The 56,378-nt window shown below is 51.2% G+C and carries 57 protein-coding genes and 2 riboswitches (2 of these 59 only partly in view); of the genes, 29 read left to right on the top strand and 28 right to left on the bottom strand.

What is annotated here, in order from left to right:
* Together ACFQ2T_RS07925 and ACFQ2T_RS07920 are read left to right on the top strand one after the other, a co-directional pair.
* On the top strand, positions 1-1,741 hold the 3' portion of the coding sequence (locus ACFQ2T_RS07925; protein WP_379033934.1) for a xanthine dehydrogenase family protein molybdopterin-binding subunit. The gene continues 422 nt to the left of window position 1, outside the view; the window shows 1,741 of its 2,163 coding nt (coding positions 423-2,163); its start codon lies off the left edge, out of view; it ends in the stop codon at positions 1,739-1,741.
* A 5-nt stretch (positions 1,742-1,746) separates the two neighbouring features.
* Complete coding sequence (locus ACFQ2T_RS07920) at positions 1,747-2,730, top strand: XdhC family protein (protein WP_379032790.1); 984 nt, start codon at positions 1,747-1,749, stop codon at positions 2,728-2,730.
* Between the two features lie 19 nt (positions 2,731-2,749).
* Here the strand turns inward: ACFQ2T_RS07920 and ACFQ2T_RS07915 are convergent, their stop codons facing one another.
* From ACFQ2T_RS07915 to ACFQ2T_RS07890, 6 genes are all read right to left on the bottom strand, one after another.
* Complete coding sequence (locus ACFQ2T_RS07915) at positions 2,750-3,346, bottom strand: nucleotidyltransferase family protein (protein ID WP_379032787.1); 597 nt, start codon at positions 3,344-3,346, stop codon at positions 2,750-2,752.
* Between the two features lie 86 nt (positions 3,347-3,432).
* Positions 3,433-4,716 (bottom strand): peptide-methionine (S)-S-oxide reductase MsrA, encoded by a 1,284-nt coding sequence (gene msrA / locus ACFQ2T_RS07910; RefSeq protein ID WP_379032785.1) that lies wholly within the window; start codon positions 4,714-4,716, stop codon positions 3,433-3,435.
* Positions 4,717-4,718: 2 nt separating this feature from the next.
* Positions 4,719-5,174, bottom strand: coding sequence for a DoxX family protein (locus ACFQ2T_RS07905; protein WP_379032782.1), 456 nt, complete (start codon positions 5,172-5,174; stop codon positions 4,719-4,721).
* Positions 5,125-5,409, bottom strand: a complete 285-nt coding sequence (locus tag ACFQ2T_RS07900; RefSeq protein WP_379032779.1) for an HvfC/BufC family peptide modification chaperone — start codon at positions 5,407-5,409, stop codon at positions 5,125-5,127. Before ACFQ2T_RS07900 ends, ACFQ2T_RS07905 begins: the two co-directional genes overlap by 50 nt.
* The gene (locus ACFQ2T_RS07895; RefSeq protein WP_379032776.1) at positions 5,382-6,164 is read right to left on the bottom strand and encodes a DUF692 domain-containing protein; all 783 of its coding nucleotides are present in this window, start codon (positions 6,162-6,164) and stop codon (positions 5,382-5,384) included. Before ACFQ2T_RS07895 ends, ACFQ2T_RS07900 begins: the two co-directional genes overlap by 28 nt.
* A 27-nt stretch (positions 6,165-6,191) precedes the next feature.
* A complete protein-coding gene (locus ACFQ2T_RS07890) occupies positions 6,192-6,428 on the bottom strand; it encodes a hypothetical protein (RefSeq protein WP_379032773.1) in 237 nt (78 codons plus the stop codon).
* A gap of 168 nt (positions 6,429-6,596) precedes the next feature.
* On the opposite strand from ACFQ2T_RS07890, the gene ACFQ2T_RS07885 reads away from it, so the two are divergent.
* Positions 6,597-7,136 (top strand): sigma-70 family RNA polymerase sigma factor, encoded by a 540-nt coding sequence (locus tag ACFQ2T_RS07885; RefSeq protein ID WP_379032770.1) that lies wholly within the window; start codon positions 6,597-6,599, stop codon positions 7,134-7,136.
* Positions 7,133-7,774 carry a DUF1109 domain-containing protein gene (locus ACFQ2T_RS07880; protein WP_379032767.1) on the top strand — a complete coding sequence of 214 codons (642 nt, stop codon included), beginning with the start codon at positions 7,133-7,135 and terminating at the stop codon, positions 7,772-7,774. Before ACFQ2T_RS07885 ends, ACFQ2T_RS07880 begins: the two co-directional genes overlap by 4 nt.
* A gap of 21 nt (positions 7,775-7,795) precedes the next feature.
* Here the strand turns inward: ACFQ2T_RS07880 and ACFQ2T_RS07875 are convergent, their stop codons facing one another.
* Positions 7,796-8,812, bottom strand: coding sequence for a trypsin-like peptidase domain-containing protein (locus ACFQ2T_RS07875; RefSeq protein ID WP_379032764.1), 1,017 nt, complete (start codon positions 8,810-8,812; stop codon positions 7,796-7,798).
* Positions 8,813-9,078: 266 nt separating this feature from the next.
* Here ACFQ2T_RS07875 and ACFQ2T_RS07870 point away from each other — a divergent pair, with 266 nt between their 5' ends.
* Together ACFQ2T_RS07870 and sbmA are read left to right on the top strand one after the other, a co-directional pair.
* Positions 9,079-9,393: a hypothetical protein gene (locus tag ACFQ2T_RS07870; protein ID WP_379032761.1), complete on the top strand. Its 315-nt coding sequence runs from the start codon at positions 9,079-9,081 to the stop codon at positions 9,391-9,393.
* A gap of 148 nt (positions 9,394-9,541) precedes the next feature.
* The gene (gene sbmA / locus ACFQ2T_RS07865) at positions 9,542-10,768 is read left to right on the top strand and encodes a peptide antibiotic transporter SbmA (protein WP_379032758.1); all 1,227 of its coding nucleotides are present in this window, start codon (positions 9,542-9,544) and stop codon (positions 10,766-10,768) included.
* Between the two features lie 1,026 nt (positions 10,769-11,794).
* Here sbmA and ACFQ2T_RS07860 read toward each other — a convergent pair.
* Both ACFQ2T_RS07860 and ACFQ2T_RS07855 read right to left on the bottom strand, forming a co-directional pair.
* Positions 11,795-13,957, bottom strand: coding sequence for a sensor domain-containing protein (locus ACFQ2T_RS07860; protein WP_379032755.1), 2,163 nt, complete (start codon positions 13,955-13,957; stop codon positions 11,795-11,797).
* Positions 13,957-16,434, bottom strand: coding sequence for a chemotaxis protein CheW (locus ACFQ2T_RS07855; protein ID WP_379032752.1), 2,478 nt, complete (start codon positions 16,432-16,434; stop codon positions 13,957-13,959). The genes ACFQ2T_RS07860 and ACFQ2T_RS07855 overlap by 1 nt, the downstream gene beginning before the upstream one ends.
* Positions 16,435-16,893: 459 nt before the next feature.
* Between ACFQ2T_RS07855 and ACFQ2T_RS07850 the strand changes: the two genes are divergently transcribed.
* Positions 16,894-17,349: a DUF2721 domain-containing protein gene (locus ACFQ2T_RS07850; protein ID WP_379032749.1), complete on the top strand. Its 456-nt coding sequence runs from the start codon at positions 16,894-16,896 to the stop codon at positions 17,347-17,349.
* Between the two features lie 34 nt (positions 17,350-17,383).
* Here ACFQ2T_RS07850 and ACFQ2T_RS07845 read toward each other — a convergent pair whose 3' ends face one another.
* Positions 17,384-18,526 (bottom strand): HPP family protein, encoded by a 1,143-nt coding sequence (locus tag ACFQ2T_RS07845; RefSeq protein ID WP_379032746.1) that lies wholly within the window; start codon positions 18,524-18,526, stop codon positions 17,384-17,386.
* 226 nt (positions 18,527-18,752) lie between these two features.
* Between ACFQ2T_RS07845 and ACFQ2T_RS07840 the strand changes: the two genes are divergently transcribed.
* The 4 genes from ACFQ2T_RS07840 (at position 18,753) to cobC (ending at position 22,742) form a co-directional block, all read left to right on the top strand.
* A complete protein-coding gene (locus ACFQ2T_RS07840; RefSeq protein ID WP_379032743.1) occupies positions 18,753-20,213 on the top strand; it encodes a DegQ family serine endoprotease in 1,461 nt (486 codons plus the stop codon).
* A 108-nt stretch (positions 20,214-20,321) separates the two neighbouring features.
* Positions 20,322-21,368 carry a nicotinate-nucleotide--dimethylbenzimidazole phosphoribosyltransferase gene (gene cobT / locus ACFQ2T_RS07835; protein ID WP_379032740.1) on the top strand — a complete coding sequence of 349 codons (1,047 nt, stop codon included), beginning with the start codon at positions 20,322-20,324 and terminating at the stop codon, positions 21,366-21,368.
* A gap of 2 nt (positions 21,369-21,370) precedes the next feature.
* Entirely contained in the window at positions 21,371-22,162 is a 792-nt protein-coding gene (locus ACFQ2T_RS07830; RefSeq protein WP_379033932.1) for an adenosylcobinamide-GDP ribazoletransferase, read from the top strand.
* Between the two features lie 10 nt (positions 22,163-22,172).
* Positions 22,173-22,742, top strand: coding sequence for an alpha-ribazole phosphatase (cobC, locus tag ACFQ2T_RS07825; protein WP_379032737.1), 570 nt, complete (start codon positions 22,173-22,175; stop codon positions 22,740-22,742).
* Here the strand turns inward: cobC and cobD are convergent.
* Complete coding sequence (gene cobD / locus ACFQ2T_RS07820; protein WP_379032735.1) at positions 22,732-23,724, bottom strand: threonine-phosphate decarboxylase CobD; 993 nt, start codon at positions 23,722-23,724, stop codon at positions 22,732-22,734. The genes cobC and cobD overlap by 11 nt on opposite strands.
* Entirely contained in the window at positions 23,717-24,664 is a 948-nt protein-coding gene (cbiB, locus tag ACFQ2T_RS07815) for an adenosylcobinamide-phosphate synthase CbiB (protein WP_379032733.1), read from the bottom strand. Before cbiB ends, cobD begins: the two co-directional genes overlap by 8 nt.
* Positions 24,665-24,666: 2 nt before the next feature.
* Here cbiB and ACFQ2T_RS07810 point away from each other — a divergent pair, with 2 nt between their 5' ends.
* Positions 24,667-26,118 carry a cobyric acid synthase gene (locus ACFQ2T_RS07810; protein WP_379033930.1) on the top strand — a complete coding sequence of 484 codons (1,452 nt, stop codon included), beginning with the start codon at positions 24,667-24,669 and terminating at the stop codon, positions 26,116-26,118.
* On the opposite strand, the gene ACFQ2T_RS07805 is transcribed toward ACFQ2T_RS07810, so the two are convergent.
* The 10 genes from ACFQ2T_RS07805 to ACFQ2T_RS07760 form a co-directional block, all read right to left on the bottom strand.
* Positions 26,115-26,333, bottom strand: a complete 219-nt coding sequence (locus ACFQ2T_RS07805; protein ID WP_379032731.1) for an RNA-binding S4 domain-containing protein — start codon at positions 26,331-26,333, stop codon at positions 26,115-26,117. The two genes, ACFQ2T_RS07810 and ACFQ2T_RS07805, sit on opposite strands and share 4 nt — an antisense overlap.
* A 44-nt stretch (positions 26,334-26,377) precedes the next feature.
* Positions 26,378-27,202: a DUF4198 domain-containing protein gene (locus ACFQ2T_RS07800; protein WP_379032728.1), complete on the bottom strand. Its 825-nt coding sequence runs from the start codon at positions 27,200-27,202 to the stop codon at positions 26,378-26,380.
* A 16-nt stretch (positions 27,203-27,218) separates the two neighbouring features.
* Positions 27,219-27,743 (bottom strand): bifunctional adenosylcobinamide kinase/adenosylcobinamide-phosphate guanylyltransferase, encoded by a 525-nt coding sequence (gene cobU, locus ACFQ2T_RS07795; protein ID WP_379032725.1) that lies wholly within the window; start codon positions 27,741-27,743, stop codon positions 27,219-27,221.
* Positions 27,740-28,546 (bottom strand): cobalamin-binding protein, encoded by an 807-nt coding sequence (locus ACFQ2T_RS07790; protein ID WP_379032722.1) that lies wholly within the window; start codon positions 28,544-28,546, stop codon positions 27,740-27,742. Before ACFQ2T_RS07790 ends, cobU begins: the two co-directional genes overlap by 4 nt.
* Positions 28,543-29,214 (bottom strand): 5,6-dimethylbenzimidazole synthase, encoded by a 672-nt coding sequence (gene bluB / locus ACFQ2T_RS07785; RefSeq protein ID WP_379032721.1) that lies wholly within the window; start codon positions 29,212-29,214, stop codon positions 28,543-28,545. The genes ACFQ2T_RS07790 and bluB overlap by 4 nt, the downstream gene beginning before the upstream one ends.
* Positions 29,211-30,494: a cobyrinate a,c-diamide synthase gene (locus ACFQ2T_RS07780; RefSeq protein WP_379032718.1), complete on the bottom strand. Its 1,284-nt coding sequence runs from the start codon at positions 30,492-30,494 to the stop codon at positions 29,211-29,213. The genes bluB and ACFQ2T_RS07780 overlap by 4 nt, the downstream gene beginning before the upstream one ends.
* Positions 30,494-31,099, bottom strand: coding sequence for a cob(I)yrinic acid a,c-diamide adenosyltransferase (cobO, locus tag ACFQ2T_RS07775; protein WP_379033928.1), 606 nt, complete (start codon positions 31,097-31,099; stop codon positions 30,494-30,496). Before cobO ends, ACFQ2T_RS07780 begins: the two co-directional genes overlap by 1 nt.
* Positions 31,100-31,111: 12 nt before the next feature.
* On the bottom strand, positions 31,112-31,681 hold the full coding sequence (locus tag ACFQ2T_RS07770; protein WP_379032716.1) for a hypothetical protein: 570 nt from the start codon (positions 31,679-31,681) through the stop codon (positions 31,112-31,114).
* Positions 31,682-31,771: 90 nt separating this feature from the next.
* Positions 31,772-33,664, bottom strand: a complete 1,893-nt coding sequence (locus tag ACFQ2T_RS07765; protein WP_379032714.1) for a TonB-dependent receptor domain-containing protein — start codon at positions 33,662-33,664, stop codon at positions 31,772-31,774.
* Positions 33,665-33,780: 116 nt separating this feature from the next.
* Complete coding sequence (locus tag ACFQ2T_RS07760; protein ID WP_379032712.1) at positions 33,781-35,655, bottom strand: TonB-dependent receptor domain-containing protein; 1,875 nt, start codon at positions 35,653-35,655, stop codon at positions 33,781-33,783.
* Positions 35,656-35,792: 137 nt separating this feature from the next.
* Positions 35,793-36,005, bottom strand: a riboswitch (cobalamin riboswitch).
* Between the two features lie 125 nt (positions 36,006-36,130).
* On the opposite strand from ACFQ2T_RS07760, the gene ACFQ2T_RS07755 reads away from it, so the two are divergent.
* Positions 36,131-36,331 (top strand): hypothetical protein, encoded by a 201-nt coding sequence (locus ACFQ2T_RS07755; protein WP_379032709.1) that lies wholly within the window; start codon positions 36,131-36,133, stop codon positions 36,329-36,331.
* 3 nt (positions 36,332-36,334) lie between these two features.
* The gene (locus tag ACFQ2T_RS07750; RefSeq protein WP_379032706.1) at positions 36,335-36,637 is read left to right on the top strand and encodes a cell division protein ZapA; all 303 of its coding nucleotides are present in this window, start codon (positions 36,335-36,337) and stop codon (positions 36,635-36,637) included.
* A gap of 310 nt (positions 36,638-36,947) precedes the next feature.
* Here the strand turns inward: ACFQ2T_RS07750 and ACFQ2T_RS07745 are convergent, their stop codons facing one another.
* Entirely contained in the window at positions 36,948-37,307 is a 360-nt protein-coding gene (locus ACFQ2T_RS07745; RefSeq protein ID WP_379032703.1) for a DUF2237 family protein, read from the bottom strand.
* 115 nt (positions 37,308-37,422) lie between these two features.
* Between ACFQ2T_RS07745 and ACFQ2T_RS07740 the strand changes: the two genes are divergently transcribed.
* From ACFQ2T_RS07740 to ACFQ2T_RS07730, 3 genes are all read left to right on the top strand, one after another.
* A complete protein-coding gene (locus ACFQ2T_RS07740) occupies positions 37,423-37,887 on the top strand; it encodes an EVE domain-containing protein (RefSeq protein ID WP_379032700.1) in 465 nt (154 codons plus the stop codon).
* 49 nt (positions 37,888-37,936) lie between these two features.
* Entirely contained in the window at positions 37,937-39,109 is a 1,173-nt protein-coding gene (locus ACFQ2T_RS07735) for a GGDEF domain-containing protein (RefSeq protein ID WP_379032697.1), read from the top strand.
* A gap of 439 nt (positions 39,110-39,548) precedes the next feature.
* Positions 39,549-40,556: a trypsin-like peptidase domain-containing protein gene (locus tag ACFQ2T_RS07730; protein ID WP_379032694.1), complete on the top strand. Its 1,008-nt coding sequence runs from the start codon at positions 39,549-39,551 to the stop codon at positions 40,554-40,556.
* Positions 40,557-40,661: 105 nt separating this feature from the next.
* Here ACFQ2T_RS07730 and ACFQ2T_RS07725 read toward each other — a convergent pair whose 3' ends face one another.
* On the bottom strand, positions 40,662-40,811 hold the full coding sequence (locus ACFQ2T_RS07725; protein WP_379032692.1) for a hypothetical protein: 150 nt from the start codon (positions 40,809-40,811) through the stop codon (positions 40,662-40,664).
* 287 nt (positions 40,812-41,098) lie between these two features.
* Positions 41,099-41,180, top strand: a riboswitch (S-adenosyl-L-homocysteine riboswitch).
* Between the two features lie 95 nt (positions 41,181-41,275).
* Here ACFQ2T_RS07725 and ahcY point away from each other — a divergent pair.
* The 3 genes from ahcY to metF all read left to right on the top strand — a co-directional run bounded on the left by ahcY (position 41,276) and on the right by metF (position 44,009).
* A complete protein-coding gene (gene ahcY, locus ACFQ2T_RS07720) occupies positions 41,276-42,685 on the top strand; it encodes an adenosylhomocysteinase (RefSeq protein WP_379032689.1) in 1,410 nt (469 codons plus the stop codon).
* A gap of 92 nt (positions 42,686-42,777) precedes the next feature.
* Positions 42,778-43,125 carry a phage holin family protein gene (locus tag ACFQ2T_RS07715; protein WP_379032686.1) on the top strand — a complete coding sequence of 116 codons (348 nt, stop codon included), beginning with the start codon at positions 42,778-42,780 and terminating at the stop codon, positions 43,123-43,125.
* Between the two features lie 56 nt (positions 43,126-43,181).
* Positions 43,182-44,009 (top strand): methylenetetrahydrofolate reductase [NAD(P)H], encoded by an 828-nt coding sequence (metF, locus tag ACFQ2T_RS07710; protein WP_379032684.1) that lies wholly within the window; start codon positions 43,182-43,184, stop codon positions 44,007-44,009.
* Positions 44,010-44,072: 63 nt separating this feature from the next.
* Here metF and ACFQ2T_RS07705 read toward each other — a convergent pair whose 3' ends face one another.
* The 3 genes from ACFQ2T_RS07705 to ACFQ2T_RS07695 are packed head-to-tail and all read right to left on the bottom strand — an operon-like array spanning position 44,073 to position 46,790.
* The gene (locus ACFQ2T_RS07705) at positions 44,073-44,540 is read right to left on the bottom strand and encodes a DUF494 family protein (RefSeq protein WP_379032682.1); all 468 of its coding nucleotides are present in this window, start codon (positions 44,538-44,540) and stop codon (positions 44,073-44,075) included.
* Between the two features lie 47 nt (positions 44,541-44,587).
* A complete protein-coding gene (gene dprA / locus ACFQ2T_RS07700) occupies positions 44,588-45,745 on the bottom strand; it encodes a DNA-processing protein DprA (protein WP_379032679.1) in 1,158 nt (385 codons plus the stop codon).
* A 10-nt stretch (positions 45,746-45,755) separates the two neighbouring features.
* Positions 45,756-46,790, bottom strand: coding sequence for a LysM peptidoglycan-binding domain-containing protein (locus tag ACFQ2T_RS07695; protein ID WP_379032676.1), 1,035 nt, complete (start codon positions 46,788-46,790; stop codon positions 45,756-45,758).
* A 196-nt stretch (positions 46,791-46,986) separates the two neighbouring features.
* Between ACFQ2T_RS07695 and def the strand changes: the two genes are divergently transcribed.
* The 7 genes from def (at position 46,987) to ACFQ2T_RS07660 (ending at position 54,910) form a co-directional block, all read left to right on the top strand.
* Positions 46,987-47,502 (top strand): peptide deformylase, encoded by a 516-nt coding sequence (gene def, locus ACFQ2T_RS07690; protein WP_379032673.1) that lies wholly within the window; start codon positions 46,987-46,989, stop codon positions 47,500-47,502.
* 16 nt (positions 47,503-47,518) lie between these two features.
* A complete protein-coding gene (gene fmt, locus ACFQ2T_RS07685; protein WP_379032670.1) occupies positions 47,519-48,460 on the top strand; it encodes a methionyl-tRNA formyltransferase in 942 nt (313 codons plus the stop codon).
* Positions 48,461-48,602: 142 nt separating this feature from the next.
* Complete coding sequence (gene htpX, locus ACFQ2T_RS07680; protein ID WP_379032668.1) at positions 48,603-49,475, top strand: zinc metalloprotease HtpX; 873 nt, start codon at positions 48,603-48,605, stop codon at positions 49,473-49,475.
* 157 nt (positions 49,476-49,632) lie between these two features.
* A complete protein-coding gene (rsmB, locus tag ACFQ2T_RS07675; RefSeq protein ID WP_379032665.1) occupies positions 49,633-50,922 on the top strand; it encodes a 16S rRNA (cytosine(967)-C(5))-methyltransferase RsmB in 1,290 nt (429 codons plus the stop codon).
* A gap of 22 nt (positions 50,923-50,944) precedes the next feature.
* A complete protein-coding gene (locus tag ACFQ2T_RS07670) occupies positions 50,945-51,472 on the top strand; it encodes a DUF4390 domain-containing protein (protein WP_379032662.1) in 528 nt (175 codons plus the stop codon).
* 3 nt (positions 51,473-51,475) lie between these two features.
* Positions 51,476-53,635 (top strand): sensor histidine kinase, encoded by a 2,160-nt coding sequence (locus ACFQ2T_RS07665; protein WP_379032660.1) that lies wholly within the window; start codon positions 51,476-51,478, stop codon positions 53,633-53,635.
* A gap of 12 nt (positions 53,636-53,647) precedes the next feature.
* Positions 53,648-54,910, top strand: a complete 1,263-nt coding sequence (locus ACFQ2T_RS07660; RefSeq protein ID WP_379032658.1) for a sigma-54-dependent transcriptional regulator — start codon at positions 53,648-53,650, stop codon at positions 54,908-54,910.
* A gap of 57 nt (positions 54,911-54,967) precedes the next feature.
* Here the strand turns inward: ACFQ2T_RS07660 and ACFQ2T_RS07655 are convergent, their stop codons facing one another.
* On the bottom strand, positions 54,968-55,348 hold the full coding sequence (locus ACFQ2T_RS07655; RefSeq protein WP_379032656.1) for a DoxX family protein: 381 nt from the start codon (positions 55,346-55,348) through the stop codon (positions 54,968-54,970).
* 109 nt (positions 55,349-55,457) lie between these two features.
* On the opposite strand from ACFQ2T_RS07655, the gene ACFQ2T_RS07650 reads away from it, so the two are divergent.
* Positions 55,458-55,874 carry a GNAT family N-acetyltransferase gene (locus ACFQ2T_RS07650; RefSeq protein WP_379032654.1) on the top strand — a complete coding sequence of 139 codons (417 nt, stop codon included), beginning with the start codon at positions 55,458-55,460 and terminating at the stop codon, positions 55,872-55,874.
* Positions 55,875-55,921: 47 nt separating this feature from the next.
* On the top strand, positions 55,922-56,378 hold the 5' portion of the coding sequence (fae, locus tag ACFQ2T_RS07645) for a formaldehyde-activating enzyme (RefSeq protein ID WP_055830150.1). The gene runs 86 nt beyond the window's last position; only the first 457 of its 543 coding nucleotides appear in the window; the start codon lies at positions 55,922-55,924; its stop codon lies beyond the right edge, outside the window.

Genomic DNA, 56,378 nt, shown 5'->3' with positions numbered 1-56,378 from the left:
AGCTGCTGCCAAAGAGTGGAACGTACCAGTTGAAGGGTTGCGTGCCGAAAATGGTTATGTGATCAATGGCACAAAAAAACTGAGTTATGGTCAACTGGTGGACACTGCCAGCACGCTGGAAACACCGAAAAATGTCACCCTGAAAAAGCCGGAACAATGGAAGTTTATTGGCAAGCCGACCAAACGTCTGGATAGTGCCGACAAAATCAACGGTACCGCCAAGTTTGGCCAGGATGTACAGTTTGATGGCCTGAAAATCGCCATGGTGGCACGTGCGCCGGTGTTTGGCACCCAGCTTAAATCGTATGATGACAGTGCCACGCGCAAGATTCCGGGTGTGATTAAAGTCGTCAGGGTGCCTACGGGTGCTGCGGTAATTGCCGAAAACTACTGGGCTGCCAAACAGGGGCGCGAAGCGCTGAAACTGGTCTGGGACGAAGCGGCACATGAACGGCCGGACACTGCCCAGTTACTCAAACAGTATCAGGCACTCGCCCAGAAGCCAGGCGTACAGGCGGCCAAGGCAGGCGATATTGCCAGTGGCAGCAAACAGGCTACGCAAACGGTGAGCGCAGAGTATGTGCTGCCTTTCCTGTCGCATGCGCCTATGGAGCCACTCAATTGCGCGGTTAAGATTTCCGGCAATGTTTGCGACATCTGGACAGGTACCCAGATGCAAACGACCGACCAGGCGGCTGCGGCCAAAATCCTGGGACTGAAACCCGAGCAGGTGAAAATCCATACCCAGTTCTTAGGCGGTGGTTTTGGCCGTCGCGCCAACCCGCGTGCAGATTTTGTTTCCGAGGCGGTGGAAGTCGCCAAAGCAGCGGGCCTGCCCGTGAAAACCGTGTGGAGCCGCGAGGATGATGTGAAGGGTGGTTTTTACCGTCCGATGTTTGTGCACCGTGCCAGTATCGCGCTGGATAAACAGGGCAAGCCGCTGGCATGGCAGCACACCCTGGTCGGCCAGTCTATTATCAAAGGCACGCCGTTCGAGGGTGTCATGATCAAGGATGGCATTGATGCGACTTCGGTAGAAGGCGTTGCTGACTCACCTTATGTGAAAGGCACGGCAAATCACCAGGTGCACCTGCATTCGGTACAGAGTGATATTCCGGTGTTGTGGTGGCGCTCGGTCGGGCATAGCCATTCCGGCTTTGTCATGGAAAGCCTGATCGATGAACTGGCGCATGCCGCCAAGCAGGATCCGCTGGCCTACAGGCGCCAGTTACTCAAAGAGCATCCGCGTCATCTGGCGGCACTTAACCTGGCGGCGGATAAGGCCAGTTGGAGCAAGCCATTGCCAGCCGGCGTGTTCCGCGGCATTGCCGTGCATGAATCTTTTGGCAGTTATGTCGCACAAGTTGCAGAAGTGTCCGTCAAAGAAGGCGAAGTCAAAGTCCATCGCGTGGTGGTCGCCATTGATTGCGGCCTGGCGGTGAATCCGGATGGTGTGCAGGCACAAATGGAATCTTCAGTGGCCTATGCGCTAGGCGCAGCGCTCACCAGCGAGATCAGTTTTAAAGATGGCCAGGTAGTGCAATCCAATTTCCATGATTACCAGGTGCTGCGCATGAAAGACATGCCTAAAGTAGAAGTGCACATCGTGCAAAGCAACGAGAAAATGGGCGGTGTCGGTGAACCGGGTGTGCCTCCTCTGGCGCCTGCGGTAGCCAATGCCGTGTTCGCGGCCACCGGCAAGCGCATACGCCGCTTGCCTATCGGTGACCAGCTGGCTTAACGCGCATGCAATCTTCTGATCAGGAAGTCCTGCAGCGCGCCAGCGACTGGCTGCAACAAGGTTATCGCGCGCATTTGTTTACTGTTATCCAGACCTGGGGCTCAGCGCCGCGGCTGCCGGGGGCTATTCTGGTGGTGCGGGAAGATGGGCATCTGGTGGGGTCGGTCTCCGGTGGTTGTATCGAAGATGACCTGGCCGATAAAGCCAAACATCAGCAATTGCCTGAACAAGCTTCGATTATGGAATATGGCGTCAATCAGGCAGAAGCGCAGCGTTTCGGGATTCCGTGCGGCGGCCAGATCAAAATTTTTAGCGAGCCGCTTACTCATGAATCGCAATTAGTGCCTATGCTGGAAAGCCTGGCGCAACGGCGCTTGCTGAAACGCTCGGTGCATTTGCCAAGCGGTGAAGTCCGGCACGCATATGTGTTGCCCGAAGGCCAGCCACGCTTGGAGAGTGAATGGTTCCACAGCTATTTTGGCCCGCAATGGCGCTTGCTGATTATTGGCGCCAACCAGCTAGGCTCGGTATTAGCTGCCATGGCACAGGCACTGGATTTTTATGTCATGATCTGCGATCCGCGCGAAGAAATGCGCGCCGAATGGCATGTGGAAGGCGCCGACTGGTTGCCTGGTATGCCAGATGATGTGGTGCTGGAGATTGTGCCAGACCCGCATACCGCGATTGTCGCCGTCACGCATGACCCGAAACTGGATGACATGGCTTTGCTGGAAGCGCTTAAATCCAATGCGTTTTACATAGGGGCCTTAGGTGCCGTGAAGAACCAGGAGAAGCGTAAGCAGCGCCTGCGCAGTTTTGATCTGAGCGAGCAGGAAGTCAACCGTCTGCATGGGCCGGTCGGGCTACGTATTGGCAGCCGTACCCCGGCTGAAATTGCGGTATCGATATTGGCTGAACTGATACAGGAGCGTTCGCAAGTGCAACAGGCAGGCCTGTCTCAAGCCGCAACGACCCGCGCCGTCGCCTGAGTTAAGGCCAGTGTTTCATTTAGGGCAAGTCTGCGGGAGTATCAATATCTTGCACAATGCCCTGATCATCGCAGTTTAGCAAAAACACTTCATGCTGATGGGCGCGCAATACTTCGCGTGCGCCCTGGTCGCCACTCACGGCAAGCAACGCCTGTGCATAGCGGCTGGCGAAGCCGACCGGATGACCGCGTTGTCCTTTAACCGTGGGTTGCACGATGGCAGCAGACTGTAATTGATCCGCTACTTTGCTAATGGTGTCTGGTCGGATAAAGGGCATGTCCGCCAGTGCAATCACAAACCCGGTGGCGTTTGGAAAAGCAGACTGGGCAGCCTGCACACCCAGCTTCAGGCTATCTGCCATCTCCGTCGCATCTGCTGCGCACTGTGTGACACGAAAACCCTGCGCAATCAGCGCATCCTGCAATTTAGTATTCTCCTGGCGCACGACAGCTACTGCGTTAGGCAGTGCCTTTATCAATGCATGACCGGCAGTTTCGGCCACAGATAATCCGCTATCCAATGGATGCAGCAGTTTATCCTGCTGACCAAAGCGGCGTGAAAAGCCTGCCGACAGCAAAATGCCCACAACCTGTGATTGCTGCGTGTTATTCGTCACCAACATCCTTGAAAGTTACATGAGTCCACATTATGAACCGGTGATGCGACTTCAAACAAATTGATTCTCAATAGATTCGACCAGGCTTAAATAGTCTTATCTTTTTTATCAGGCACAAACTTCAACACCGCGCTATTGATGCAGTAACGTTTACCAGTCGGTGGCGGGCCATCATCAAATACATGTCCTAAATGAATACCTGAACTGGCACTTAACACTTCTGTGCGGCGTGCGCCATGGCTGGTGTCTTCTTTTAATACCAATGCGCCGGGCAATGGGTCGAAGAAACTAGGCCAGCCGGTGCCGCTGTTGAATTTTTTGTCACTACGGAATAATCGCTCGCCTGATACCGGGTCTACATAATAACCGGCGGCGTGGTTATCCAGGTTGGAGCCGGTGAACGGTAACTCCGTGCCTTTTTCGAATGCAATCTTACGTTGTTCGGCAGTCAGCGTTTTTACCCCCAGCCAGCGCCAGAAACGTTGTTTGTTGCCATCATAGCCCGTGTATCGCGCTGCCTCTTTGCCGTTTTCAAACAGGACGATGGTAGGTGTCGCCCACAAATCCTCTTTCAGTGCCCAGCCAGCCGGCGCTTTAGTCGCATAGGTTTTGGCGATGCCGACATCGGATTTCCACTGGCTCATGATGTCTTTTTCAAAAGCTTTGCAAAAATTGCATACTTCAGACTCGAACACCACCAGTTGTTGCGTCGATAATTTCTTGCCATCCAGCGGTGCAACCGCGATTGGCGCAGCCAGGCTATTACCGGGAAAAGCCACGCCAGTGCCGCCCAGGCCGCAATAGCCATTCGGGTTTTTCTTCAGGTACTGCTGGTGGTAGCTTTCGGCCGGATAAAACGCTTTAAGTGGCGTGATCTCGGTGGTGATATTGCCTAAACCGGCTTTGCTTAGAGCCTGCTGGTAAATGTCCCTGGTTTGCAGGGCCGCTTTTTGCTGGCTGGCCGAGTTGTAAAAAATGGCACTGCGGTAGTTGGAGCCAACATCATTGCCCTGACGGTTGCCCTGGGTGGGGTTATGGTTCTGCCAAAATGCCGCCAGCACTTTATCCAGCGTGGTCACACGGCTATCATATGTGACTTTCAGCGCTTCTGCATGCGTGGCAGGTTTGTTTGAATGCCCTTCTTTGGAGACCGATTCATAGGTGGGCGATGCGCTGGTGCCACCCGCATAACCTACTTCGGTTTTGATCACACCGGGGATTTCACTCATGCGCTTTTCGGCGCCCCAGAAGCAGCCCATGCCTAAGACCACCGTATCCGATGCCGGAACAGTATCCGCGCTTGCTGGCAGCGAAAAAGATAAAAACAGGCACAACAGCGATGTGCTTTTCAACACTTGTATCAGCTTCATGGTTATGACTCCTTCACGCTGTAGCGTCCGCTACCTTGCGTCAAAATGGTAAATAACATCAGTGCCAGCATGAGTGGTACTTTAAACCCCAGCCCTGCGTCGGTGTCGATCTGGTTCCAGCCAGCCCAGCCTAAATCGAAATGCACGGTATAGATGGCGACAAAGGTGATGAATAGCAAACCCAGCGCTGCCAACCTGCTGTAGAAGCCTATCAATATGGCAAAGCCAAACACAATTTCGCCTGTGCCTGCCATCACCCAGTTCAGGTCTGGGCCCAGTAAACCTAACGGAAAAGGAAATGACAGGCCGCTGAACCACTCCGGTGCATGAATGCCGCCGGTGAGTTTGGTATAGCCCGCCAGCAAAAACTCCTGCCCTGCCCATAGCCTGAGGGCCAGCAGGCCGAGATCACGTATGCTCGCTATCAGTTTCGCGTGCCAGGAATATAAGGAATTCATCTTTCAGGTCTCCATAATAATGTGATGTCCAGGCAGACTGGCGCACGAATGCCTGTATCAATGCTTTCCATCCTTCTTCACCCATTTGCTCACGGATGGCCGGAAAATGTGCTTCAACCATCTGGCTGGCGCCCAGGTACACCAGGTGCCGGTAAGCCCGCATGCCGGATTCGGTATAACCGGACGGAATGACCTCAGTCACGCCTCTTACATAGAGATAGAAGTCTTCAGGCATGATAGTTGTTGATTAATGGTGGTCATTGAGGGGATGTCGTTGTCCCATTCCAGCAAAATGGGGATGTCATGCTGCTGGTGTAATGCAAGTGCGGCCTCTCGTGTTTCGTTTTCCACGGGCTGGCTATGCGTATCAATATACAGCCCGAAACGGTCATCAAACTCGTGGCCTGCCACGTGCATGTAAGTCACGCGTTGCATGTCTACCTGGGATAGAAACTGCTGTAATTCGGCAAGCTGGTGATTCTTGTGATTCACCGCGATATTGTTGATATCGAGCAGGATATGACAGTCCGCCCGTTCAACCACGCGCATCAGGAATTCCGCCTCGCTCATGTCACCTATGTTGGTATAGTAAGTCGTATTTTCTACTGCAATCCTGGTGCCCAGTACATCCTGTACTTCCCTGATACGGTCACTGATACGGATGACTTCGTGATCAGTAAACGGGACCGGGAAAAGGTCATACAGCTGGTGTGCATCGCCGCTGGCGGCCAGGTGGTCGGAATAGTACTCGGCCTGCAGGTCGCGCATCAGTTCACGCACATCTTTCAGAAACGCATGCTGTATGGGGGCGGTGCCCCCCAGGCTGAGTGAGACGCCATGGAGCCGGATTGGGCGGCCTGCATCTATGAGCTGGTAAAGTGGCGTCCTGTCACGTCGTATCCAGTTTTCAGGCGCGACCTCAAAGAAATCGGCATCAATCGCCGATACCTCCCACTCATTCATTTCCGCGCGGTAACCCAGTCCTGCCATGGCTATATCCTTAGTTCCAAATCGTGCTTATTTTTTAGAGCAGGTAGCTTCTTTCTTGCTGCAAGAAGACTCTTTTTTGGAACAAGAGGATTCTTTTTGCTCACCGGCAGCTTCTTTTTTAGAGCATGATGCGTCTTTTTTCTCAGAAGACATTTCTTTTTTGCTACAGGTCCCGGCGCTACATTTCTTTTCTGGTGGGCTACCGGCAAAAGCGCTGGTGGCGATAATGGTGGTGGCAAGTGCAGCTAACTGTTTGATATTCATTTTGAAAACTCCTGTTTAGGTTGAGATGCATTGTGGATTTTACGAGGCAATGTTCACAATGTTCTCTTGCTAATACGTGGCAACGAGGATTATGGTTACACTCGATATTAAAAATATTTTTTTAAAGTTTCTGTAACCTTTATCCCTTCATAAGCGAATAGATCAATGATGAGTGAAGAAGAACTGCGTGCGTTGATGCTGCGTGCCCTGGATGGCAATGCAGAGGCTTATCAGCTTTTGTTGCAGCGCGCCAGTTCCCTGATCAGGGCTTATTTAAGGCGGCGCCTGACTAACGCACCCGATGAAATAGAGGACTTGTTGCAAGAAACCTTATTGGCGATTCACACCAAACGCCATACTTACCGCCGGGAAGAACCCTTGACGCCTTGGCTGTATGCGATTGCACGCTACAAGATGATCGACTGTTTGCGCAGGCGCTCGCATCATGAAGCATTGAATGACCCTTTTGATGACGATGCGGAGTGGTCATCTGTGAGCGATGAGGAGGCAAGTGCCTCCAGGAAAGACCTGGACGTGATGCTCGCATCATTGCCAGCCAATCAGCGCCTATCTATCCAGCATACCAAGCTGGAGGGGTTATCTGTGGCAGAAGCGGCCGCCATCACAGGCATGTCGATCTCTGCGATTAAAGTGGGCGTGCATAGAGGCATGAAAGCGCTGGCCCATATGTGGAAGGAACAAGCATGAAAACTGATGAATTAATCAAGATGCTGTCGACCGGCGTTGAACCTGTTGCGCAGCACGCCAATGAAAAAGGCATAGCCCAGGCATTGCTGGCGGGCGCGGCCATCTCCTTTTTATTGCTGATCACTATTTATGGCATCCGGCCCGACTTGCGCGCAGTGAGTACCAGCTTTGCATTCTGGATGAAACTTGGCGTACCGCTCGCCAGCGCCCTGATGGCACTGACGTTTGTGACCACCTTGTCTTATCCGGGCAAGTTTCCCAAAGTCAGCTATTGGGTATTGTCTCTTCCTGTATTGGCATTATGGATATGGGCGATTTCGACCTGGGTAGGCGCAGATGCAAGCCAGCATGCGGGCATGGTCTGGGGTAAGACCTGGCGCGTCTGCATCATGAATATTACCTTTCTGGCAGTGCCGGTTGGCGGGTTGACACTGCTGGCCTTACGAAACCTGGCACCTACGCAACCGGTCTTGACCGGGGCGATGGCTGGCTGGCTGGCTGGCAGTACTGGCGCCAGTATCTATGCCTTGCACTGCCCGGAAATGGCGGCGCCTTTCCTGGCGATCTGGTATGTGCTGGGGATGCTGGTGCCGACTGCAATCATGGCGTATGTCGGGCACCGCAGCTTGCGTTGGTGATATAACGCATTGGTATTGCCATTAATTACTCTGCTTAAGCTTGGTAATCTGCTGGGCAATCAAATCGCCCTGTGCCTTATCCAGTGCAGAGACGGCAGGTTGCAATGACTCCAGCGCACTCAGGTTATTTTGCACCAGCGCGATACGCGATAACGCCAGCATCGCATCCAGGTCACGCGGGTTAAGGGTGTAAGCGCGTTTAAAATCTTTCTCCGCCTGCGGTAGTTGCAGCAGGCCTTCTTCAGCCAGCCCTAAAAAATACCAGGCATCTGCCGAATCAGGTTCTTTGCTGGTCCACTGGTTGGCGATGGTTTTCAATGTCGCCCATTCCTCATTCTGGTAAGGAATCACCACTTGCATGAAATAAGGCCTTTCCTCTATGGGTAATGCCCAGAACGGTACTTCCTTGGTTTTCAACGAGACGACTTCAGGGCTATCCATCAACTCCTTAATCCACTCGACGGGCAGGCTGTAGAAATACGCATGATGGCCAGGGCTTTTGAAAGTCGTCAGGCCAATTAAATTGAAATCCTGGTCAAACAGGGCGCCGCCGCTGGAACCCATGGCGAAGGTCGCGCTGGAGCGTACAATCCGGCCACCATCGTAAGGGTAAATGCCTTTGATATTGCCATAAGACGGTTGTGGCACCGGCGACCCGGCGGGGAAACTCAGGGTAAACACTTCCTCTTCGTACTGCAGCGTTTTGCTTTCGCGCATGGGCACAGGCTTGAAGGGCAGTGGGGTGAATTTCAGCAGGCAGAGGTCGCGTCGCCAGTTGGCCTTGAGGCCGACTGGCTGGTAACCATCGCGGAATTTGGCGATATTGGCACCGTTGCTATTGGCAACCACATGGCAATTGGTGGCGACATATTCCGGGCTGACAACGACACCAGAGCCGCGGCCATTGGAGCCACCAGGCAGGTCGGTGGTGACCATCACAATCGAGTGCCCCAATTCCAGCGTATCCACCATATCCGGCTGCGCTTGTGCCGTAAGCATATATGTAGTTAAACCCAAGAACGCCACGATTGATTTCATGCAAATCCCCGCTTGTTGTTGAATGCTGCTTATGAAAGTGAAAGTAAGACCAAGGAAACTAAGAAACGTTTTCAGCATGCCACAGATACTTGTTATGGGGTTGCTGTAGACATCATTCGCTTTTTCCTTTTATGTAAGGAAATTCTGACAGGCAAATAGGCGATATCCTTCTTATTCCTACAAGCAAGCATCTCTAACATTTCACATTGAATAAACAAGTCGAGTGATTCAAGATGCACAATGCAAAATCCTATATGGTTCCAAAGATGATTTTTGCCAACGTTCTGGCTGTGATTATGATGACGTTTGAAGGCCACGCACCGGCAGATGTAAAAGAAAAACCGCAAAAAGTGATTGGTGATCAATCCAGCCGTACTGGCAGCATGCAAGCGGATGGCATGGTGAGAGTCGCCGATAACAGTCAAAATGAGTCCACTGAGACTCTGGTTCAAAAAGAACCTGTAGCAGCCAAAAAACGTATACACAATAACCATCGCGTGAACGCAAAAACACCACGCATCCAGCTGGTTAAGGCGAAATCAGCGCCAGTTGATTGTTGCTTCCGCGGCTATCGTAGCTAGCCAAAGTGAATTAAATTGATCCTCCAAAAGCCTCCTCGCGAGGCTTTTTTCTTGTCTGCATTTTTTATAAAGGCGTTTAAAGGTCATTCTTCTTGCGGCTAACTGTCAGAGGCAATACACTGGCAAAAAAATCCATAAAGAAAACACCATGTTCAAATCCTTTTTCCCTGACTCCCGCTGGTTCTGGCCTTCTGTTATTTTATGGGCGGTGATCTGCTGCGGAGTATGGTTTGAGTTTTCCACCGTGATTGGCGCCGCAGTTGGCCTGGATATGGCTGAAAAAGAGCCGGTGATCGGCCTGGGACACTTTGTCACCGACTCATTTAAGTTGTTTTATGTGTATTACGCGTTAAGTGTCGCCATCTTCGCCTTGGTCTGGTTCACTTTGAAACCGAGCCGCTGGCAGTGGTGGTCGATTATTGGCTCTGCGTTTATCCTGTTTTCTACCTACTATTCAGTGCAAGTATCAGTTGCGATCAACAACTGGCGCCGGCCCTTCTTTGATGGCGTGCAAGCAGCATTGTCGCCGAATTCAAAAGTCACTACCGCTGAGCTGTATACGCTGATGTTGCAGTTTGCCGAGATTGCTTTCGTCGCTATTTTTATTTACGTGATCACGCGTTTCTTTGTCAGTCACTATATTTTTCGCTGGCGTACGGCGATGAATGAGTTTTATGTAAGCCAATGGCCGCAAGTGCGCAACATTGAAGGTGCTTCACAACGTGTGCAGGAAGATACCATGCGCTTCGCCACCATTATGGAAGGCCTAGGTGTATCCATGGTGGAGGCCATTATGACGCTGGTGGCTTTCCTGCCGGTATTGTGGAGCCTGTCATCATACGTGAGTGAGTTGCCTGTGTTTGGGGTGGTGCCTGCGCCGCTGTTTACCGCTGCGATTGCCTGGTCAGTATTCGGAACGCTGCTGCTGGCGGCAGTCGGGATTAAATTGCCGGGCCTGGAATTCAGGAATCAGCGGGTTGAAGCGGCTTACCGTAAGGAGCTGGTCTATGGTGAAGATAATGCTGAACGGGCACAGCCAGAGACATTGAAATCATTGTTCCTGGATGTGCGTAACAACTACTTCCGATTGTACTTCCACTATATGTACTTTAACGTTGCCCGCAGTCTATACCTGCAGGCGGATAATATTTTTGCTTACCTGATTCTGGTACCGACCATTGCAGCGGGCAAAATTACGTTTGGTATTTTGCAGCAAATCCTGACAGCATTTTCGCAAGTCAGTAATTCTTTCCAGTATCTGGTGAATTCGTGGACGACGATTGTTGAGTTGTTATCGGTGTATAAACGTTTGACGGCGTTTGAGGCGGCGATCAAGCATGAGGCATTGCCGGAGATTGAGCTGACGAATTCATGATGTAGAAACTGGCGATTGCTGCAATAGGCGGCATCATGGCGGGGGTGTATCTGGGGTTTCACAGAGCATGCTCTGTGCATGCGGAATGGCTGGCTTTTGCGAAGTCTGCTGCACTTTATGGCTGATCGTCATTCTGGCGAAGGCCAGAATCCAGGCAAGGTTAATTTTCAGCTAAAACGAGAAGACATTAAATTTTTCTGTAGGTTTTAATTGGTATTTCTTTGGATATCTAAACTTTTTCTTTCGCCACTAGGCGAGTGTCTTTCCTTTGCTTGCCCAAAGCAAAGTCACCAAAGTAAAGGGCACCCTAGCTTCCGCTTTTACCCTGCGTTGCTCGTCAACGTGGGCGTCCAACGAAACTCGCCCTAGCGGCTTGCAAAGAACGCAAGCCACCGCGGAACTCAAACAGACGCTGGCCGAATGCTCCCACGCTGACTGCGCTACTCGGCGCGTCAAATAGGGGCCCATGAAAAGCACTACGCGGTTATTTAGGTAGGTCTTTCTCACATCGTATCCCGCTCGACCAACGCAATAAAACCAAAGCAAAACAAAGCAGGAAAGACAGTTGGCGGGTTGGTTTTAACACAATGGCTAAGCGCCCTCAACCCATTGCAGTTAACTGAAATCCCATCGTGGTGGTTTTAAACGGGCCCCTATTTGACGCGCCGAGTAGCGGAGTCAAAATAAGGAGAAAGGGAGCGACTGTCTGAGCTCCGCAACAAGCCACGGTATGTGTGGCTTGTCAGGGCGAGTTTCGCGACCGCTTATTTTGATGAGCAACGCAGGGTAAAAGCGGAAGCTAGGGTGCATTTCTTTTGGTTACATTTTCTTTGTGCAAGCAAAGAAAAGTAACTCGCCTAGGGGCGAAAGAAAATGCTGCAACAGACCACAGAACCAGCCAAAGAAATACCTAATTACCACTTCCCAAAGTTGCTACAAAGCTCAGCATAAACCTACCCGGATGGCATTTAGCATGCGATGCGTAACGCATGCTAAATGCCATTAATAACGCAATAATGGCCAGTGTTACCTGGCCACTCTCTGCATATGATCAAACTTCGGCTGTTGCTCCCGCATAAACTCCGCCAATGCCTCTTCCGACAACGGTCGGCTGTAATAATATCCTTGACCGACATCACATCCGCTATGTAGCAGGAACCGGTGCTGGTATTCCGTTTCTATGCCTTCTGCCGTCACCGATTTATGCAAGCTCTTGCCCAGGTTGATCAGCGCCAGCAGGATGTTGCCGTTGGTGACACTTTGCTCCAGGTCTTGCACAAAGGCCTTGTCGATTTTCAGTTCATCAATCGGGTAGTTTTTCAGGTAGGCCATATTGGAATAGCCAATGCCAAAATCATCAATTGCGATACACACACCCAATCGTTTTAGCTGTTCCAGCGTACGCGTGAACATGGCTTCGTCTTTGAATCTGGCATTTTCCGTGACCTCCAGCGTCAGCAAATGCGGCGGTACCCGTTCCTGGCGCAGTACCCGCTGCACTGTTTCAACCAGGTTGCCACGCAAAAACTGTATCGGCGACACATTCACCGCAATCGGCACCAGGTAGCCCCATTCAGTCTGCATGGATTTTATTTTCTGGCAGGCGGTTTGCAGCACCCATTCACCGATGGCAAAAATATGCCCGGTCTCTTCCGCCACCGGGATAAACTCGTCCGGGGGAATCAGCCCTTTTTCCGGATGCTGCCAGCGGATCAGTGCTTCCAGCGCACTGATATTGCCATGTTGCATATTCATTTGTGGCTGGTAATACAGCATCAGCTCTTGCCGTTGTAACGCGTGGCCCAGGCCATATTCGATTTCATTGCGTTCGCCCAGTTGCTGGGCCAGCGTACCGCTGAACATCTGCACTTTGTTCTTGCCGGCATTTTTAGCGCTATAAAGCGCTGAGTCCGCACAACTGAGCAGGGTGTCGATTTCCTTGGCATGGTCAGGGTAAATGCTCACGCCCACGCTGCAGGTCATGTTGAACACATAGTCGCCAATCTCTATCGGTAATGAGATCGCTTCCATGACGCGGGCCAGCAGGGGTTCTGCATCTTCGCCTGCGCGCAAGCCGGGGTAGAGCATGACGAATTCATCGCCACCAAAACGTACAATGGCGTCGCTAGGACGGGTGCTCTGGATCAGGCGTTGCGCGACATTCTCCAGCATTTTATCGCCTGCTCTATGTCCCAGTGTGTCGTTGATCAGCTTGAAGTGGTCGAGGTCGATAAACGCAATGGCGATCTTGCGCTGCATCTTGTCGGCTTCGGCAATCAGGCTGGCCAGTTTGCCACTGAAAGCATGGCGGTTGAGCAAGCCGGTCAGTTTGTCGGTGACGGCCAGCTGGTGGATCTGTTGCTCATGATTGCGGCGGTTGGTGATGTCTTCTACCGTGCCTTCGTAATACAGGATATGGCCCAGGGTGTCGTATACCGCATGGGCATTCTCTGATATCCAGATGGTTTCGCCGTTATGTTGATACACCTCGGATTCAAAATTCTGCACCCGGCCATAGGTGCTGATCGCTTCAGTAAATTCGCCGCGGCGGCTTTCGGCGACGTAGAGCTGGGTGCTGATATTGTTGAGGTCGCTGATCAGTTCATCTGCAGAGGCATAACCGTATAAATCCGCCAAGGCCTGGTTTGCATTCAGGTAGGTGCCGGACTCTGTGGTCTGGAACATGCCCAGCGTTGAGTTATCAAACATGGAGCGGTATTTTTGCTCGGTACTGAATAGTGCCTGTTCCATCCGTTTGCGATCACTGATGTCCTGGATAATGCCTTCCAGTGCCACTGGCTGGCCATCATCATCGAAGACACCGCTGCCGCGTTCTGCTACCCAGACAATATCGCCATTGGCGCGCACGATGCGGTATTCCAGCTGGAAGCGCTCACCTTTTGACAGCGCTTCGGCAATGATAGTACGGGCTTTTTCCCTGTCATCCGGGTGAGTCAGGCGCTCATACGAAATATCTTTATTGAGCAGCAACTCGGGCGGTGTATAACCGGTCAGTGACTGGCAACCTTTGCTTACATAAATCATGGTCCAGCTGTCGTCATACAGGCAGCGGTAGATCATGCCGTCCAGATTATCCAGCAAGGTATCCATCAGTCGTTGCTGTTGCGCGGTGAGTAATGAATCCATGATGTCGTTTTGCATGATGCCGAGTATGGTTTGGCTGTTCATCAGGCCAATACCTGTTCTTCCTGCATAAGTGTGCGCACGGTGATCACCTTGTTCCACATACTTTGTGCCGTGACCAGTGTCAGCATGCTGTGCTGCGCAATGTTGGCAATGGCAGTGCCCGGGTTATGGCTGACGCCGCGGAACAGTGACGTCATCGGCTGGATCTGGCCGGGCGTCAGGTAAGGGATTTCACCCAGTGCCGAGACGAATACACCAAATTTGAGTGAGGTGGTTTTATCTTCAATCACGATGATCTGCCGGTAATCTGTCGAATAGTGTTCGTGACCCAGCATACGCGCCAGGTCAATAATCGGGATCACCTCATTCTGGTAGGCATGCATACCGGCAATAAATGGCGCCGGTTCCGGCAGGGTGCGTAATTGCACCTCATCAATCGCTTCCCGCACATACTGCGTTTCTATGCCCATCCAGGTGTCGGCTACATAGAAAGTCGCATACTCCTGGGTATCCTTGCCGTATTGCAGGAACAGGTTGGGGTTGAATTTGTTGTGGATGACCTGTGCCTCGGCGTGGATACGCTGATTGATCTCATCCACTTTGCCCAGCGGGGTAAAGATCAGGGCCACTACCTTGTTGCGGTAGCTGTCTTGCTCGCCTTTGTATTCTCGATAGCCGTAAGAGGCATGCGCGCCCACGGCGTAATAGGTGTTGTGGTAAACGGCAATATCAAACAATTGTTCGCCTTCCTTCAATTTACTGATGGCCGGGATCAATTCAAAACTCTCACCAATGGCAATTTCCTGGTGGGTGCTGGAAATCACTCTGAGCTGATCATTCACAAACACGGTAAAACTGCCCGCGACCGGCGCATCATCACCATCGTGCGGCACGACATCCTTCAACATAGCCTGGAACTGTGGTGTGCTGTCAAACACAATGGCGATGCCACCAACGATACCGTTACTCTCCAGGTTGCGGATAGGCGCGGCGTAAATGTAAGTGCATTGGTCGCCGTACAAAGGCGTTTTTTCAAATGGTGACACTACATAATCCTGGGTAGAAAGGCAGCTGCGTGTGCGGCCTACCCATTCATCCTGCAAGGTGGTGCCCACCAGGTGTTCGTAACGGTGGTTAGACACCGCCATGACTTCACCCTGGCGGTCAAACACGATCAGGTTGTCATACACGGTATACAGGCCATTGATATAGCGTAATACTTCACTGATCTTGCGCTGGTCTTCTTTGCTCACCTTGCTTTGGCCTAGTAGCTCCCTGAAGCTGTGAGTAAGCGCCCACCAGCGTACATCATTGGCACGTTCATACAGGTTGCGGTCCAGGATATCCACTGCCATTTGTGCGCAGAAACTGGAGTTTTCCAGCATCACTGACACCACGGTCTGGTACAGCTCGGACACCATCTGCTCGATGATCTGCTGCGTTTTATGACCGGTATTACTGATCTCGCACAGCAGGGTTTTGGAGAAGTTCTTTTGCTGGGTATCTACATAATTGCTTTGCCAGATATTGCCGTTCCATACCGACTGGTTCAACTTGCTCTGGATACTGGCGGCCTGTTTGGGGATATTCAACAAGGCATCCGAGAAGATCATCGGGCTGCGCATCACCTTGCGCAGGGTTTCGCCATCCACATGGGCTACCATCGCGTGCATAGTGTGATGGAAAGCATATTCAAGCGGGATCATGGTCTGGCCAAGCCAGCCTGGTCCCAGGTAACCTTGATAGCCTTCAGATTGCTTGGTGACACACAGGTATTCCCGGCCGGCAAAGCGGCAGATAAACCAGTCATGGTCAGGTGCTGCGCACAGGGTAGCGCCCAGCGGAATCTGGTAGACATCGCTGGAGGCAATCACATTGTGCTTCTCGTCCAGCATCACGCCTACGGTCCAGTCGTTTTCAGCGATCAGGTTTTGAAAAATCGTGTCCAGCTCATTCACAAATTTGAAGCAGAGGCATAAGACGCCCAATGGTTTACGGCCATCCTGGCTGCGTACTTCGTGAGCATAGACTAGTGACTTATAGGTACGGCCATTGACCTCGGTTTCGTAAAACCGCTCTATATAAGGCTCTGAAGATTGTTGGGCCAGCGCCACGATCGGATGGAAATGGTCAAGCATGGTCTGGCTGGGGTCCAGTTGATGCAGTAACTGGCCCTGGCTATCAAAGAGTACGATGTTTTCGTAGACGGTATATTTCTTCTGGTACTCCTCAAAACGCGAACAAAGGTCCTCGTGTTGTTGGTCTGTCATCGTTCCTTGCATGTATTGCGCCAGGTAATCGCGCACATCGTCATCGGTGGCAAAAAAACCGATATCTGCGGTACGCTCAAACAGGTTGCGTACCAGCAGGTTGATAATTTCAAATGCCTTGGATGACAATTGCGCGGCTGTTTTGCGCAAAGTCTCCTGCGACAGATGTTGAAGCACATCGTTGGAAATCGTATTAAACGCAGTGCGGGTGTGCTCCATTTCGGAGCCGGTGCCCGACAGCTGAGCCATTAAGGCCAGGCTATCCCAGGCGTTTTGAAGCTGGTAAATTCTTGAGCGAAAATCATTAACTTGTTTGAAATGGCTGGTGAGATCATCGGTAAGGGGCTGCTTGTACATGAAACACTTTCAAAGAAACATCAAATATCCGATACCTTTACAGCAAGAACGGGACCTGAAATCGCGATGAAATTCTGTGAATAAGAAGTTAAAACGACCGTTTCTCTTTGCTTCATCTCTGAAAATACGGGATTTTTCAGATATTTAGTACTCCATAAAGCCTACAATTGACCTGTATTCCGGTTTTCAAATCGTGGTTGCACTTTAATGGGGCGATAACTCCCCCTATTGGTGCAGAAATATAGCAATAAATGTAAAAATTCGTAGGGAAAGTTTATATCCATATACGGGCATAAGAACTGCTTATGGAGAAGGAGGAACCCTAAATACTTGAAAGGGAAAATAAACTTCATGATTGGCAGCGCATTTGAGATTCATAACGTTTCTGGAGCCATCCGCGATGCAGTAGCACCGGTGTTTTTGCTTACTGGTATCGGCTCCATCCTGGGCGTACTGATTGGTCGACTGGGACGCTCGATTGACCGTGCACGTTTTCTGACCGATGCACCGGAAGAAAAGCGTGAGCGCTTTAAGGATGAATTGAAGATTATCGTAAGAAGGACCAAATGGTTGCGCCGGGCGATAGGCCTGGCGACCTTTGCCGCACTGTGTATTTGCGTCTCGATTGCCAGCATGTTTCTGTCAGTGGAGACCGGCTTGCGCCTGTCACACCTCGTGATGATTTCTTTTATTATCTCAATGGCTTCGCTGATATTGTCCTTGCTATGTTTTTTGCGGGAGATCGTTCTGGCCTCACGCGAAGTGATCGTGCCATATAAGCAAATGGAAAAGTCGAGGAAACTTTAATCTGATGAGAGTGCAGCTTAAAGTGAGGAATAGCTTAGCGATAGAGCGCGCGAATAATATCGGTCTGGGTCAGGATGCCTACCAGTTTATTATGCTGGTCCACCACCGGCACCAGTTGCAGATGATGACTGGTCATCAGCGGGATGGTATGCATCAAATGCATATCTTCCAGAATGGTAATCACTGGCGTCGCCATGATCTGGCCGACTACTTCCGGTTTGCTGCTATGCGTGCTCGGTGACCAGCGGATCAGCTTTTTAAGCGCCGGAGCGACCTGGTTGAATTTTTCCGGTTTGGCATGCCGCATAAAGTCAGCCACGCTCAGCAGGCCGATCACCAGGCTGGCTTTGTTCACCACCGGAATTGCCGGTTCAGATTGCTGCAGCAGGGTTTGCCAGGCATCTTCCAGCGTATCGCCGAATTGCAAGGTAACCGCCACCGGGCGCATGACATGCCGGCATTCGATTTCCTCCAGTTTGCGGTGATAGGCAATCAGCTCGGTTTGTTGTAATAGCGCCTGCAAACTATCCGGGCTGATATCCAGCACTTCATGAAATTGCCCTAGCGCTGCCTGCAAATCTTCCTGACGGAATCCGAACTGGTAATTCATGTGCTCGGGTGAAGTGGGCTTGCTGTCAATTTGCATCGCCGGGTAGCGGTAACCGGTCAAGGTGTGGTACAGCCATGCCGACAACACCAGCAACACACTGTTTGCCAGCACTGGCCACCAGATAAAACCATAACCTAGCTGGTAGATCGTTTCGCCCCCCAGCACTGCCGTCAAGGCTACCGCACCACTGGGCGGATGCAGGCAGCGCAAGGCGAACATCAGTGCAATCGCCGATAGCATGGCGAATGCGGCTGCATAAGCGATGTGGCCTGGCAGCAAGTGGGCGAAGAAAACACCACAGAGTGCGGCGACCGTGTTACCAGCCAGTATTGCCCACGGTTGAGCTAAAGGGCTGGAAGGCAGGCAGAACAGAATCACCGCTGAAGCACCCATGGGCGCAATCAGGAAAATCGCACTGAGCCAGTCGCCCGGGATAGCAGCACTAGCCACCAGGCCGGTCGCTAAAATACCCAGTCCGGCACCGAGTGCAGCACGGGCATGGTCACGCAGGGAGCCAGTGACGGGACGTGGCCAGTAAGGTTTCAGAAACGCGGGGATAGCAGGCATAAGCGAATACAGACTGCGAGGCACAATGAAAGTCGCAGTGTATCACGCACACGGCCTGTGACAGCCGCGCGAGGCCGTGTTGCAAATCGAAACCGTGATACATCAGGATACAAATTCCAGGAAACTTAGCAGTGACTTTTTTGCTCTTATGCACAGAAAGTGTTTTTTCATTGACTCATCCAAACACTCAATTAAGCAAAAAGTAAGTCTGAAAGGAATCAAATTTATGCAGGCATTTATGCAATCAAAACTCACTCATTGGGTCAGCGTGCCGCTGGCAATTGCCGCACTGTTTGGCGCTGGCTACTGGGTCAAAGGCAATACCCTGGTGAATAATGCGCAGGCCACTGCACAAGTAACTTCTAAAGCTATCTCTAGCCCTAGCGCATATATTACCTTGCCAAATTTTGCCACCATTGCCGATAGCCAGGGCGCGGCAGTGGTGAATATCAGTGTTACCGGTACTGTGAAAACCACTGGCATTCCAGGTATGGATCCGAATGACCCCAGGTACGAGTTCTTCCGCCGCTTTCAACCTGAACAGCCTCAAACCGAAATGCCGATGAGCGGCATGGGCTCCGGATTTATTGTGAAGCCGGAAGGCGTGATCCTGACCAATGCGCATGTGGTGGATAAGGCAGATGAAGTCATCGTCAGATTAACTGATAAACGCGAGTTCAAAGCCAAGGTGGTTGGTGTCGATAAACTGACAGATGTTGCCGTGCTGAAGATTGATGGCAAGGACTTGCCTACCGTCAAAATCGGCAGTACTAAAAACAGTAATGTCGGTGACTGGGTAGTGGCGATTGGTTCTCCCTTCGGTTTCGATAACACCGTAACCGCTGGCATTATCTCAGCAAAATCACGCGCATTGCCGGATGAAGGGTATGTACCATTTTTGCAGACTGACGTTGCGATCAATCCCGGAAACTCGGGCGGCCCGCTGTTTAATCTGAATGGTGAAGTGATTGGTATTAACTCGCAAATCTATAGTCGCAGTGGCGGTTACCAGGGCCTGTCATTTGCTATCCCTATTGATGTCGCCATGGGCATTGAGCAACAATTGCTGGATAAAGGTAAAGTCAGCCGAGGCCGACTTGGGGTAGGTGTGCAGTCTATCAACCAGGACCTGGCAAGTTCCTTTGGCCTGAAAACCAATAGCGGTGCACTGGTGAGCAATGTCGAGAAAAATGGCCCGGCCGATAAAGCGGGACTTGAACCTGGCGATGTGATCCTGAAGTTTAATAACCAGGTGATAGACCGCTCAAGTGATTTGCCGCCCATGGTCGCCAATCTTGCACCTGGCAGCACTGTCAAAATGGAAGTCTGGCGTAAAAAAGCATTGAAGACCCTGAGTGTGCGTGTCGATGAAATGCAAACCGCGAAACTGGCACCAGTAATTGCGCCAGATAACAAGCAGGCCAAGCTGGGCGTGAGTGTGCGCCCGCTGACTTCGCAGGAGCAGGCACAGACCCAGCTCAAACAGGGTTTGCTGGTGGAAGAAGTGGGTAAGGGTCCTGCTGCGAATGCCGGTATCCAGCCCGGGGATGTGATTCTGGCAGTGAATGGTGACCAGATCACCAGCATCACACAGTTGCACAACAAGTTAACCCCCAACACTAAAAATGTTGCCCTGCTGGTGATGCGCGGTGACAACAAGATCTATGTGCCGGTGAAGATTAGCTAAGTTGAATATTGCCATCCCTCTCTCGGCCCCGTCAACGCGGGGCTTTTTTATGCAGGTTGCCAACGCGTGCATCTGACAGGCGGATATTTCATCGGGTAGAATAACCGCATGCAAACATTCCAGATTGAATCGACAAAAAACGAAACGCTGCAAGCTGCACTGATACACAAGATCAACCAGAAAACCAAACCGTTAGGCGCGCTTGGGCGGCTGGAAACGTTGGCTTTGCAACTTGGGCTGATCCAAAAAACTGAACACCCGGCTTTGCAGCAGCAAACCATGCTGGTATTTGCCGGTGACCATGGCATTGTGGCCGAAGGCGTTAGTCCGTATCCGCAAGCGGTGACGGCACAAATGGTGCTGAATTTCCTGAACGGTGGTGCCGCAATCAATGTTTTCGCGCGCCAGCATGACTTTCAGTTGCATGTGGTGGATAGCGGCGTCAATGCGGTTTTTGAACCGCATCCGATGCTGATTGATGCCAAGCTCGGCATGGGCACGTTGAGTTTCCTGCATGATCCGGCGATGACGCGTGAAGAGGCTGCGCAAGCCATTGCCCGCGGCGCTGAAATCGCCCGTGATGCGGTTGCCGAGGGCTGTAATGTATTGGCGCTGGGCGAGATGGGGATAGGGAATACATCCAGTGCCAGTTGCCTGATGAGTGTGTTGTGCAGTTTTCCCTTGCATCAATGTGTAGGTCGCGGCACCGGCCTCAGCGATAAAGGCCTGGACCATAAACTATCGGTGTTGACCAACGCATTGCAAAGGCATCATGTCGATGCCATAGACCCGTTGCAGGTGCTGGCAGTTTTTGGCGGGTTCGAAATTGCCATGATGGTCGGTGCGTTGCTGGCAGCAGCTGAGGCACGAGTCACGCTGCTGATTGATGGCTTTATTGCTACCTCTGCGTTGTTAGTCGCTGCCAAACTTTATCCGCAAGTGCTGGATTATTGCGTGTTCGCGCATTGCTCCGATGAAAGCGGTCACGGCAAGATGCTGGAACACTTAAAAGTGCAGCCGTTGCTGCATTTGTCCTTGCGTTTGGGTGAAGGCACTGGTGCGGTGCTGGCCTATCCATTACTACAATCCGCAGTGGCTTTCCTTAACGAAATGGCCAGCTTTGAAAGTGCTGGCGTCAGCGGAAAAACCCAGTGAACCTGAAAATGCAATGGCGCTACTTCCTGCTCGCGGTGGGCTTCTTTACCCGCTTGCCTGTGCCGGCACTGACGGATTTTCAGGAGGTTGAACTCAATCATGCAGCGCGCTATTTCCCGCTGGTTGGGTTGCTGATCGGGTTGATTGCGGCCATAGTGTGGTGGCTGACAAGCTTGATTTTCCCGCCCGTCGTTGCTGTGCTATTCAGTATGGCAGCCACCATTTACCTGACTGGTGCATTCCATGAAGATGGCCTGGCCGACAGCGCAGACGGACTGGGCGGCGGCTTGGATAAAGCACGGAAACTGGAGATCATGCAGGACTCCCGCCTCGGCAGTTATGGTGCCATCGCCTTGGTTGGTATGTTGTTATTCAAATTCCAGGCACTCACTGCCTTACCCGCAGCGGTATTACCGTTTGGTTTAATTGCTGGCCATTCCTTGAGCCGCCTGGCGGCAGTGTCTGTGATGGCCACCATGCCATATGTCAGGTCTGCGGGTAAATCGAAACCGCTTGCTACCACGCTGACGCGCAACGATCTCTGGTGTGCCAGTGCATTTGGTTTATGGAGCTGGCTGGGATTCGCCGGATTGCTGTGGCTGAACCATTCCGGGTTTGCTGCCTTACAATTTTTGCTGGTCACAGAGTTACCTGTACTGCTGGTCTGGTGGTGGTGGCGCAACCTGCTGTTACGCAATCTGCAAGGCTATACCGGCGATACCCTGGGTGCCATGCAACAGTTAACTGAACTGGCTTTTTACCTGGGCTTGCTGGCGTGGAGTCGCCTGCTATGAAATTGACGCTATGAAACTGACATTGATCCGCCATACCAGCCTGCAAGTCGCTGAAGGGGTGTGCTACGGGCAAACAGATATTGATGTGGCAGCCACTTTCCATGATGAGCTGGCTGTCTTGCAGTCCAAGCTGTCTGGCGAACAGTTCGATGCCGTGTATGCCAGCCCTTTGCAACGGTGTAGCAAACTCGCGTATGCACTTGGTTTTGATCACGAGATCACGCATGACGAGCGCCTGAAAGAACTGCATTTTGGTGACTGGGAAATGCAGGCCTGGAACGATATCCCGCGCGAATTGTTTGATGTCTGGGCGCAAAATTATGCTGACTTGTCTCCGCCCAACGGTGAAACATTTGCCGCCTTGCAACAACGCGGCATCGCATTTATAGATGAATGTTTAGAAAACCACGTTAACCAGCATGTACTGGTCGTCACTCATGGCGGCATGATACGCGCCATGATGGCACATGTGCTCAATATGCAGCTGAAAGGCCTGTTCCGCTTTCATGTGGATTATGCCAGCCTGACCCGCCTGGATTTTTCAGGCATTATCCCCAAGATTGAATTTGTTAACCGCTAATACTGGCACTGGCATGAGCGAGTGCTTGCTTCAGGCGTGCCCATTCCGTTGCTGGTGGCAAGCCGAAGCGCAGGGATAGTGGTGAGTCAAAATAGCGCGTCCATACGCCTTGCCTAGCCAGCGCATCTTGTAACTGAAGGCTGGCGGGATGTTGCACATATTGAAATAAAGCAGTACCACCGGTGGGGTGTAATCCATATTGGCCAAGCAACTGCGACAATTGTCTGGATTGCGTGGGTAAGTGCTCACGCATCTGTTGTTGCCAGTCAGTATCTTCCAGCGCCATTTTGGCGATATACCGGCTAGGTCCGGCGACTGTCCATGGACCTAGGGACGACTCCACTTCTGCCAGGGCTTTTGGTTCGCCCAGCAAAAAGCCTACCCTTAGTCCGGCCAGCCCGAAGAATTTTCCCAGGGATCGCAATACCCATAGCCCTGTTTGGCCTGCATGGCGGGCAAGGCTGCACTCTGGAGTTATGTCTGCAAATGCTTCATCCACCACCAGCCAGCCCCCGCGCGATGCGAGTTGTGCATGCCAGCTTAACAAGATATCAACCGGATAAGTCTGCCCGGTAGGGTTGTTGGGGTTACACACCAGCAACACATCCGTATTGTTGAGGGTGGCGCTATCGGGCTGTTGATCAAAGAAATGCACTTCGTGACCAGCCCGTTGCCAGGCATAAGCATGTTCCTGGTACATGGTGCGCGGCATGGCGACGCGGCACGGCTTGCGCAACACAGGCAGCACTTGCAATGCCGCCTGCGAGCCGGCACATGCCAGGAGGTGCTGCGCACCATAATAAGTTTGAGCTGCGGCAAGCAAACCATCATTGATAGGTGGCAGGCGTTGAAATAACGCTGGCGGTAGAGACGGAATCGGGTAATGTTGCGGATGAATGCCAGTCGATAAATCGAGCCAGTCAGCCAGGGGGATGCCGTACTGCGTGGCTGCCTGCTGCAGGTTGCCGCCGTGTTCAAGCATAGCGCAGGGCTCCTGTCACTATTGCGACCGCCAGCCAGGCATATAAGCCGGTGCTGACCAGGCGTAAGGCACGAGGAATATCTTCCAGAGTTGCTTGCGTAGTGGTGCCCAGTGCCGGACGCTCATGCCAGACGCCATGATAGCGCGCACGTCCGCCCAGTGAAACATCCAGTGCCCCTGCACCAGCCGACATCACCGGTCCTGCATTCGGGCTATCCCATCGTTTTGCTTGTGTACGCCAGGCATACAGCGCTTTCCCGGTGCTCCCCAGCAGTGCATAGGTCAGCGCTGTTAAACGGGCAGGAATATAATTCAGCAGGTCATCGAGCCGCGCGGCTGCCCAGCCAAAATAAAAGTACTGGCCGGTTTTGTATCCCCACATCGCATCCAGCGTATTTGCCAGTCGGTATAACAATGCGCCCGGGCCGCCGGCGATCAAAAACCAGAACAGGGCCGCGAACACGCCGTCGTTGCCATTTTCCAGTACCGATTCCAGCGTCGAAGATACCGGCTCAATCGCCTCTTTGTCGCGGCTGACCATATACGAAGCCGCCAGTTTTGCCTGCGGCAGATCTTTATTTTTCAGTGCGGAGTAAACAGCTAATGCATGTAGTCTCAGGCTTTTGTGACCCAGTGCGAAGTACAACAGGTAGCCATGCACCAGCCAGCCCAACTGCGTTTGCGATAGCAGCCATGCCATATAAGTCAGCGGTAATACTGCCAGTATCCAGGCCAGTAAACCGGTCAGGCGCTGCGAAGGTTTTGGCTGGGAAAGTTGTGGGTTTAACCTGTGGCTTAACAAGTTGGCGATGCGGCCATAGCCAACCAGGGGATGCCAGCGCCGGGGCTCACCCAGCCAGTGATCAAGCGCAACCGCGCCGCAGGCAAGCAGGGCGAGTATGAGATAATCGGCGGATGGATAAACAGGCAGTAAAAACATTAATGGTTCAGGGCACCACGTCGGATGCCGGTAAAAGTACGCTGGTGGCCGGATTGTGCCGGGTATTGTACCGCAGCGGGGTAGCTGTCGTCCCTTTCAAGCCGCAAAACATGGCGTTGAATGCCGCGGTGACTGAAGATGGCGGCGAGATCGGCCGCGCACAGGCCGTGCAGGCGATGGCTGCCGGACTGCAGCCGCATACGGATATGAACCCGGTGCTGCTTAAACCTAATTCAGATACCGGTTGCCAGGTGATTATCCATGGCAGGGTGCAGGGTAACCAGGAAGCGAGCACTTACCACGAGTATAAAAAAGTGGCCATGCATGCAGTGCTGCAATCCTATCAGCGATTACAACAGCAATATGATTTTGTCATGGTGGAAGGGGCGGGTAGCCCGGCGGAAATCAACTTGCGCGCTAACGATATTGCCAATATGGGGTTTGCCGAAGCGGTGGATTGCCCGGTCATCCTGGTGGCGGATATTGATAAGGGTGGTGTATTTGCGCACCTGGTTGGCACCTTGGCTTTATTGTCCGGGAGCGAGCAGGCCAGGGTCGCTGGTTTTGTGATTAATAAATTCCGTGGGGATATTGCTTTGCTGCAACCGGGGCTCGATTGGCTGGAGCAACGCACCGGGAAACCGGTGATTGGCGTGTTGCCTTATATGCACGATTTGCACCTGGAAGCGGAAGATGCCGTCGCCAGTAGCAACGCTAAAAAAACGGAGATTCAGCTCACCATCGTCGTGCCGGTGCTGCCGCATATCGCTAACCATACCGACTTTGATGCGTTGCGTCTGCACCCGCAAGTGGATGTGAAATTTGTGCGCTTGAATGAGCCTGTGCCATCTGCCGATTTAATCATTCTGCCAGGCAGCAAAAATGTGCGCGGTGATTTGGCCGCGCTACGTGAGCATGGCTGGGAGCCGATCATCGCAAGGCATTTGCGTTATGGTGGAAAGCTGCTGGGAATTTGCGGTGGATTCCAGATGCTTGGCCAGCAATTGCATGATCCGTTGGCGCTGGAAGGCGAGGCGGGCAGCAGCGCCGGTCTCGGCTGGCTGAAAATGCAAACCACGCTGGAAGCACACAAGCAGCTAAAACAGGTTTCCGGAAAATTGACCTTCGGCGATGCGCAAGTGCAAGGCTATGAAATTCATATGGGCGTGAGTACTGGGTCAGCTTTAGGGCATCCCGTACACCTGATCAACGACCAGGCGGAAGGTGCGATCTCGGAAGATGGCCAGGTAGCGGGAAGTTATATCCATGGCCTGTTTGACCATCCGCAAGCTTGTGCGGCCTGGTTGCAGTGGGCGGGATTATCGAATCAGGTCGCTTACGACTATACGCAATTACGGGAACAAAGCCTGGAACGATTGGCAGACAGTTTGTACACAAACCTCAACTGGGCTGCGCTTGCCCCGTATCTGCCCGCAGGCTTGGTGCCGAATTAACCGGCCACCACGTTGATGGTCTGCTCAAACGCCTGCACTACTTGGCCGGCGCGGATCTTGGCGGTTTTCCGGCGCTCGATCTGACCATCCACTGAAATCAAGCCTTCGGCCACCATAGACTTGCCCTGGCCACCGCTGTCGGCCACGCCTTCCAGTTTCAGCAGGTCGCAAAGTGCAATGAATTCACCTTTTAGTTGAAAAGTGGAGGTTGCCATGATGGTGTCTTTTCCTGTGTAAGTGATATTTAAGAACGTAAAAGTTAACGCTTGTTCTGGGTTTCTGCAGGCAGGTTTACTTCCAGCGTCAATGATGCATTCTGGCTTTCCCACAGGTTTTCGTTCAGCTGGTGATGGACGGTCACAAACAGGAAGTTCAATCCTGCTTTTGCGGGTTTAAAAGTGAACTCACCTTGCTGGTTTGCATGAATGTTGGACTCCCGCACATTATCGAGATCGTAAAGGTCTTCAACCCGGTGCTTGATAAAGTGTTCGTTATCAGTGACAACGATAATACGTGCGTTGCTGACAGGTTTGCCATCTTCCAAAATACGGAATGAACCCTCACTCCCTGGTACCAGGCCATTGGGCGAAGTTAATGGAATAATTTCCAGGCCCTTATTAAATGGCTTGGCCTGGTATTTTTGCTGGCCCTTGAAAATATACGTATCTGCATAGCTGTAGTAATTCATGGTGGTCGGCTTGCCAGTCACGCGTTTCATATCCGCTGCAAAATACAGTTTTTTATCCGCCGTCTCTACCGCTTTGTAGATCGGGCCTACCCGTTGGCCTGTGCTGATACGGTAAGTACCTTCTTCTTTTAATTCAGGCTCCAGATACACCGCTGCCTTGGTTTTGGCGATCGGCTTGATAGCCGTGGAAACGCCATCAGGGCTGGTGATGGTGAAATTTGGCGAATCCATGGCAAAGTCGGCCTGGAAAGGGAACTCGGTAAATGCAGACTCTATGGTCAGGCGGTGATGCGTGACATTGAACTGGTTAGGCTTTAAAAATGGCACATGTGCTTCGGCGGCGAGTGATGCCAGCATTGTGAGCAGCGCGCCGGTCAGCAGAGAGAATTTTTTCATGAATTTTCCTTTATGGTTATTTGAGTTTTAAAGGCAGGCCTGCGGCAACAAAACTGACCTGGTTGGCAATGGCAGCAATATCCTGGTTCAAGCGGCCCTGTTCATCCTGGAACTGGCGGTTGATTTCACCCAGCGGCACAATGCCCATGCCGACTTCGTTACTGACCAAAAATACCTGTGCCTGCAACTTTGGCAGGGCAGCCAGTAACGCCTGTTTTTCCGCCTGCCAGTCCAGCCGCTCAGGCTTGTCGCAATCCGGGCAAATACATTGCGCCAGCCACAAGGTCAGGCAATCGACGATCAGGCAGGTTTCCGGCGCATCGTTATCCAGCAGTGTCTGGCCCAGGTTAAAAGGCGCTTCTACCAGTGCCCAATACGGCGGGCGGCGCTCTTTGTGATGCGCGACGCGTTTGGCAAATTCGTCGTCATAAACCTGCCCGGTGGCGATGTAGGTAACCGGTAATTCCAGCGCAGATGCCAAACGTTCTGCATAAGCACTTTTCCCGCTGCGCGCACCACCCAGAATCAAATGTGTACTCATGAAAACCTCCCGGTTTGCTGTTGCCAGTGTTGAATAATGTTTTGCAACTGCACCAGCCCCTCTGTAAACAGGGCCGGTCCCGGTTGCAAGATATCCACTGATTTTATTTCATACAAATGGCCGTGCTGAACCGCTGGTATGGTTTGCCAACCTGTGCGAGCCTTCACTTTTTCCGGCTGGAATTTCTTGCCGCACCAGGAACCGATGATGATGTCCGGTTGCGCTGCGACGACTTGTTCTGCATTAACCTGACGGTCGCGCGCGTTGTGAAACCGGCTCAGCTCCGGAAAACAATCCTGCCCGCCAGCTGCGGTTATCAGTTCCGCAGCCCAGCGGATGCTGCACATCATGGGCTCATCCCACTCTTCAAAATAGATAGTTGGTTTTCGTGACCAGGTGGCAGCCTGTTTACGTGAGGCATCCAGCAACGCCTGATATTGCGTGACCAACGTTTGTGCTTTTTCGCTGGCTCCGACCAGGTCACCCACGGTCAGTATCATTTGCAAGGTTTCCTCCAGGCTACGCTGGTTAAACACATGCACCTGGCAACCGGCTTTGATCAGCGAGGCGGCAATGTCTGCCTGCAAGTTCGAGAAGCATAAAACCAGATCTGGTTTTAACGCCAGAATTTTGTCGATATTTGCATTGGTGAAACCACTGATTTTAGGCTTTTCTTTTCTGGCGATCGCGGGACGGGTAGTGAAGCCGGAGATGCCAACAATGCGGTCTTGCTCACCCAGCAGATAGAGTACTTCTACCGTTTCCGTGGTCAGGCACACGATGCGTTGCGGCCAGCGGCTCATGGTTGCTGCGTATCCTTGTTCCAGCCGTTTTCCATCAACATCTCGGACAAAGGTTTTTCCGTTGCCCAGCCTTCTTCCACCAGCATCGGTGATTTGTAAAACGTATTCACATAACCCAGGCATAAAATCGCAACCGGTTTCGCGTCATCTGGCATGCCCAGTAACGAAGCCAGCGCCTGCGGATCAAACAGGCTGACCCAGCCCATGCCTATGCCTTCGGCGCGCGCGGCCAGCCACAGGTTCTGGATCGCACAACTGACAGAAGCCAGATCCATTTCCGGTAAGGTACGGCGGCCAAACACGTATTTCTCACGCTGGTCGCATAGTGTCGCGACCAGTAATTCGCCACAGTCGAGGATACCTTCTACTTTCAGCCGCATGAATTCGGCCATGCGCGCCGTATTTTCAACTTCACCTATGACTTGTGCGGTTTTCTTACGCTCTTCATCCACCAGTGTATGTATGCTTTTGCGGACCTCAACATCACTGATGCGGATAAACCGCCATGGTTGCATCAGGCCAACACTAGGCGCCTGATGCGCCGCTTGCAATAGCTTCTGTAGTAACTCGGGCGCAATCGGCGCCGGCAAAAAATGCCGCATATCGCGCCGTTCGGCTATCACTTTGTAGATCGCCGCTTTGTCTTCTTCGGAATAGGCAAAACTCATGGCAGGAAAAACTGCGCGGCCAGCGCCGGGTTGGACGGGAAATAAAAATGCAAAAAACTGGCGGTGATGTTTTGATCACGGTAGATCGCTTCGCCCGTGCCATATCGGCCTTTGCCATGTGCAATCGCCGGCAGGTCAGTCTCGAAACGCCCATAGTGAAAAGTATGTGCGCCTATGGTGCTGGTGCCATTTTCATTTGGCAACGTTGCATGTTGCGTGCCCAGGCCTTGCCGTTTGCTTTCAATGTTGCCGTGACCTTTTAATAACCCAAAAACCGGGCGGCCATCCAGACTTTCACCTAATGACAACATGCCACCACATTCTGCCAGTATTGGGATGCCAGCTGCCGCAGCTGCTTTCAAGCTATCGCGCATGCCGGTATTGTTTTCAATTTTTTCCAGATGCAATTCAGGGTAACCGCCAGGCAGCCAATAGGCATCTGCCAATGGTAATTGCGCATCTGTTAACGGCGAGAAGAATGTAATGCTTGCACCCAACGCTTGCAGCAGATCCAGGTTAGCTTTGTAGATAAAACAGAAGGCTGCATCTTTAGCGACGGCAACTGTTTTGCCTTGCAGGAGTAGCTCGGAAGAATCGTTTTCTGGTGTATCAAAACTCACCGTTGGCGGCAGCGGAATTTCTTGCCCCAATAATTGCGCGGCGGCTTCTATGCGCTGATCAATATCGTTGATTTCCTGTGCCAGATGCAAACCCAAATGGCGTTCGGGCAGGCTTAGTTGATCGTTATATGGCATGGCACCTAGCCACGGAATATCAGCAGGCAATGCTTCTTTGATCATGCGTGCATGGCCTTCACTGCCTACCTGGTTCGCAATGACGCCTGCGCGTTGCAGGCTTGGGCGGAATGCATATAAGCCATACGCGACCGCCGCAAAGGTTTGCGCCATGGCCTTGGCGTTGACTACCAGCCCGACCGGGATACCAAAACGCTCGGCGATATCGGCGCAGGATGGGTTGCCGTCGTACAGCCCCATCACGCCTTCCAGCAGAAGCACATCGTTTTCCTGCGCAGCTTTGTAGAGTAAGCGACGTGCATCTGCTTCGCCACACATCCCTAAATCAAGGTTGTAAACCGGTTTTCCCGTGGCAACTTCGAGGATCATGCTGTCAATAAAGTCAGGCCCGCATTTGAATGCCTGCACACGCAGGCCGCGATTGCGGTAAGCGCGCGCTAATGCCGCGGTGGTCATGGTTTTGCCCTGGCCGGAAGCAGGCGCAGCCATCAGCATGGCATGGCAGGTTGCAGCGTGGGATTGCATTACAAATCTATTCCAGCTTGGGCCTTGATGCCTGCGCGCCAGGCATGCTTGACGTCCATCAGTTCGCTCACCGTATCGGCAGCGTTTCGTAATGCTTCTGAGGCGCCACGGCCGGTGATGACCACGTGCTGCATAGGCGGGCGGTTGGCAATGGCATCCAGTACCATCTGTTCATCCAGGTAGCCATATTTGAAGGTGTAGGTCAGTTCGTCGAGTACTACTAAGTGGATTGCGGGGTCTTGCAGCATGCCTGCGACAATTTCCCAGCCGCGCATAGCGGTGTCGGTATCGCGCTGGCGGTCTTGCGTGTTCCAGGTAAAGCCTTCGCCCAGTACATGCCAGCTCACTAATGGATGTTCGCGGAAAAAGGCTTCTTCGCCGGTATCAGACCTGCCTTTGATGAATTGGGCGACACCGACACGCATGCCGTGGCCGAGTGAACGGGCAACCATGCCAAAGGCGGAAGAGCTTTTGCCTTTGCCGTTGCCGGTGAGGATGAGCAGCACGCCTTTCTCAACCTTGGCCTGCTCGATCTTTTCATCAATGACCGCCTTTTTTCTTATCATGCGCGCCTTGTGGCGGCTGTCGCGGTCATTGGTTTCCATCATATTTAAGACTTAAGCTTTTTCGTGAACTGAACGTTTGGCCAGGCCAAATACTACGTGCGCAATCAAGGCAACTACTATCCATAACGCAATCGCTTCCAGTTGTTTAGGATAGTATTTCACCAGTCGCGCGCCGAATTCCACCAGGGTAGGGTTGGCGTAACGGCCACCGAAAAAGTAGAAACCGCCGCTGGAGAACAATTCTGCAATGGCAGAAGCCACTACGACCACTCCCGCCAGTTTGAACAGGCTGCTGAATTCCCAGCTGGTATTGTCCTCCGTCCAGCGACCTGCCAGCCACATGGTGCCGTACGCTGGCAGCAAGAAACCGTAAGCAGGTGTCACGCAGAAGTTGCTGACGCCACCCCAGGTCACTGCCGCCAGGTCCAGCCCTGCACATAGCGCCAGCAAGGCAACGAACATAATGGTAGAGCGCAGGTAGTAGCCGGCAATAAAGAAAGCTGCATATGAAGCGCTAGGCAGAAAATCGATTGAAGCGAAATGATGGCCGCGCGTGACGATGACCATCAGTGCAATGACCAATGCGATTGCCAGAGATTGAGTTGAAATTTTACGTGGCATGCCAACGACTCCCAAATTTTATTAAATTAGCTAGGGGTGGATTTTAGCCCAATTCCATCTGGCTTGGTCAAAATCCACCCGTGGCAAACATTACTTCATGTCATAACTCAGACTGACGAATACGTTGGTGCCCATGGTGTTGTAGTCCGGATTATTAGGCGATACCAGGCTTCTCGTAGTTGCGAGAACATAATTCTTATCCAGGATGTTGTTAGCGCGTGCCTGCAAGCGCCAGTTGTGATTCACTTGATAAGCCAGCGTCGTATTCAATAAAGCATATCCGCCCAATGAAATCTGGTTAGAAGTGTCATTGTAGCGTTGCGAAGCGGCAGTCAATTCTGTTGACCAGTCCCAGGCGCCATTTCTGTATTGCAATACCAAATTGCCAAAACGCTGGGCACGCCTGATCAGCAGGTTGTCGGTTGCATCCACACGAGGAGACTGCACGGTCAGGTTACCGGACAGAAACCAGTTTTCAGCCAATGCCAGGCTACTCTCTAAGGTCATGCCCTGAATTTCTATCTTGCCGGCATTCACGGCACAGCCGTTAGTAAAGCCAGGTGGGCAATCCGCACGAGGTGCATTCTGGATAAAGTTGCGGATATGGTTATCGAATACAGTGATTTTGGTCTGTAATTGTTGACCCTGGTAGCGCAGGCTGGCCTCGATATTATCGGCCTTTTCCGAAAGCAGATCAGGGTTGCCGAAGGCAACAGCGTATAGCTGGTTAAATGTTGGTGCCCTGAAAGAAGAACCATATTGCGTAGTAAATAGCCACGCCGGAGAAAATGCATAACCATAGCCAACACCGCCAGTGGTGTAGTTGCCGAACTGGCTGTTATGGTCTTCACGCAATGACAGCTGGGTGCTATGCGCGTCAAACTTGCCAACATAACCGATAACAAAAGCATCGTTACTGCGACTTCTGTCCAGTGTAAGTCTGCCGGTGGACTGTGTTAACACTTCCTGCTCCAGCCTGTCATAGGCAAAGGTCAGTGTGCCATTGGAGAGCTTGTAATCATGTTGCCATGACAGCTGATGTTGTTCTGTCTCAATATTGCTATTGGTGCGCGCAGTGCCAACGCTATATGACTGGTCGCGGCCTATGCTGTATTGTACTTTGCTGTTCCAGTTGTCAGTCAGTGCATTTCTAAGTGTCAGGCCATAGCCTTGCTGGTAACGCTCTAGATAATTGCCGATAAAGTTACTGTCGTATTGGTTCCTGCCTTTGCTTTCCAGATAGTTCAAGCCCAATGAATGGCCTGGCGCAAATTCAAGGTCAGCATATGCGGTACCACTAAAGTTGTTGTATCCGTCGCGGTCTTGCTCGGCTACAGCAGGCGGCCGTTTTTTTGCGCTGATACCACGGGTATCATAACTGCTGACTTGCGCACCGAATTTCAACGCCTGAAAAGCCGTGTCAAAACCTGCGTTGCCACTGTAAGAGTCGTAACTGCCTGCACCTGCACTGGCATATAAATGGGTGTTATTACTTTTGCCTCGTTTGGTAAAAATCTGGATCACACCGCCAATCGCATCCGAGCCATAAAGGCTGGAAGCCGGTCCGCGCAAAATTTCGATACGGTCTATTAATGCCAGCGGGATATTCTCAAATGCGGTAGTGCCGGTGGTACCCGAGTTGATGCGTACGCCATCGACCAGCACAATCAACTGGTTATCGTTAGTGCCGCGTAACCCGATATTACTGCTGGTTCCCATGCCGCCATTGGTATAGGTTTCTACGCCAGGTTGTAGTCTTAACAGGTCCGCAATTGAACCGCCGCGCAAGCGGTTGATTTCTTCGCTATCTATCACCGTGATATCTCCGGTGACGGTTTTGGTGGATTGAGATGTCCTGCTGGCAGTGACCACGACTTCGTCCAGATCAGGGGTTGCCAGCGTTTCTGCTGCAAAGGTACTGCTTGTAAAAAGACCAAATATAAAACCAGCCAGATTGAGCAGTTTCCCGATAATTTCTTTCATCTATCTTTCCTAAGTACGTTCGATTCCAAACACTGATTCCAGTAGATGGAAGGGTAAGGCGATGTGATCGCCTGTACTCCGATTTATTATTAATTTAACGCTGTTTTATTAGCAAACTATTGGGGTTCGTATCGGATATTGACGAACACGTTTGCGCCAGGGGTGTTATACGCAAAACCTGTTGTGGCCGGGTTGCCATCAAGCGCCAAGCGGTAATCTTTATCAAAGATATTGTTGGCGCGCGCCTGCAATGTCCAGTCACGCTGAAGTTTGTACTGCGCAGTTAAGTTGAAAATAGTATAGCCACCCATACGCAGCGTATTGGCTGCATCGTTGTAGCGCTCGGATGACGTCACCATCTCGGCACCAAAGCGCCAGTCTTGCAAGGTATAACCAAGGTTGAGCTGACCATGCCTATTAGCACGGCGTACCAGCAAATTGTCAGAAGCATCATCCCGTGGAGATTGAATGTCGGCGCTACCACTTAAGTCTAAGTTATCCCAGCGATGACTTGCCGCTAGCGTTAATCCGCGGATGGTTGCCTTATTCAAGTTAACAGGAATGAAGGCACTGTCCAGAATAATAAGGTCACGGATTTTGTTTTCATAGGCTGTGATTGAGGCGCTTGTCGCGTCTTCGCGGTAACGTAAGCTGGCCTCCAGGTTATCCGACTTCTCAGGCCTAAGGTTTGGATTGCTGGTGACAAAGCCAAACGAATCGGGGAAAAACAGATCATTAAAAGACGGTGCCTTAAACGCTGATCCGTAGCTGCCGCTGATCCGCCAAGCGTCATTGATTTGATAGCCATAGCCCAAGCCGCCGGTGACATTGTTGCCAAAGCTGGAATTATGGTCTTCACGGACGCTCGCCTGGAAAGTATGTGCTTGAATGTTAGCAACATAACTGGCTACATAGCCTTCATTAGTGCGCTTGGTATTTTTAAATTCGGTGGTTGAGTCTACTTTATCTTCCAGCCTGTCATACATCAATGTCAGTACACCCACAGGTAAGGAGATATCATTTTGCCAGTTCAATTGGTCTTGTTTTGTTCTGAATAAGCTTCGAGTCGGGGCTGCAAAATCTGCCGAGTATGTGACTGATTCATCAACTCCCTGACCAATACGCACTGTCGAATGCCAGTTATCTAAAATCTGATTTTTGCTAAATAGAGACCAGGCATTGTTTTCAATATCTGCGTGATCAGAATAGGCTGGGTTAAACGCCGATGTTAAGTTGAACCTGTTGTCGAAACGCGTGCGGCCTTTGCTGTGAATGAAAGTCAAACCCAATTCATGACCTTCCGCAATGAGCTGAGACAGACTTCCGCTTACTGCAAAGTTACGATAGCCATCTTTATCATTCAAGTTTGAGTTCGCTGTATCGTAGGCTGAAAAGCCATTTGTCTTATTGGCGGAAACATTGATGGCATAGGTAGTGTCAGCTTGTTTGCCGCGTAACCCTGCTTCTACCAAGGTCGTGTCATAAGTGCCAAAGCCTAAATTTGCATAAGGTTTAAAACCAGCTACGCCTTTTTTAGTGAAGATCTGGATTACGCCGCCAATCGCATCCTGACCATATAAACTTGAAGCAGGTCCCCTGACGATTTCAATGCGGTCGATATGTTGCACCGGGATATTTTCCAGCGTGGTCGTACCAGCAGTGGCTGACTGCATGCGGACACCGTCAATCAATACTACAACATGGCCAGTATTGGTGCCTCGCATGAATATGCCTGAGGTTTTGCCTGCACCGCCAGTATTGGATATTTCGATTCCCGCTTGTCGTTGCAGTACTTCAATTAGCGTATTTTGACCTGCGCGTTTGATTTCTTCGCTACCGATGACGGTAGTATCAGCAATCACGGTTTCCTGAAGTTGGGGTGTGCGGGTTGCTGTAACAACGACTTCATCTAGTGTGGTGTTATCGTTTGCATGAGCGAACTCGCTTAAAGTAGTCAGGCCGATCAGGCCTTTAAGAATGGCTTTTTTCATTATCTTGTCCCTGGTTCATATGCGACCCCGCATATGGGTTATTGGGCGATACCAGGGGGTAGAGACAATGAATTTAGAGTTGCTATGAGAAGCAAGAATAGAAATACACTATCAGACACCGTCACCCCGCGGTATTGCAAATGGTTGGTTGTGAGGCCGGTCTCCGGGCTTGCAAGTTTTGATCTATCGCCTTCCCGAGTGTGTACTCAGTGGCATGTTGATAGACCCGCACTTGCTTACCGTTGCGGGGGCAGCACAGGCATTGCGAATGTGAATTCACGCACCTGTTTCCCAGTTTCACTCTTGGCTGTAAGAACACAGCTTTGAGCACCTGACAACTGGCGTCATTTTAGTTGAAAGCGCCTGCTTTTGCGAGTAAACATTCACTGGGCTAGCAAGCTGAGATTGTTAATTTACTTTGAAAAACTACGCTTAGCTATTGACCACAATCATTTTTTTCATTGATAATGGTTCGATGGATGCTGATCTGAAAAGTTTGGAAGAGCGTGTGGCGAAGTTAATTGCGCTGTGTCATCACTTGCGTGAAGACAATGGCCAGTTACGTCAGGAAGTGGCGAAACTGCACCAGGAGTCGCAATCGCTCAAGCTGAATATGACGCAAGCCAGCGTACAGTTGGAAAAATTATTGTCTGCACTGCCACAGGAAGGTCAATAAGCGATGGCTAAACAACCAATCGATATTGAGATCATGGGTCGCGCGTTTAGTGTGACCTGTACCGATGAAGAGCGCGATGTGATTGTGCAGGCGGTCGGCTACCTTGATGGTAAAATGCGTGAAATCCGCGATGCGGGCAAAATGGTCAGTGTAGAGCGCATTGCCATCATGGCGGCACTGAATATCACACATGAATTATTGAATACCCGCAGTGATGGCGTGGATGTGGGCGATGTTAAAAAGCGCATCACGACCATGCAACAGCAAATGGATGAAGTGTTATCCAGTCAACATAAATTGTTGTAATCCGCTTAACTTCATAAAATATTCACCGTCAATATAAGTAATTGGCGTATCATTTTTTATACGGTGTGCTTTTAAGAAGGTGTATTAAGGCGTTGCCTGAGTCTAAATTCCTTGAACTAGTCTTTGTTATAGGTTTCGGCTCATCAGGTGCTGTGCGATCGCACTAAGTTGGGATATCTTTTAAGACTCCCTTGGCGTGTGAACCTAATGTACCTTAGGCTGTTACCACCTGAACTTTTTGGTTCAGGATTATGGCTCAGGTAACCCCTTAATATACCTTCTTAAAAGCACATTTTTTTGTCTCTGCAGCCTATCTCAAGGCGTGGTACATCAAGTCAGCCAGGCTGACCACTTCCAGGCAACTTTCATCGCACGATTCCAGCACCACCGGTGGCGCATAGCCAGCTTCACTGGCTTCCAGCCAGCGGCGTGCACACACGCACCACCGGTCACCTGCATGCAGTCCGGGAAAGCCGTAATCAGGCATAGGGGTGGATAAGTCGTTACCCTGTGCAGTGGAAAATGCCAGAAACTCATCCGTCATTTCTGCACATATGGTGTGCCTGCCTCTATCTTCCGGATGAAAACCGCAACAGCCATCGCGCATGAAGCCGGTGACGGGATGTGTGCTACAAGGGATAAGCAGGGTGCCGAGGACGTTTTTAGCCATGATGTAATGTGGGGTGACTTTGGTTTATGATACTGGGGTTTATAAGATGTCGGGTGTTTGTGGCACTGGCATTTATGATACTGGACATTTGCATGAGGGAAGAAGGTTTTAACAGATGGCACGTTATTGGCTGATGAAGTCCGAACCATCGGATGTTTCGATTGATGATCTGGCGGGCCTGCCTAATCAAAGCATAGACTGGTATGGCGTACGCAATTACCAGGCGCGTAATTTCATGCGCGACCAGATGAAAGTGGGTGATGGGGTGCTGTTCTACCATTCCAACTGCGAGGTGCCGGGCATTGTGGGTATTTGTGAGGTGAGCACACTGGCTTACCCGGACAAGTTTCAGTTTGTGCCTGGGCACAAGTATTTTGATCCAAAATCCACCTCGGAGAATCCTCGCTGGGTGAATGTGGATGTCAGGCTGGTGCGTAAAACACGGATGCTGAGCCTGAAAGAATTACGCGAAATACCCGAGCTTGCCAATATGCGCACCTTGCAAAAAGGGAACCGATTGTCGATTACACCAGTCGATCCCAAAGAGTGGGCGTTTATCACCAAGTTGCTAGATGCATAAAGCCTTGCCTGGAGGCATGCTACATGTTGTTAGGTCTATGGAATAAAGCATGAAAAGACAGCGCAAAAAGGCGGTGTTATATATCCTTGTTGCCGGGTTTTTGATCGCTTTTATCGGCGCGCTGTTATTTCTGTGGATTTATTTTTCCAGTATGCGCGAGATGCACCAGACTACGCGCAATCTTTATGAGCAGCCGTTTGCGGTTTCTAATGCCGCGCTGGAATTAAAGGCCGATCTATATCAGATCCGCAGCAGCCTGCTTTACGCGACCTTGATCCAGGCCGATGCCAGAGCAATGGGCGAAACCATCACCTTTATTGAAGCGCACGAGCGGCTGGCAGAAAACAATATCCGCATCATGCAGCACAGCTATTCCGGTGACCCGCAACAAATCGTCAATCTGCAGAAAAAGTGGCAGGCACTGAACCAGGTGCGGGACATGATCTTGCAAAAGCTGGAAGATGCCAGGTTCGACGACGCCAACCGTTTGATAGAGACCGAGTGGACCTCCCGCTTTTCAGAAGTGGCGCGGCTGAATGAATCCATCCTCGCCTATGCTAACCAGCGCGCCAATCAATATGTGGAAGAAAGTCAGCAACGGCTGCAACGTCATACCAAAGCGGGTTTGATTTATGCGTCTTTGTTATTGTCCCTCTTTCTGCTGGTCAGTGTATTTGTGGTGTGGCGCATCTACCAGCTCCATATTGAGGCAGACAAATTTGCCTTCACTGATTTTTTGACCGGCATCGCCAACCGCCGTCATTTCATGCATGAGCTGGAGTCCGAAATCAGGCGCAGTCAGCGCTATGAGGCGCCATTCTCATTCGCCATGGTCGATATCGATCATTTCAAGAAAATCAATGACCAGCATGGCCACCACGCAGGCGATCTGATCTTGCAGAATTTCTGCCTCAGGTGCGTCAATGCATTGCGCACCAGTGATATGGTCGGCAGGCTGGGTGGCGAAGAATTTGGCATCCTGATGCCGATGACCGATCTGCACGAAGCCGCCCGTGTCATAGAGCGCCTGCGCTCTGAAATTGACCATAGTGTGCTGGTGGAAAATGGCGAGAAAATCCACTATACCGCTTCTTTCGGGCTGGTTTCTACCTCACAACTCAATGACGAGCAAGGCCTGGCACATATGATGCGCATGGCTGATGCGGCCTTATATTCAGCCAAGCAGCAAGGGCGTAACCGCGTATTTATTGCCAATCATTAAGCTTGTATCTCTGCTTATTTTCCCAGCGCATCAAAATCAAACCAACCGCATTCAAGATGCGGTTTTTTTATTTCTCTCAGTCACTTCAACCTTTGAAATTTTGCTGATGTGATTAGTTAGTGCGTAAATCAATGGTGCATGTGCATTCGGTGTGCAAGCCGGAATTTTACGCACTTTAATAGTGCGTCGAGCTAAGCCGTTGCTTTGGAATTTATAGTTTTGATAGGCGGTTTCCCTTTATAAACTCCCTCACTTCCTTTTAGGTTTTATTCGTTAAATATATGATTATTAAGTATTTATTATGTGTTCAATAAATGGTTAAAGCGAATATTCTGGTGCGTTAAATATGTGCATCATTGGTTGGAATGCATCTTGCTGAGATGCATGTACAGGCTTTCCAACGACACACCAAATTTGCTGTAACGGATTGGAGCACAACATGACAAAGTTTTTGATTGGTTTACTGGTAGGGTGCTTAACTGCACCATTGATGGCAGAACCTTCTGGCGAGTTATTACAATCGTTAAACAGTCGTGTGTTGCGTATCCAGGTTGGCCTTACCAACGGTCAATTCGGTTTGGGTTCCGGTGTGGTCGTGGCCGACAATCAAGTGGTGACTAACTGCCATGTAGTAGCTAACGCCAGCAGCATCAGTGTATTAAGTGGCGGCGCTGTTTACCATGCGGTAGGCGTGAAGCCTGACTGGAAACATGACGTATGCATGCTGCAAATGGAAGATTTGCCGCTGGCACCCGTCAAAATGAAATCCAGCGCCGAGTTGAAATACGAACAACCGGTATTCACCATCGGCTACCCTAGTTTTGTGCCAGCCCCGGTGACTACCCAAGGCGTGGTCAAAGGCTTGTTCACCATGGATGATTCAGTCATTGTGCGTGCCACGCCGACTTTCAGGCAAGGTGCCAGCGGCGGTGGCCTGTTTGATGAATCCGGCACTCTGGTGGGTTTGATCACGCTGAAAAGCCCGGGCAAGGATGCGTATTACTACTACATGTCCATAGACTGGGTAAAAGCCTTGCTCAATCAACCTGCCGGTCCGGTAGTCGTAAAAAGCGAATTGCCTTTCTGGGGTAAACCGGCTGCGCAATGGCCAAGCTTTATGAAAGTGGTGTTTCCTTACCTGCACAAAGACTGGAACGGTTTGAAAACAGTCGCTGAGCAGTGGGTGAAACAAGAGCCTGCCAGTACAGAAGCCTGGTTTTACCTGGCAGCGGCAGAGTATGAAACACGTGACCTGACCCTGGCTGAACAACATTTGCACCGTGTAGTGAGCATGAACGATCAACATAGCCAGGCTTTCTACTACCTTGGCCTGATCGCCGAAGCCAATGGCAAGCATAGTGAAGCACTGGCCAGTGTGGATGTGCTGAATCAACTGGATGCAGAAAAAGCGGCAGAACTGAAAGTGGCAATGAAAACACAACCGTAAGACAGGTGTAGCCGTCAGAAAATACTGCTACACAACATCCTCACGTAGTAATGCCCAATAAAAAAAAGCGCCTCATAGGCGCTTTTTTGTTTGTCAGTTGCTTATTCAAACAACTTCCAGATCCAGTTCTTCCACATGGTAGTAATGCTCATCATCCCAGACAGTGAAGTCTTGCGCGGTCACTACGGCTTCCTGAAAGTGATAAAAGGTCGCAATGCAATGATTCTCTTCGTCCATGACCTGATACATTGACATAATTTCCCGCCTTTCCGTAATGATTAAGTGACAATAAATACTGCAGTTGACACATCATGCCATGGTGTCAGCTAAATGATTTTATGGAGAAAAGCGGTCTATTGGTCTCAATTTAAAATCATGCTCAACCTGGCATTCAACGCATGCTGAAGTATTTGATTGCTAGCTTTGATCGCTGAGGTAGATGAACTGCTAAATGCATTATTTAGCTGTGATTTACAGGCTTGTTTTGGTGATGCTAAATGCCAGTCTTTTGTAAAATATTGCGGTTGGCGTTATAATTGCCGCCTTCTGAGGAACGCTGCGAGAGTTTCAAACTCCCAGGCTCAGAGTGATAGCTGCGAAGCTTCTCAACTGCGTTCACTTTTCACTGTGCGAGCACGGAAAAAAGGTGAGCAAAACGTTTCCACCGGTTCCTAGATGAACCTTCCCTGCTCAGTTTTCATTTTTTTAGGACATCAAACATGAATACTGTAGCTGATTTCAAAGATTACATTGTTGCCGATATGGACCTGGCCGGCTGGGGTCGCAAAGAGATTGCGATTGCCGAAACCGAAATGCCTGGCCTGATGGCGATTCGTGAAGAATATGCTGCTGTGCAGCCATTACGTGGCGCACGCATCACCGGTTCTTTGCATATGACTATCCAAACCGCGGTGTTGATCGAAACACTCAAGGATCTGGGTGCCGATGTGCGCTGGGCTTCCTGCAATATATTCTCAACGCAAGACCATGCGGCTGCCGCAATTGCTGCCACTGGCACTGCTGTATTTGCCGTTAAAGGCGAAACGCTGGAAGAGTACTGGGATTACACCCACCGCATTTTTGAATGGGCAGACGGTGGCTATTCCAACATGATCCTGGATGATGGTGGCGATGCGACTTTGCTGTTGCACCTGGGCGCACGTGCAGAAAAGGATTTATCCGTAGTGGGCAACCCGACTTCTGAAGAAGAGGTGTGCCTGTTCAACGCAATTAAAGCCAAACTGAAAACTGACCCGACCTGGTATTCCGTGCGCCTGAAAGAAATCATAGGCGTGACAGAAGAAACTACCACTGGCGTGCACCGTTTGTACCAGATGCATAAAGACGGCAAACTGGCTTTCCCGGCGATTAACGTCAATGACTCTGTCACTAAATCCAAATTCGATAACCTGTACGGCTGTCGTGAATCATTGGTAGACGGGATCAAGCGCGCAACCGATGTGATGATTGCAGGCAAGATCGCTGTCGTGGCCGGGTACGGTGATGTGGGCAAGGGTTCTGCGCAAGCGTTGCGCGCTTTGTCTGCCCAGGTATGGGTCACTGAAATTGACCCGATCTGCGCATTGCAGGCAGCCATGGAAGGCTACCGCGTAGTGACTATGGATTATGCGGCTGAGCATGCCGATATCTTTGTGACCGCTACCGGCAACTACCATGTGATCACGCATGACCATATGGCAAAAATGAAAGACCAGGCGATTGTCTGCAACATCGGTCACTTCGATAACGAAATCGATGTTGCCGGTATTGAAAAATACCAGTGGGACGAAATCAAGCCACAAGTTGACCATGTGATTTTCCCTGATGGCAAACGTATCATCCTGCTGGCTAAAGGCCGCCTGGTGAACCTGGGTTGCGGTACCGGTCACCCAAGCTATGTGATGAGCTCCAGCTTTGCTAACCAGACCATCGCCCAAATCGAGCTGTTCACGCAAACCAGCAATTACCCGGTTGGTGTGTATACCTTGCCTAAACACCTGGATGAAAAAGTGGCTGTATTGCAGTTGAAAAAACTTAATGCACAGCTGACTGTGTTGACAGATGCGCAAGCGGCTTATATCGGCGTGAGCAAGAGCGGCCCTTACAAGCCTGAACACTACAGGTACTAAGCTTCTGTTCTTAACCCGCAGCTTCCGTCAGGTGTCCTGGCGGAAGTTTCGGTGTACACTCTTCCTCAATCTAATGAAGACAGGAGGGTGGAATGTTTAAGTTACTGATTGTGTGGGTATTGAACGCATTGGCTTTAATGGCGGTGGCTTACCTGGTGCCTGGCATTCATGTGGCCAACTTTACGGCGGCACTGGTCGCCGCATTGGTGATTGGCCTGGTCAATATTTTGATCAAACCGTTGCTGGTATTGCTGACCCTGCCGATTACCCTGCTGACGCTGGGCCTGTTTATCCTGGTGATTAACGGGGTGTTGTTCTGGCTGGTCGGCAATTATCTGCAAGGTTTCTCCGTGAGCTCAATCCTCATAGGTGTGATTGGCGCTTTGGTCTACAGCGTCATTTCCGGGGTGCTGAGTGCGATAGTCCCTGATAATGACTGACTGGCAAAGGCTCACAGGCTGGAAATCTAAGCCTGTCATAGATAAAGATTAAACAAGTGAATAATAAAACTTCTTTCAGTTTTGAGTTTTTTCCGCCAAAAACAGCGGAAGGTATCGCCAACTTGCGGCAAGCACGTACGCAACTGGCGGAATTCTCGCCGGAATTTTTCTCGGTGACCTTTGGCGCGGGTGGTTCTACCCGCGACCGCACCATGGATACGGTCGTGGAAATCCAGGGTGAAGGCTCAGAGGCGGCGCCGCATATTTCGTGTATCTCTTCCAGCAAGGAGGAAATCCGCGAGTTGTTGCAAGCGTATCAGGCCAAAGGGATCAAGCGGCTGGTGACTTTGCGCGGTGATATTCCTTCCGGTGAAGTCAGCGTAGGCGATTTTAAATATGCCAATGAGCTGGTCAGTTTCATTCGTGCTGAAACCGGCGACTGGTTTCATCTCGAAGTAGCAGCTTACCCGGAGTTTCACCCGGAAGCAGGCTCTGCGCAAAAAGACCTGGACAACTTCAAACGTAAAATCGATGCTGGTGCAGATTCTGCGATTACACAGTATTTCTACAATGTGGATGCTTATTTCCGCTTTGTGGAAGCCGCACAAAAACTGGGTATCAGCGCACCGATTATTCCGGGCATCATGCCGATATACAACTACACGCAACTGGCACGTTTTTCTAATGTATGTGGTGCTGAAATCCCGCGCTGGTTGAGGATGCGCCTGGAAGCTTATGGCAATGACCTGGCGTCATTGCGGGCATTTGGTGTCGATGTTGTCGCCGATATTTGCGGAAAACTGTCGCAGGCAGGTATCGACAAGATGCATTTTTACACTTTGAACCAGGCGGGGATTATCGGCCAGATCATCCGGCAGTTATAAGCCTACTAGTACCAAATAAAAAAGCGCGATACCAATCGCGATTTTTTATTTATGGAAACTCAATTACTGTAGTGACAGCCCTTTAGGGTTGAACAACGCATCCTCGACAAACAGGTAATCCTGTTTCCGGTTTTCATCCCACAATACCATCATAGTGATCCAGCGGATATCTTCCATACTCAGCGTTTCCTGAGGCAGTACCATGCCACGGTCTATGATCAGGTCACGCTCGTAAGCGGTGATAATGTCACTTTTCTGCAATAGACATAGAAAATTCAGGCTCTCGTCATTGATCTTGTCGCGTTCCATTTCGCAGAAAATACGCAGCGAAGAAGGATCCTGCAGATATTGCGGATGCTCTACAGAACGGCGCAGGTCTTTGACCCAATCGACCGCGTGTAAAATATCCTGATGGTTAAATCCTGCCTGGGACAGCTCATAGGCCATGATCGCTTCATCGGTTTCTTTCAACTCGAACGCTTCATGTTTGTCCCAATAGTTTTGATAAATAAATATCAATACTTCCAACATGCATATCTCCTCAACATGCTATTCATTACTAGCGCTACCGTGTGAAGTTAAGCCAGTCTCTGGAATTGTCCATTCGCGAGATGGCTGACTACACCTTCTAATTCAAGTAGTGTAAGCATGGTGGAAACTTCTCCGGGCGTCAAGCCTGAGCGGGCGGCGATCTGGTCGGCGTAGATAGGGTCAAACCCCATGCAGGCCAGTACAGGGCTGGCTTCAGATGGTAAATTAGTCCAATCGGGTATTAGCCCGTTTGGGCTAACAGACAGGCTGGTATTTGGCAGGCGAATATGACGTAATTCGCTCAGGATATCCTCGGTGGACTCCACCAGTTTGGCACCTTGCTTGATCAGGGCATGACAGCCTTTGGCAACAGGCGAGTGGATGGAGCCAGGCACTGCAAATACTTCCCGGCCCTGTTCAATTGCAAGTTTTGCGGTGATGAGTGAACCGCTGTCAACATTGGCTTCCACCACCAGGCATCCTTCGGACAAGCCGCTGATGATGCGGTTGCGCCTGGGGAAGTTGTAATTGATAGAAGGCGTGCCCAATGCATATTCCGACAGCAGCAGGCCATGCTGGGCAATCTGGTGTGCCAGGGCTTTGTGTTTGGCCGGGTAGACAATGTCCAAGCCGGTACCGACCACAGCTATCGTCGCGCCATCGGCTTTAAGCGCGCCTCTATGGGCGGCGCCATCAATCCCCAGTGCCAGGCCGCTTGCCACTGCAAACCCTGCGCGGCACAAGCTCTCGGCAAAGTTTTCGGCAGTGGTTTCGCCTTGGGTGGTGGCATGCCGGCTTCCTACAATCGCCATGCAGGGGCGTTTTAATATTTGCAGGTTGCCTTTGGCGTACAGTACCGGTGGTGGCTGGTCAGTGTCTAGCAGGCGTTTGGGATAATGCTGGTCAGCCAGTGTAATCAGGTGGTTATCAGGCTGGTTCAGCCAGTCCAGGGCTTTGGCAATATCCTTATGCTCTCTGGCTCTCTGGATACCCTCGGCCACTTCTTTGCTGACCATATCCCGCAGAGCAGTATATGAAGCAGCAAGAATGGCCTCTGGAGTTTTGAATGCCAGTAATAACTGGCATAAGGTGGCGCTGCCCAGCCCGTCTATCAGGGTAAGCGCTATCCATGGGGCATATGATTCAGCAGCATTTGCCGTCTCAGGAACTGCCAGCTCAGGGTGGTCTACATTAGAATTTTCCATAACTGGAATATTAAGGTGTGCGGACGATATCTTCCACATGTACCGATTGCGAAACCTGCATGACCAGTGCATACGATAGTTTAGGGAAGGTTTTGAATACCATCACCAAGCCCACCGGTTCATCCGGTAATTGCAATGTCACCGGATGCTCGGGGTCTGACTCGGGATCAGTTACGCTGGCCCCTTTGCGCAGGATAGACAGCACATGGCCACGTTCCAGCCCATCGTAGGCACCGCGGTTTAATACCACCACGCGGCCAGAACCGGTTTCGTTAATGCCATCGCTGATGCGGGCGATTTGACCAATAATCTGGTTTTCCGGAGCATGTGGAATATAGGTTTGGGTTAATTCATCCTCAATTGCGACCAGCTTGTCTTTAACCACAATTTCTTCTTTTACCTGGGTAATATTCAGCGTCGCCGGCTGTCCAGGGCGCAGCAACCTGGCTTCACCCAGGTAATGCGCTTCAATACCAAGAATTTCACCATTGCCAGGGTCTTTGACCGGTTCGCCTTCCCTGTAAATCGCCCATACCGGTTGTGGCGTTTGCGGTAACGCCTGCACATAAATATGTGTGCCTGGGCTAAGTATCTGGCGTTCTTCCTCTGCAGCAATAATCCTGGGCGCATTTTTCAGTTCGTCTGCGGTTACCAAAATAGGCCTGGTTAAAAACGGCAATATTGCATTCGGTTGTATGGCAGGGATAGCATCTGCCTTGATTGGCGTGACGATAACACCGGGTTCAAGGTTGATTGCTTCGCGAACCAGTTTCAACACCGGTTTGCCGCTGCTGGTATCCAGTACTATCACGTCACCGGGGTAGATCCAGTGCGGGTTTTTGATATTTTCGCGGTTGATTTGCCATATCTGTGGCCACTGCCACGGATTTTTAAGAAATTTGGCCGAGATGTCCCACAAAGTATCGCCTTTAACCACCACGTGGCGCTCAGGATGTTGCGCCCGCAAGGTAATTTCATCGGCAAAAGCACACAAGCTGCTACAAGCCAGGGCAAGCGAGGTTATAATTTGAACAATTTTGGTCATGTGACGTCTCTGTTATAGGTATTACTTGGATTTTTAACACCTAAAATGAAGTACTTAGGTAAAGGCAGCACGCATGGCGCGGCTTCGTGCGCAATGTCGACCAATCTAGCATGGGTTTAAAGTTATTATCAAGATGAAAAAACGGGCGTTTAGCCCTGTTTTCGTTAAACACTTTGGATTGAAAGATTTCTAGAGCATGGCACTCCTTCCGATTTTGCAGTATCCGGACCCTCGCTTGCACACGGTTGCCAAACCGGTGAAAGTGTTTGATCACGCGTTGCAGCAATTGGTCGCGGATATGGCTGAGACTATGTATGACGCGCCTGGCATAGGGCTGGCGGCGACGCAGGTGGACCAGCATATCCAGTTGATCGTGATTGACCTGAGCAAGGAAAAGAACGATCTGCTGGTCCTGATCAACCCTAAAATCATTGCCGAATCCGGTCATCAGGATTACGAAGAAGGCTGCCTGTCAGTGCCCGGCATTTATGAAAATGTCACGCGCGCAGAATTTATCACCGTTGAAGCGCAAGATGCCACCGGCAAAACCTACAAACTGGATGCCGATGGCTTGCTTAGCGTATGTATCCAGCATGAAATGGATCATTTGAAGGGTAAAGTATTTGTGGAATATCTTTCGCCCCTGAAACGCAACCGGATTCGCAGCAAAATGGTCAAGCACGCGCGCGAAATCGAGCGCAACAGTTATTAACAAGACAGGGCGATAGATGCGGATTATTTATGCCGGGACACCGGAGTTTGCGGTGCCCGCGTTACAGGGCCTGATGGATGCCGGACATGAGATCGTCATGGTGCTCACGCAGCCTGACCGGCCTTCCGGGCGTGGCATGCAACTGAAGGCCAGCCCGGTGAAACAACTGGCATTGAAGCATGACTTGCAGGTGTTTCAGCCGGAAAGTTTAAAACCGGCGGAAGTACAGGCAGACATTGCCGCCACCAATGCAGATGTGTTGATTGTCGCTGCCTATGGCCTGATCATTCCTACCGCAGTGCTCAATATTCCAAAAGTTGGCTGTTACAACATCCATGGGTCATTGCTGCCGCGCTGGCGCGGTGCTGCGCCTATCCATCGCGCTATCCTGACGGGAGATACCGAGACCGGTGTCACCATTATGGAGGTAGTGCCCAAGCTGGATGCAGGCAATATGATCAGCAAATGGGCCACGCCGATTACCGAAGCAGATACCACACAAACCTTGCACGATGCGATCAGCCGCGAAGGCGCCCGCCTGATGGTAGCAGCCATGCACACACTGCAAACCAGCGGCCAGTTGGCTTCAGAAGTGCAGAATGAAGCCCTGGTCACCTATGCTCACAAGCTGGAAAAATCCGAATCGGCGATCGACTGGACGCAGTCTGCCGTTCAGTTATCCCGGCAGGTGCGGGCGTTTAATCCTTTTCCGGTGGCGACAGCCAAATTTAAAGACCAGGTGTGCAAGCTCTGGTTTGCCCAGGTCGCTGAAAGTTCTGCTGTGATAACTGATGCAGCGCATGGCGCCGGTAGCATAGTGCAAATCCAGCCACTGTTGGTCGCTTGTGGTGATGGCATATTAGAGCTACAGGAACTGCAAATGCCAGGTGGCAAGCGGCAGACGGCGCAACAGTTTGTCCATGGTCAGCATGTGCAGATCGGTGACCGATTCTTCTAGGTTGGCAACTGGCGTTTCAGCTTGGCAGTCAATGTCATGCTGTATTCATCTGGCACATTATTCATGTGGCACATTTACCATTGAAAAACCCGCCGGACTCCCCCATGTAGTTGAAGAGTAAAAAAGAACTGAAGGAATGTGAATGTTAGGTAACTGGACCAAAACTTTTGTGCTGATGGCAGCCATCACGGCTTTGTTTGTTGCTGTCGGTGGTGCATTCGGTGGCCAAAGCGGCATGCTGATGGCTTTGCTGCTGGCAGGCGGCATGAACTTCTACGCCTACTGGTTCAGCGACCAGGCCGTGCTTAAAATGTATGGTGCCGTAGAAATCAATGCTGAAAACAACTATGGCAATAACCAGTTCAGAAACTATTTCAACATGGTGAAGGAACTGGCTGAACACGCGCAATTGCCGATGCCACGCGTATTTGTGATCAACGAAAGCCAGCCGAATGCATTTGCTACCGGCCGTAATCCTGAAAATGCCGCTGTCGCAGCAACGACCGGCATTATGCAAATCCTCAGTGAGCGTGAATTGCGTGGTGTGATGGCGCACGAACTGGCGCACGTGAAAAATCGCGATACCCTGATTTCAACGATGTCGGCCACCGTCGCCGGTGCGATTTCTGCGATTGCGCAATTTGGCATGCTGTTTGGTGGCGGTAGTAGAGATGGCGAAAACAGGCCTAACCCCATGCTGGGTATCCTGATGATCGTGATGGCGCCATTGGCGGCCAGCCTGATCCAGATGGCGATTTCCCGCTCACGCGAATATGAAGCTGACCGTATGGGTGCGGATATCAGCCGCGATCCGAAAGCGCTGGCGAGCGCACTGGAGAAAATCCATAATTATGCGCACCAGATCCCTAATCTAACCGCTGAGCAACATCCGGAAACGGGCCAGATGATGATTATTAATCCATTATCCGGTGCAGACTTCTCCGGTTTATTCAGCACGCATCCCAAGACAGAAGAGCGTGTGCGTCGTTTATTGTTGCTTGCGAATCAATACTGATAATCAGCAGCGTTACGTTGATAAAAGGCTTTCCTCAGGAAAGCCTTTTTTATTGTGACTGCGTTTCTGTTTATTTTTAATATTGGCTTATTGCCGTGTTTCCGCCGGGAAACAGCTGGCATCAAGTAAAATAGCATTTTTTAGCCAGAGTCCACCCGTGCAAGTCGCCCAGTTAATAGCCGCACATGCCGTCGCTGAAGTCCTTGCCGGCCACAACCTGACAGTTTCAATGCCCAAAGCATTGCGTAAAGTCAAATCAGCCACGCCACAACAACAGGCGGCTGCGCAAGATTATAGCTACCTTACCTTGCGCTTTTATGCGGAGTCCGCTGCTTACCTGGCTGCACTGACACCGAAGCCGGTTTCGGATACCAGGGTAGAAGCGTTGTTACTGGTAGCACTCTCACAGTTATTGCATGGACAGGATGATGATTTTACCGTGGTGAACCAGGCGGTAGACGCCGCTGGCACAACCGGGCAGCGCTGGGCCAAGGGCCTGGTCAATGCCGTTTTGCGTAATTTCCTGCGCCAGCGTGAAGCGCTAAAAGCGGATGTCACGCAAAGTGAAGAAGTCATTTGGAACTACCCGCAATGGTGGATAGAACTGCTCAAACAGCAGTATCCGGAAGACTGGCAAGCCATGCTTGCAGTTGGTAATGCGCATCCACCGATGACATTGCGCGTCAATGTCCGCAAAACCAGCGTAGAGGCCTATTTGCAGGGGCTGCAAGAGGCTGGTATTGCAGTCACGCATCTGGGTAGCGCCGCCATTCAGCTGCATCAGCCGCTGCCAGTGCATAAATTGCCGGGCTTTGACCAGGGCTGGGTCAGCGTGCAGGATGCCGGTGCGCAATGGGCAGCGCCTTTGCTAGATGTCGCGCCAGGCATGCGCGTGCTGGATGCCTGTAGCGCCCCTGGCGGCAAGACCTGCCATGTGCTGGAATCCTGCGATGTGGATCTGATTTCACTGGATGTGGAGGCCGAGCGTTTGAAGCGCGTGAACGAGAATCTGCAACGGCTGGATTTAAAGGCCAGCGTGATTACCGGCAACGCAGCGGCGGCAGACTGGTTCGATGGCCAGCCGTTTGACCGTATCCTGGCTGATGTGCCGTGCAGTGCTTCCGGTATCGTGCGGCGGCACGTGGATATGAAATGGTTGCGCAGACCTCAGGATTTGGCGACTTTTGCACACACACAGCAGCAAATTTTATCTAATTTGTGGCAAATGCTGGCAAAAGGCGGTAAATTGCTTTATGTGACATGTTCGGTATTCCAACAAGAAAACGAAATGCAAATCCAGCAATTTTTAACCTCCCATGATGATGCGACCCGACTGCCCGTGCAGTTCGATGCAGCTATTTTACCGTGCGAGCATGCGACGCCCGGGCAATTGCTGCCGGTGGCTACCCATGACGGATTATTCTATGCGTTGTTGCAAAAGCATTAAATCCTGGTTTTTGCTAGTTTTCATGCTTCTCGCTGCCTGGTCAGTGCTGGCAGGTGGAAATCATGCGCATATCAAAGTGGCCGAACTGGTGCTGCGCGATGACTTGTGGACGCTGGATGCGGAAATTGATATCCAGCTGGGGCATGCGCTGGAAGAAGCGCTGAACAAAGGCGTGACCTTGAGCTTTTTATATGAATTCCAGATCGTGAAACCGCTCAAATACTGGTTTGACGATGAAGTGGTGACTGAACGCCGGCAAGTGACATTGGCTTATCATGCGCTGACCAAGCAATACATCCTGAATTATCCACAGCAGCAAAAAGTATTCGATACCCTCACTGATGCCAGGCAGGAACTGGCCGTCATCCATGACTGGCGCCTGGCGCCGCATGCAGTGCTGGAAAAAAACCAGTCCTATCACGCCGCGCTGAAAATGCACCTGGATACCAGCAAGTTGCCAAAAGCCTTGCAGGTGGATGCCATTGGCGAGAGTGATTGGGAACTGGTCACGCCTACCTTTAGCTGGTGGGTAAAGGAGACCGTGCGCTAAACTATGCGTTATCTGCTGATCCTGTCGATTACGCTGGCCGCAGGTCTCCTGTACCTGCTGTCTCTTGCCAGTGCCAATACCGCCATCAGCGGCGACTATTACATTACCCTGCTTTACATCAATGCTGGCCTGGCTGTGCTGTTGCTGGGGGTGATTGGTTACCAGCTACGCCACCTGTATCGCACCACCAAATCCAAGCAGGTAGGCAGTAAACTCAACTTCAGGTTACTGGTCACCTTCGCGCTGATGGCGCTGATTCCCGGCATGATTGTGTACCTGGTCTCGGTCAACTTCCTCAGCCGCTCGATTGAATCCTGGTTCAACGTAAAAGTTGAATCTGCGCTGGATGGCGGCCTGAACCTTGGTCAGCGCGCGCTGGATATCATGCTGTCCGAGCTGAAAGACAAAGCCCAGGGTATGACGGTGTCCCTGTCCCTGCAAACAGCCAAATCAAACTATGCGCAACTGAACGATTTACGCGAAAAGGCCGGCATCCAGGATGCAGCATTGCTGACTCCGCAAGGTGCGATTCTGGCAGTAAGTAGTGCGGATCCGAGCAGTTTCCTGCCGGAACTACCTTCTGTACCACAATTACGCCAGGCCAGAAGTGGCGTCTATGGCAAGATCGAACCTATCGTCGGCAAAGGCCTGTATATGCGGGTGCTGGTGCCGGTAGAACCGTTAGGTATTATAGGGGAAGTGCGTATCCTGCAACTGATGCAGCCAGTGCCGAAAGCGCTCTCGAATACCGCCGAGTCGGTGCAGGACGTTTACCGTGAGTATCAGACCCTGTCTTACAGTCGCCAGTCACTGAAAGACATCTTCATGCTGACGCTGACCATGATTCTGTTGCTCTCCATGCTGGGGGCATTGATCATTGCATTTGCACTGAGCCGGCGCATGGCGCAACCGCTCACGGTGCTGGCCGAAGGCACGCGGCTGATTGCCAGTGGCGATTACTCGCAACAATTACCTTCATTCGGCAAGGATGAGCTCAGTGTGCTGGTGAAGTCATTCAACAGCATGACGCGACAGTTGCAGGAAGCAAAAAATGCTTCCGAACAAAGCCGCCAGCATGTGGAATCTGCGCGTGCATACCTGGAAGCTATCCTGTCGCACCTGAGTTCAGGCGTGATGACGATTAATGAACGCGCCGAGCTGCGCGTCTATAACCTGGCAGCCACCAATATCCTGGGTATCTCGCTGGTCGGGTTTAAAAACAAGAGATTCACCGACATTGCTGCTGAAAATCTATATTTAAGCCCATTTGTAGAAATCGTCATGCGCCATTATGATGAGACCTTGCAGCTGGATCACCATGAGCGACACATGACCAGCCAGATCGATATTGAGAGTGAGCATGGCAAGCAGATACTGATGTTGCGCGTAACAAGATTGCCGGAAGGCGCCGGGCACGGGCTGGTAGTGGTATTTGATGATGTGACCGTGATGGCGCAGGCACAACGCGATGCGGCCTGGGCTGAAGTGGCGAGACGGCTGGCGCATGAAATCAAGAACCCGCTGACACCGATACAATTGTCGGCCGAGCGCTTGCAGTTTAAATTGCATGATAAGCTGGACAGCAAAGATGCCGAGATGCTGCTCAAATCGACCGACACCATTGTGAACCAGGTGCAGGCCATGAAAAATATGGTCAATGAATTTAGTGAGTACGCCAGAACACCGGCTGCACTGTTGGTTAAACTGGATTTAAATGCTTTAATCCGGGATGTCAGTCGGTTGTACAATGGATCGACGATCAAGTTAGAGTTGATATTGCAGCAGCAGTTGCCGGAAGTGCAGGCGGATGCCACCATGATGCGGCAGATACTGCATAATTTATTACAGAATGCACAGGATGCCATGAGCCAGGTCGAGCAGCCGCAGGTCGTCATCTTGACCGATAGCGATGGCGAACGTGTAAAATTGTCCGTGACTGACAATGGCGGTGGTTTTCCGACCGATGTAATGGCAAGGGTGTTTGAACCCTATGTCACCACCAAATCGCATGGCACTGGTCTGGGTTTGGCGATTGTGAAGAAAATGATAGAAGAACAACGTGGACAGATACGTATAGAAAATCTGCCACAGGGGGGCGCCAGCGTGACCATACACCTGCCCGTAGATAAACAACAGCGTCGGCGCATAGAGCGCATCGTGTAAGGAAGTACGGACATGGCATCACGGAATATATTGGTGGTTGATGACGAAGTCGGCATTCGCGAGTTGTTGAGCGACATCTTGCGCGATGAAGGGCATCAGGTACGCCTGGCAGAAAATGCCCAACTGGCGCGTGAAGAGCGACTCAAGCAACGCCCGGATCTGGTGTTGCTGGATATCTGGATGCCGGATTGTGACGGCATCAGCCTGCTGAAAGAATGGGCAAATGCCGGGTTATTGACCATGCCGGTCATCATGATGTCCGGCCATGGCACCATTGATACTGCCATTGAAGCGACCCGCTTAGGTGCGTTCGACTTTTTGGAAAAACCCATTGCACTGCAAAAGTTGCTGAAAACAGTGGGTGCCGCCATCAAGCATACCGAGCATTTGGCGCATACCGAAATCAACCTGTCCAGCTTCGGTAAAAGTGCTGCTATTCAAGAGCTCAAGCAGCGCCTGGAGCAACTTGCCCGCCACAAAAACACCTTATTCCTGATCGGTAAAAAAGGCGGCAGCGTCGCCCTGTGCGCCAAATTCCTGCGCCCACCAAACACGCCATGGGTTGCATTGACTGAGTACGATAAATTGGTCTCGGCACCAATGGAAATCCTCGAACAGGCACGCGAAGGCGTCGTGTTTGTCGATGAAGTCACGCGACTGGGGAAAACCGAACAGAAAGGCCTGAGCTTACTGATTGCCAAGTCAGAAAAATACGGCGTGAGAGTCATTTGTGGCAGCGAATTTGGCCTGCCGCATCTGATTGAAAAAGCCATGCTGGAGCAATCACTGTTACAGACACTGGCGGGTGCTGCAGTCAAAGTGCCTTGTCTGGACGAGCATAAAGAAGATATCCCTGACCTGGCCACCGCCATGGCTACATTGATGGTGGAAGCCAGCAAGATCGATTACAAGGCGTTTGATGTGGCAGCGCTGAATGCGCTCAGGAATGCTGACTGGCCGGGTGACCTGGATGAGCTGGAATCAGTGGTGCAGAACCTGTTGATGACCAGCCTGAGTGACAGCATCACCCAGGAAGATGTCCAAAGGGTACTAAAAGATTTTCAGGGGCAGGTTTCAGAGTCAGCCGAACAGCATATGCCCCTGAACCTTGACCAGCCCTTGCGTGAAGCGAGGGATGAGTTTGAGCGCTTTTACTTTCAATACCATATGCGGCTGGTGAAAAATAATATGAGTCGGCTGTCTGATATTTCAGGCCTGGAGCGTACGCATTTGTACCGTAAACTCAAGCAGCTGGGGATACGCATCAAAGGGTAATCCGTTAATGCAAATAAAAAAGCCGGGGAAGCCCGGCTTTTTTATGATCAGAAACTGCTATTTTTGACGATTATCCAGGCTGTACCCAGTCTGCGGGTACAGGCTAAGCAACCACATACCGCCAGCAATGCCCAGATATACAAAAAATGCATCCAATGAGGCCTGGCTAAGCACAATCGCCATAAATACCGCCAGTACTCCCAGCACACGCGCACTGATTCTGGTTTTAAAACCTATCAATAAAGCCAAGCCAAACACCAGCTGAATCAAGATCAGCAACGGCGCAAACACAGCAGGCAAGCCCAATTGGCCGAGCATGGATTGGTATTGCAAATAGCCCTCAGGCACAGAGGTGATGGCAATCAACTTCAAAATCACAATGCCAAAGAATACCAGCGCCAGCAGAACCCTGGCTGCAGCAGTTTGTAAAGGACACATCACTTTTCCTCAAATCCTGTTTTTATAAAGCGCCTATAATGCCTGTGGCTAATCACAATTGCAAACTTTCATCCGGAGCAGAACGTTGTCCGTACAGCACATTCAGTTAATGATTTACCGACTTGATACACAGCACGCATTGTGGCCAGAGTGTCGCAAGATCCGTCAACGAGTATTTGTTGATGAACAGCAAGTGCCTGTTTCATTAGAGTGGGATGCGTCAGATGCCGTGGCCATGCATTTGCTCGCCATGGTGGATAAGAAGGCAGTGGCATGTGCGAGAGTACTTGACGACGGACACATCGGGCGTATGGCAGTGTTATCTGAGTGGCGGGGACAGGGAATTGGCGAAGCATTATTGCTTCAGGCGATTCAGGAATGCCAGCGGTTAGGTGTCACACATGCAGGACTTTCGGCACAAACCCATGCCATCAATTTTTATGCACGGGCAGGGTTTGTCGTGAGCAGTGAACCCTACCTGGATGCGAATATCATGCATGTCGATATGCAGCTTGAACTGGTATAATTACGGTTTCAGTTTTTCTCTCACTTCCAGACATAAAAGGAATTCTCATGTCAAAGATCGTATTAAAAGCCGGTGAAGCTACCGTATTTTCCGAAGGTAAAGATGTGACCGCGGCCATGCCGGAAATCGTGATTGGCGCTGTAGATGGCCCGGTTGGGACTGCATTTGCCAACATGATGGCGCAAACCAAAGGCCATACCGCCATGTTTGCCGTGCGCGACATTAACCAGATGGTGCGTCCTGCAACTATGATGGTGCCTAAAGTGACTTTGAAAGATTCATTGAACATTGAATTGTTCGGGGGTGTAGTGCAAGCGGGTGTGGCCGATGGTATTACTGATGCAGTGATCGAAGGCATTATCCCTAAAGAATTGGTGAATGATTTGTGCATCGTGGCCCTGCTGTGGATTGATCCGGGCTGTGCCAAAGAAGCGAATCTGGACAAGGCTGACTTGTACAAAAACAACTACGAAGCGATAAAGCTGGCATTGAAACGTGCCTTGA

The organism is Methylophilus flavus, from assembly GCF_042678905.1.
GTDB classification, from domain to species: Bacteria; Pseudomonadota; Gammaproteobacteria; order Burkholderiales; family Methylophilaceae; genus Methylophilus; species Methylophilus flavus.
The sequence above is the reverse complement of the archived record's forward strand: the minus strand, read 5'-3'. Positions and strand labels throughout refer to the sequence as shown.

Coding starts and splice junctions, on each gene's coding strand:
- ACFQ2T_RS07920 (WP_379032790.1), top strand. CDS start 1,747: ATGCAATCTTCTGATCAGGAAGTCCTGCAGCGCGCCAGCGACTGGCTG.
- msrA (WP_379032785.1), bottom strand. CDS start 4,716: ATGAAGCTGATACAAGTGTTGAAAAGCACATCGCTGTTGTGCCTGTTT.
- ACFQ2T_RS07905 (WP_379032782.1), bottom strand. CDS start 5,174: ATGAATTCCTTATATTCCTGGCACGCGAAACTGATAGCGAGCATACGT.
- ACFQ2T_RS07900 (WP_379032779.1), bottom strand. CDS start 5,409: ATGCCTGAAGACTTCTATCTCTATGTAAGAGGCGTGACTGAGGTCATT.
- ACFQ2T_RS07895 (WP_379032776.1), bottom strand. CDS start 6,164: ATGGCAGGACTGGGTTACCGCGCGGAAATGAATGAGTGGGAGGTATCG.
- ACFQ2T_RS07890 (WP_379032773.1), bottom strand. CDS start 6,428: ATGAATATCAAACAGTTAGCTGCACTTGCCACCACCATTATCGCCACC.
- ACFQ2T_RS07885 (WP_379032770.1), top strand. CDS start 6,597: ATGAGTGAAGAAGAACTGCGTGCGTTGATGCTGCGTGCCCTGGATGGC.
- ACFQ2T_RS07880 (WP_379032767.1), top strand. CDS start 7,133: ATGAAAACTGATGAATTAATCAAGATGCTGTCGACCGGCGTTGAACCT.
- ACFQ2T_RS07875 (WP_379032764.1), bottom strand. CDS start 8,812: ATGAAATCAATCGTGGCGTTCTTGGGTTTAACTACATATATGCTTACG.
- ACFQ2T_RS07870 (WP_379032761.1), top strand. CDS start 9,079: ATGATTTTTGCCAACGTTCTGGCTGTGATTATGATGACGTTTGAAGGC.
- sbmA (WP_379032758.1), top strand. CDS start 9,542: ATGTTCAAATCCTTTTTCCCTGACTCCCGCTGGTTCTGGCCTTCTGTT.
- ACFQ2T_RS07860 (WP_379032755.1), bottom strand. CDS start 13,957: ATGAACAGCCAAACCATACTCGGCATCATGCAAAACGACATCATGGAT.
- ACFQ2T_RS07855 (WP_379032752.1), bottom strand. CDS start 16,434: ATGGCTCAGCTGTCGGGCACCGGCTCCGAAATGGAGCACACCCGCACT.
- ACFQ2T_RS07850 (WP_379032749.1), top strand. CDS start 16,894: ATGATTGGCAGCGCATTTGAGATTCATAACGTTTCTGGAGCCATCCGC.
- ACFQ2T_RS07845 (WP_379032746.1), bottom strand. CDS start 18,526: ATGCCTGCTATCCCCGCGTTTCTGAAACCTTACTGGCCACGTCCCGTC.
- ACFQ2T_RS07840 (WP_379032743.1), top strand. CDS start 18,753: ATGCAGGCATTTATGCAATCAAAACTCACTCATTGGGTCAGCGTGCCG.
- cobT (WP_379032740.1), top strand. CDS start 20,322: ATGCAAACATTCCAGATTGAATCGACAAAAAACGAAACGCTGCAAGCT.
- cobC (WP_379032737.1), top strand. CDS start 22,173: ATGAAACTGACATTGATCCGCCATACCAGCCTGCAAGTCGCTGAAGGG.
- cobD (WP_379032735.1), bottom strand. CDS start 23,724: ATGCTTGAACACGGCGGCAACCTGCAGCAGGCAGCCACGCAGTACGGC.
- cbiB (WP_379032733.1), bottom strand. CDS start 24,664: ATGTTTTTACTGCCTGTTTATCCATCCGCCGATTATCTCATACTCGCC.
- ACFQ2T_RS07810 (WP_379033930.1), top strand. CDS start 24,667: ATGGTTCAGGGCACCACGTCGGATGCCGGTAAAAGTACGCTGGTGGCC.
- ACFQ2T_RS07805 (WP_379032731.1), bottom strand. CDS start 26,333: ATGGCAACCTCCACTTTTCAACTAAAAGGTGAATTCATTGCACTTTGC.
- ACFQ2T_RS07800 (WP_379032728.1), bottom strand. CDS start 27,202: ATGAAAAAATTCTCTCTGCTGACCGGCGCGCTGCTCACAATGCTGGCA.
- cobU (WP_379032725.1), bottom strand. CDS start 27,743: ATGAGTACACATTTGATTCTGGGTGGTGCGCGCAGCGGGAAAAGTGCT.
- ACFQ2T_RS07790 (WP_379032722.1), bottom strand. CDS start 28,546: ATGAGCCGCTGGCCGCAACGCATCGTGTGCCTGACCACGGAAACGGTA.
- bluB (WP_379032721.1), bottom strand. CDS start 29,214: ATGAGTTTTGCCTATTCCGAAGAAGACAAAGCGGCGATCTACAAAGTG.
- ACFQ2T_RS07780 (WP_379032718.1), bottom strand. CDS start 30,494: ATGCAATCCCACGCTGCAACCTGCCATGCCATGCTGATGGCTGCGCCT.
- cobO (WP_379033928.1), bottom strand. CDS start 31,099: ATGGAAACCAATGACCGCGACAGCCGCCACAAGGCGCGCATGATAAGA.
- ACFQ2T_RS07770 (WP_379032716.1), bottom strand. CDS start 31,681: ATGCCACGTAAAATTTCAACTCAATCTCTGGCAATCGCATTGGTCATT.
- ACFQ2T_RS07765 (WP_379032714.1), bottom strand. CDS start 33,664: ATGAAAGAAATTATCGGGAAACTGCTCAATCTGGCTGGTTTTATATTT.
- ACFQ2T_RS07760 (WP_379032712.1), bottom strand. CDS start 35,655: ATGAAAAAAGCCATTCTTAAAGGCCTGATCGGCCTGACTACTTTAAGC.
- ACFQ2T_RS07755 (WP_379032709.1), top strand. CDS start 36,131: ATGGATGCTGATCTGAAAAGTTTGGAAGAGCGTGTGGCGAAGTTAATT.
- ACFQ2T_RS07750 (WP_379032706.1), top strand. CDS start 36,335: ATGGCTAAACAACCAATCGATATTGAGATCATGGGTCGCGCGTTTAGT.
- ACFQ2T_RS07745 (WP_379032703.1), bottom strand. CDS start 37,307: ATGGCTAAAAACGTCCTCGGCACCCTGCTTATCCCTTGTAGCACACAT.
- ACFQ2T_RS07740 (WP_379032700.1), top strand. CDS start 37,423: ATGGCACGTTATTGGCTGATGAAGTCCGAACCATCGGATGTTTCGATT.
- ACFQ2T_RS07735 (WP_379032697.1), top strand. CDS start 37,937: ATGAAAAGACAGCGCAAAAAGGCGGTGTTATATATCCTTGTTGCCGGG.
- ACFQ2T_RS07730 (WP_379032694.1), top strand. CDS start 39,549: ATGACAAAGTTTTTGATTGGTTTACTGGTAGGGTGCTTAACTGCACCA.
- ACFQ2T_RS07725 (WP_379032692.1), bottom strand. CDS start 40,811: ATGTCAATGTATCAGGTCATGGACGAAGAGAATCATTGCATTGCGACC.
- ahcY (WP_379032689.1), top strand. CDS start 41,276: ATGAATACTGTAGCTGATTTCAAAGATTACATTGTTGCCGATATGGAC.
- ACFQ2T_RS07715 (WP_379032686.1), top strand. CDS start 42,778: ATGTTTAAGTTACTGATTGTGTGGGTATTGAACGCATTGGCTTTAATG.
- ACFQ2T_RS07705 (WP_379032682.1), bottom strand. CDS start 44,540: ATGTTGGAAGTATTGATATTTATTTATCAAAACTATTGGGACAAACAT.
- dprA (WP_379032679.1), bottom strand. CDS start 45,745: ATGGAAAATTCTAATGTAGACCACCCTGAGCTGGCAGTTCCTGAGACG.
- ACFQ2T_RS07695 (WP_379032676.1), bottom strand. CDS start 46,790: ATGACCAAAATTGTTCAAATTATAACCTCGCTTGCCCTGGCTTGTAGC.
- def (WP_379032673.1), top strand. CDS start 46,987: ATGGCACTCCTTCCGATTTTGCAGTATCCGGACCCTCGCTTGCACACG.
- fmt (WP_379032670.1), top strand. CDS start 47,519: ATGCGGATTATTTATGCCGGGACACCGGAGTTTGCGGTGCCCGCGTTA.
- htpX (WP_379032668.1), top strand. CDS start 48,603: ATGTTAGGTAACTGGACCAAAACTTTTGTGCTGATGGCAGCCATCACG.
- ACFQ2T_RS07670 (WP_379032662.1), top strand. CDS start 50,945: ATGCTTCTCGCTGCCTGGTCAGTGCTGGCAGGTGGAAATCATGCGCAT.
- ACFQ2T_RS07665 (WP_379032660.1), top strand. CDS start 51,476: ATGCGTTATCTGCTGATCCTGTCGATTACGCTGGCCGCAGGTCTCCTG.
- ACFQ2T_RS07660 (WP_379032658.1), top strand. CDS start 53,648: ATGGCATCACGGAATATATTGGTGGTTGATGACGAAGTCGGCATTCGC.
- ACFQ2T_RS07655 (WP_379032656.1), bottom strand. CDS start 55,348: ATGTGTCCTTTACAAACTGCTGCAGCCAGGGTTCTGCTGGCGCTGGTA.
- ACFQ2T_RS07650 (WP_379032654.1), top strand. CDS start 55,458: ATGATTTACCGACTTGATACACAGCACGCATTGTGGCCAGAGTGTCGC.